Annotated in this window: 27 protein-coding genes and 1 pseudogene (2 of these 28 running past the window's edge); 11 read left to right on the top strand and 17 right to left on the bottom strand. The window is 66.6% G+C overall.

All coding sequences use genetic code 11. The annotated features are described in order from the left end of the window. From A5727_RS17480 to A5727_RS17460, 5 genes are all read left to right on the top strand, one after another. On the top strand, positions 1–279 hold the 3' portion of the coding sequence (locus A5727_RS17480; RefSeq protein WP_068252131.1) for a nuclear transport factor 2 family protein. It extends 126 nt beyond the left edge of the window; 279 of the gene's 405 nt are visible here — the last part of the coding sequence; its start codon lies off the left edge, out of view; the stop codon is at positions 277–279. Positions 280–547: 268 nt separating this feature from the next. Beyond that, positions 548–1129 (top strand): hypothetical protein, encoded by a 582-nt coding sequence (locus tag A5727_RS17475; RefSeq protein ID WP_068252273.1) that lies wholly within the window; start codon positions 548–550, stop codon positions 1127–1129. A 111-nt stretch (positions 1130–1240) separates the two neighbouring features. After that, on the top strand, positions 1241–2395 hold the full coding sequence (locus tag A5727_RS17470; RefSeq protein WP_068252128.1) for a 3-ketosteroid-9-alpha-monooxygenase, oxygenase component: 1155 nt from the start codon (positions 1241–1243) through the stop codon (positions 2393–2395). Further along, positions 2395–2868 (top strand): hypothetical protein, encoded by a 474-nt coding sequence (locus A5727_RS27555; protein ID WP_068252125.1) that lies wholly within the window; start codon positions 2395–2397, stop codon positions 2866–2868. The genes A5727_RS17470 and A5727_RS27555 overlap by 1 nt, the downstream gene beginning before the upstream one ends. Before the next feature lie 40 nt (positions 2869–2908). Beyond that, positions 2909–3565 (top strand): MBL fold metallo-hydrolase, encoded by a 657-nt coding sequence (locus A5727_RS17460; protein WP_068252270.1) that lies wholly within the window; start codon positions 2909–2911, stop codon positions 3563–3565. A 6-nt stretch (positions 3566–3571) separates the two neighbouring features. Here the strand turns inward: A5727_RS17460 and A5727_RS17455 are convergent, their stop codons facing one another. The 3 genes from A5727_RS17455 to A5727_RS17445 are packed head-to-tail and all read right to left on the bottom strand — an operon-like array spanning position 3572 to position 6638. Further along, the gene (locus A5727_RS17455; protein ID WP_068252122.1) at positions 3572–4720 is read right to left on the bottom strand and encodes a sulfotransferase family protein; all 1149 of its coding nucleotides are present in this window, start codon (positions 4718–4720) and stop codon (positions 3572–3574) included. Continuing rightward, complete coding sequence (locus A5727_RS17450) at positions 4717–5508, bottom strand: SDR family oxidoreductase (protein WP_068252120.1); 792 nt, start codon at positions 5506–5508, stop codon at positions 4717–4719. Before A5727_RS17450 ends, A5727_RS17455 begins: the two co-directional genes overlap by 4 nt. A gap of 2 nt (positions 5509–5510) precedes the next feature. Further along, on the bottom strand, positions 5511–6638 hold the full coding sequence (locus tag A5727_RS17445; RefSeq protein WP_068252117.1) for a hypothetical protein: 1128 nt from the start codon (positions 6636–6638) through the stop codon (positions 5511–5513). An 86-nt stretch (positions 6639–6724) separates the two neighbouring features. On the opposite strand from A5727_RS17445, the gene A5727_RS17440 reads away from it, so the two are divergent. Further along, positions 6725–7639 carry an IclR family transcriptional regulator gene (locus tag A5727_RS17440; RefSeq protein ID WP_068252113.1) on the top strand — a complete coding sequence of 305 codons (915 nt, stop codon included), beginning with the start codon at positions 6725–6727 and terminating at the stop codon, positions 7637–7639. Positions 7640–7645: 6 nt separating this feature from the next. On the opposite strand, the gene A5727_RS17435 is transcribed toward A5727_RS17440, so the two are convergent. The 5 genes and pseudogenes from A5727_RS17435 to A5727_RS17415 form a co-directional block, all read right to left on the bottom strand. Then, positions 7646–8461, bottom strand: coding sequence for a GAP family protein (locus A5727_RS17435; protein WP_068252110.1), 816 nt, complete (start codon positions 8459–8461; stop codon positions 7646–7648). A 142-nt stretch (positions 8462–8603) separates the two neighbouring features. Further along, positions 8604–9320 (bottom strand): annotated as a pseudogene (locus tag A5727_RS17430) (class I SAM-dependent methyltransferase); the annotation flags it as partial. A gap of 373 nt (positions 9321–9693) precedes the next feature. Continuing rightward, complete coding sequence (locus tag A5727_RS27550; protein WP_068252102.1) at positions 9694–23190, bottom strand: non-ribosomal peptide synthetase; 13497 nt, start codon at positions 23188–23190, stop codon at positions 9694–9696. Beyond that, positions 23187–39590: a non-ribosomal peptide synthetase gene (locus A5727_RS28400; protein ID WP_157521432.1), complete on the bottom strand. Its 16404-nt coding sequence runs from the start codon at positions 39588–39590 to the stop codon at positions 23187–23189. Before A5727_RS28400 ends, A5727_RS27550 begins: the two co-directional genes overlap by 4 nt. A 164-nt stretch (positions 39591–39754) precedes the next feature. Then, on the bottom strand, positions 39755–39973 hold the full coding sequence (locus A5727_RS17415) for an MbtH family protein (protein WP_068252094.1): 219 nt from the start codon (positions 39971–39973) through the stop codon (positions 39755–39757). Between the two features lie 875 nt (positions 39974–40848). Between A5727_RS17415 and A5727_RS17410 the strand changes: the two genes are divergently transcribed. Further along, positions 40849–43866, top strand: a complete 3018-nt coding sequence (locus tag A5727_RS17410) for a PQQ-dependent sugar dehydrogenase (RefSeq protein ID WP_157521431.1) — start codon at positions 40849–40851, stop codon at positions 43864–43866. Between the two features lie 57 nt (positions 43867–43923). Here the strand turns inward: A5727_RS17410 and A5727_RS17405 are convergent, their stop codons facing one another. The 5 genes from A5727_RS17405 to A5727_RS17385 form a co-directional block, all read right to left on the bottom strand. After that, the gene (locus tag A5727_RS17405; RefSeq protein WP_068252088.1) at positions 43924–44334 is read right to left on the bottom strand and encodes a heme-binding protein; all 411 of its coding nucleotides are present in this window, start codon (positions 44332–44334) and stop codon (positions 43924–43926) included. 190 nt (positions 44335–44524) lie between these two features. Beyond that, complete coding sequence (locus A5727_RS17400; protein ID WP_068252083.1) at positions 44525–46600, bottom strand: RecQ family ATP-dependent DNA helicase; 2076 nt, start codon at positions 46598–46600, stop codon at positions 44525–44527. Positions 46601–46780: 180 nt separating this feature from the next. Then, complete coding sequence (gene dmpG / locus A5727_RS17395) at positions 46781–47836, bottom strand: 4-hydroxy-2-oxovalerate aldolase (protein WP_068252080.1); 1056 nt, start codon at positions 47834–47836, stop codon at positions 46781–46783. Continuing rightward, positions 47833–48759 carry an acetaldehyde dehydrogenase (acetylating) gene (locus A5727_RS17390; protein WP_068252077.1) on the bottom strand — a complete coding sequence of 309 codons (927 nt, stop codon included), beginning with the start codon at positions 48757–48759 and terminating at the stop codon, positions 47833–47835. Before A5727_RS17390 ends, dmpG begins: the two co-directional genes overlap by 4 nt. A 10-nt stretch (positions 48760–48769) precedes the next feature. Continuing rightward, positions 48770–49555, bottom strand: a complete 786-nt coding sequence (locus A5727_RS17385; protein ID WP_068252072.1) for a 2-keto-4-pentenoate hydratase — start codon at positions 49553–49555, stop codon at positions 48770–48772. A gap of 74 nt (positions 49556–49629) precedes the next feature. On the opposite strand from A5727_RS17385, the gene kstD reads away from it, so the two are divergent. From kstD to A5727_RS17365, 4 genes are all read left to right on the top strand, one after another. After that, the gene (kstD, locus tag A5727_RS17380; protein ID WP_068252267.1) at positions 49630–51312 is read left to right on the top strand and encodes a 3-oxosteroid 1-dehydrogenase; all 1683 of its coding nucleotides are present in this window, start codon (positions 49630–49632) and stop codon (positions 51310–51312) included. A gap of 1 nt (position 51313) precedes the next feature. Further along, the gene (chsH3, locus tag A5727_RS17375) at positions 51314–52174 is read left to right on the top strand and encodes an enoyl-CoA hydratase ChsH3 (protein WP_068252070.1); all 861 of its coding nucleotides are present in this window, start codon (positions 51314–51316) and stop codon (positions 52172–52174) included. A gap of 119 nt (positions 52175–52293) precedes the next feature. Beyond that, the gene (locus tag A5727_RS17370) at positions 52294–53052 is read left to right on the top strand and encodes a hypothetical protein (protein ID WP_157521430.1); all 759 of its coding nucleotides are present in this window, start codon (positions 52294–52296) and stop codon (positions 53050–53052) included. 74 nt (positions 53053–53126) lie between these two features. Further along, a complete protein-coding gene (locus tag A5727_RS17365; RefSeq protein ID WP_231992125.1) occupies positions 53127–54200 on the top strand; it encodes a GNAT family N-acetyltransferase in 1074 nt (357 codons plus the stop codon). Between the two features lie 15 nt (positions 54201–54215). On the opposite strand, the gene A5727_RS17360 is transcribed toward A5727_RS17365, so the two are convergent. The 4 genes in view from A5727_RS17360 to A5727_RS17345 are tightly spaced (at most 29 nt apart) and all read right to left on the bottom strand, a layout consistent with a single transcriptional unit that may run on beyond the window. After that, on the bottom strand, positions 54216–55553 hold the full coding sequence (locus tag A5727_RS17360) for a lipopolysaccharide biosynthesis protein (RefSeq protein ID WP_068252058.1): 1338 nt from the start codon (positions 55551–55553) through the stop codon (positions 54216–54218). A 29-nt stretch (positions 55554–55582) separates the two neighbouring features. Then, on the bottom strand, positions 55583–56353 hold the full coding sequence (locus A5727_RS17355; RefSeq protein WP_068252055.1) for a polysaccharide deacetylase family protein: 771 nt from the start codon (positions 56351–56353) through the stop codon (positions 55583–55585). Between the two features lie 13 nt (positions 56354–56366). Further along, complete coding sequence (locus A5727_RS17350; protein WP_068252052.1) at positions 56367–57260, bottom strand: glycosyltransferase family 2 protein; 894 nt, start codon at positions 57258–57260, stop codon at positions 56367–56369. After that, on the bottom strand, positions 57257–57671 hold the 3' portion of the coding sequence (locus A5727_RS17345; RefSeq protein ID WP_068252049.1) for a glycosyltransferase family 2 protein. Its footprint extends 509 nt past the window's final position; the window shows 415 of its 924 coding nt (coding positions 510–924); its start codon lies beyond the right edge, outside the window — the gene reads right to left on this strand; it ends in the stop codon at positions 57257–57259. The genes A5727_RS17350 and A5727_RS17345 overlap by 4 nt, the downstream gene beginning before the upstream one ends.

The raw sequence follows: 57671 nt of genomic DNA, 5'->3' as shown, positions 1-57671 counted from the left end.
CACTTCGACCCCGAAGGCAGGGGCCACCGCGGTGTGGACGCGATCTCACGCTTCTACGACATGGCCATCGCACCGAGCGCTCTGACGTTCCATTTCGACAGGACCTACCAGTGCGGCGACGAGGAGGCCAACGTCGGGCACATCGTGATCGAGACCGCCGGCTACCGCGTCGTCGCCGAGGGAGTGTTCACCTACCGGGTCAACGAAGCGGGGAAGATCACCGCACTGCGCGCGTACTGGGAAGTCGACCGCGCGACCGCGTCCGCGCAGAAGATCTGACATTCTGAAGGCCGCCGCTTCAGGAGAGTTTCATCACCCGGATCCGGCCGTCGCGCGGCGCATGAGCTGGGGTTTCTGCCGGACGCTGACGGCCGGTGGCCATCGCATTGGCTGAACGCGGCGACCACACCCGGGTACGGTGGGGTGGATCCCCGCTCTTCACGCCCGTTCAGTGCGCCCTGCCACCGCAAAGACCTCCCCTGTGCCGAAACTTTCCATGCCCTTGATCAATCACCGCCGTCGACTCGTCGCCTGCGCGGCTGTCACCGTGACTCTGTCCCTTGTCGGATGCAGCACGACCTCAGACCTCAATGAGTCGTCGAGGTGGACCAGCGTCGCTCCGTCGCCCACGTCCCCGGTGACGACGACACCCACCAAGAAGGACGCCGCGCCGGTCGACTACAGCTCGCTTCTGTTGACCGCAGAGGATCTGTCCGATGAGGACGACAACTTCGCGCTGCGGTCGTCGACACCGAACCCCAACGGCCTGCCGGGGGCCAGCGCACTGTTCGTCAACGACGACGACACCCGGGCCATCTCCGCGACGTTCGCCATCTACCCCGACCCCGCGACCGCGACCGCGACACTGCGACAGGCGCTGACCAAGGTCGACTCGGTGGTGGTCGGTACGCCCCAGCCGTCCCGGGTGGGAACCGACGGCACCCTGATCCGGGGCAATGCCCCCGACGGCGCCAAGGCCGTCACGCTGCTGTTCTTCACACAGGGCCCGGCGCTGGTACGCCTCGAGTTCCAGAGCGCCGTCGGCGACGCCACGACAGACCGCTATGTGACCGCGGTCGGCAAGATGCAGCGGATCGCGCTTCGGGTGGGACTGCCCGCTGGAAGCTAGGCAGATGGGACTTTGGTCACCGTTTTTCCAGCTAGACCCGGGTTGCATTGCGCATAAACCGGGTAAAACTGTAACGTGTTCTAGTTAGAAGGCATTGACTGGAGGCGCGACGTGACCACTGAAACAGCCCGCGGCGGCATTCGCGAGATCGACACCGGCGCACTGCCGGACCGGTACGCCCGGGGCTGGCACTGCCTCGGCCCGGTGAAGGACTACCTGGACGGCCAGCCACACTCGATCACCGCGTTCGGCACCAAGCTCGTGGTGTTCGCCGACTCGTCGGGTGAGCTGAAGATTCTCGACGCGTACTGCCGCCACATGGGTGGAGACCTCTCCCAGGGCACCATCAAGGGCGACGAGGTCGCCTGCCCGTTCCACGATTGGCGCTGGGGCGGCGACGGCAAGTGCAAGCTGGTTCCGTACGCCAAGCGCACCCCTCGCCTGGCCCGCACCCGGGCGTGGCACACCGACGTGCGCGGCGGCCTGCTGTTCGTCTGGCATGACCACGAGGGCAATCCGCCGCAGCCCGAGGTCCGCATCCCGGACATTCCGGAATGGGCCAGCGGCGAGTGGACCGACTGGAAGTGGAACACCCTGTTGATCGAGGGCAGCAACTGCCGCGAGATCATCGACAACGTCACCGACATGGCGCACTTCTTCTACATCCACTTCGGCCTGCCGACGTACTTCAAGAACGTCTTCGAGGGCCACATCGCCAGCCAGTATCTGCACAACGTCGGCCGGCCCGACATCAACGACATGGGCACGGCATACGGCGAGGCCAAGCTGGACTCCGAGGCCTCGTATTTCGGCCCGTCGTTCATGATCAACTGGCTGCACAACACCTACGGCGACTTCAAGGCCGAGTCGATCCTGATCAACTGCCACTATCCGGTGAGCCAGGACAGCTTCGTCCTGCAGTGGGGCGTCATCGTCGAGAAGCCGCAGGGTCTCGACGACGCCACCACCGAGAAACTCGCCGACGCGTTCACCGACGGGGTGAGCAAGGGCTTCCTGCAGGACGTGGAGATCTGGAAGCACAAGACCCGCATCGACAACCCTCTGCTGGTCGAGGAGGACGGTGCCGTCTACCAGATGCGCCGGTGGTACCAGCAGTTCTACGTCGACGTCGCCGACATCACGCCGGATATGACGGACCGCTTCGAGATGGAGGTCGACACCACCGCGGCCGTCGAGAAGTGGAACGTCGAGGTCCAGGAGAACCTGAAGGCCCGCGAATCCGAGAAGGCGGAGCAGACCAACTGATGTCAGCACGCAACGAGCGGGGCCAGATGCCAGATGTCGACACTCTGGCCCGCTCGATGCTGCTGCTGCACGGTGGTCACGACGATGACGAGCACGACCACCCCACACCGTCGCCCAGCACCGGAAGCTGGCGTAAGGCACCGGATTACGCAAACGACCCGGATCGGGCCGCCGCCATCCGGGCCGCCTCGCAGGCAGACCGTGAGCGATACCTGACCGCCGGTCTGGCCCCGGTGGACTGCCGCTTCTGTCATGCCACCGTGGCGGTCAAGAAGCTGGGCCCCGAGCACACCGCAGTGCAGTGGAGCACCGAGGCAACGGAGCGGTGCGCGGTGTTCGCCGAGGCACGGGCCAACGGCCAGAACAGTTCTCGGCTGCGGGCCTGCCCGCGACTGTCCGACAGCATCAGGCACGCCATCGCCGAGGGGTGCCTTGAGGCTGTGTCGAGTGCGCCGTCACCCGGAGACGGCTGACCCCTTTCGGGCCGTGACAGAGCACCAACGCGTCGGGCCACTGGAGATCCTGCACTTCCGCACAGGTTGGGTCGCCACCAACTGCTATGTCCTGTTCCGCAGCGGCCACCGTGAGGCGCTCGTCGTCGACCCCGGCGACGGAGCCCTGCCCCGACTGCGTCAACTGTTCCGCGAGCACCGCCTGGCGCCGCGCGCCGTCCTCATCACGCATGGGCACTTCGACCATGTGTGGGCCGCGCAGCGCGTCAGCGATCAGTACGGCATCCCCTGCCACATCCACACCGCCGATCGCGCGATGCTGCGGAATCCCCTGCGCGGCGTCGGTCCTGCACTGACGCAGCGCCTGGTCAGTGTGATGTGTCGTGAACCCGAGCAGGTTGTCGAGATCGCGGACGGGGATCGGCTCTCGGTGGGCGGCATCCCCATCGAGGTGGACCACACGCCCGGGCACACCCCGGGGTCGGTGACGTTCCGGATCACCGACGAAAGGCACCCCGATGTGGTGTTCACCGGGGACACCCTCTTCAAGGGGACCGTGGGCCGCACCGATCTCGGTGGAGGCAGCGGCAACCAGCTGCTGGGGTCGCTGATCTCCAAACTGCTGGTGCTCGACGACCGCAGTCTGATCCTTCCCGGGCACGGCGACCCCACGACCATCGGCGTGGAACGCCGCACCAACCCGTTTCTGCAGCCCTGAGGGACGTCACAGCCCCGCGAAGCGCTCCTTGACCTGCTCGGCGGTCAGACCGTAATCGTCGAGTGTGTAGGTGTGCTTGGGGGCGCGCGGGCCCTGCTGGCTTTCGGTGTGCATATCCCGCATGGCCTTCCGGGCGGCGTCGGTCAGGTCAAGGCCGAAGTGGCGGTAGATTCCCTCGACGCAGGCCACGGGGTCGCCGACGAAGTCGAAATAGTCGACATCGCAGAACTGGGCCGGGTTGTGCTTGGTGCGCTCGGCGTTGAACTTCTCCAGCCCGCGTGACCAGGTCTCCATCGAGTCCGCCCCGATCTGAGCGCCGACGAACTTGGTGGACCACCCCGCGGTTGTGTGCGCCGCCAGTGAGCACATCGAGGCCATGATGGTTTCGGCAGGCCGATGGCATTGGACGACCAATGCGTCGGGATAGGTGGCCATCAGTGCGTCGAGGGCGAACAGGTGGCTGGGATTCTTGAGCACCCAGCGCTTTTCGGGCTCATTGAGGCCGATCAGCTGAAGATTGCGACGGTGCCGCTGATACGGAAGGCTCCAGTCCTGCTGCGACAGCCACCGCGAGTAGGTCGGCACGTGCGCCAACGTCTCATACGACACCGAATGCAGCGACTGCCGCAGAAGCTGCCAGCACTCCTCGACCTCGTCGGCGGTCATGTAGTGCAGGCCCGTGTAGTCCGGGTTCTCCTGATGGGCCTTCTTGAAACGGGCGTCGAGTTCGGCGAACACGGGGTTCTGCGGCCAGCTTTCGCGCGGCGGGCGAGGCTGCGGGAACTCTGCCAGCCACAGTTCGAGGCCCTGGTGGGCCGGGTCGGCCGTCAGCAGTCGGTGCAGGGCGGTGGTGCCGGTGCGCGGCAACCCTGTGACGAAGATGGGACGTTCGATGGTGATGTCGGCGTACTGCGGATACTGCTTCCACGAGGCCTCGCTCAACAGCCGCGCCACCAGTGCGTTGCGCGCGAAGAAGCGCTGCATCTTGCTGCCGAACTCCGTCAGCTCTGCATCGCGGGCGTACGACTCGAGGAGCACCCCGAGCGCCTCGCGGTAGTTGTCGTCGTCTGACCCGAAATCGTCGAGCCCACAGGCCTTGACCGCCGAGGCGTGCAGGTCCTCGACCGTGCCGACATCAGTGCGTGGGGTGCTCATGCCTTGAACTCCCCGCAGTTGACGTCCAGCGCCTGCCCGGTGATGCCGCTGGACAGATCGCTGGCCATGAACAGGATCGCCGAAGCCACCTCGTCCTCGGTGGGCAGGCGCTTGAGGTCGGATCCGGCCGCGGCGGCCTTGTAGATCTCCTCGACGGAGGTGCCGTACTTGCCGGCCTGATGCGTGAAGTAGGCCTCCAGGGTGCCACCCCAGATATAACCGGGCAGAACGGAATTGACCCGGATCCCCTGCTCACCCAGCTCAGTGGCCAGCGTCTGCGACATCGCGAGCAGCGCGGACTTCGCCATCTTGTACGCGCCGTACTTGGCCTGTGAATGCCGCACCACCATCGAGTTGACGTTCACCACCGCGCCCTTGGACTCTGCCAATGCCGGGGTGAACCCCTGCACCATCCGAAGTGCGCCGAAGACTGTCAACTCGATGGCTTCGCGCATGTGCTCGTAGGTGGTGCTGGCGAACGGCTTCATCGACGGGACCCGAAATGCGTTGTTGATCAACACATCCACCCTGCCGTATGCATCCAGGGTGGCCTTCACCAGGTTCTCGACCTGAGCGTCGTCGGTGATGTCGGTGCCCACCGAGACCGCCCGGCGGCCCAGATCGGCGACCTGTTTGGCCACGTCGTCGAGACGTTCCACGGTGCGCGCCGCGAGCACCAGGTCAGCGCCGTTCTCGGCGCAGCGCCGCGCCAGCGTCGTCCCCAGCGCGGGACCGACGCCGCTGATCACCACGACCTTCCCGTCGAGCAGACCGTACGAACCCGTCATGTTCAGCCCACCATCCTGTCGGCGATCTGCTTCTGGCGCAGGGCGATCCGCTCGCGCCAGTCCGCATCGGAGATCTTGTTGTGCTCGTGGTGCGGCAGCACCTCCGCGACCCGGTCGATGTCGACCACTTCGACAGTTGGGCCGTCGGCCTCGGTCAGCTCCCGCGACAACCGTTGCCAGCGGAACTGCAGGTACCCCTTACGGTGCCCCAGCGTTTCGCACCAGTTGGTCACGCCGGGGTTGGCGTCCGCGACCACGATGCGGATCATGCCGTCCGGATCCGGTTGCGCCTGTGTGCCGTTCAACGACGTCTGGTGGTTGATGTAGTCGAGCGAGATGTACCAGAGACTTCCCAGCTGGAATCCCATATAGGGCGCGTCGGACACCGGAACGGTGATGATCATCGCCTCGTCGGGTTTGAGGTCGAAATGCCCCACCGACGAGTACTGAGTCGCCAGACCGCCCGGCGTGAGTCGCGGCGCGACCATGGTGTTGACCGGAAGCGTGTTGTAGAACCACTGCGGGAACTGCAGCCACGTCTTGACGCGCTGCACCAGCTGCCTGCCGGCGACCGCATACCGCTTCTCGACGAGCTCACGGGACAGCGGTGCCGGCGCCGTGCCGGCGGTGTCCGTCCTGGCGATGCTGATGTGCCCTCGCTGGGCCGCCCAGTCGTTGTAGACCTCCCGCACCAACAGCTGCGAGGGGGCGTTCGGCGTGATCCGCCATTCGAAGGAGCCGTCGTCGGCGATGTCGAGCTCGCGGTCGTCGAATGCGGCCTGACTGGCCGGCACATTGTCGTCGGTGTACTCACCGCCGAGGACCTGAAAGCTCAGATCGGTGGTGGTGCCGCGCCTGCCGGTGACGACGTACTCGTGACCCGGCTGGACCCGCGTACCGAAGTAGAGGGTGTCCGGGTTGTCCAGCCCCATCTTGGTGAACGGGCCGGTGCCCGACTGGAAGAAGGGGTGGTCGCGGTCGTAGTCGAAGGCCAGGTGCACACACCCGGAGATGCAGCCGGCCAGGTATTGCAGGCCTTCGGCGAGGTCGGCGTCCGATTCGATGAACGGCGCGGTCGACACGAGGTGTTCGGCCTCAGCGATCGCATCCGTCAATGCCTTTGAGTACACACCTCGAAGCTAGAACCCGTTCCAGCACCAGTCAATATTTCGACCGAATCGTTTCATATATGAACCAACGGTGTTAATCTGGCGCCGTGTCCGCGCCCGGCGCCTCAAGCCGCACCTCACCGCCCACCGAGCGGGTGGTTCAGATTCTCGACTTCCTGGCCGACCACCCCGATCAACGATTCGGTGTGTCCGAACTCGCCCGTCGCCTCGGCCTGAGCAAGCCCACGTGCCTGGGGATCGTCACCACGTTGGGCGATGCGGGTTACGTGCTGCGCGACCCCGTCGACAAGACCTACCGCCTCGGTCCAGCCCTGATCAGACTGGGACATCGAACCCAGGAGTCGCTGCGGGTGAGCCCCGGTGCGCGCGAGGAGCTCAGCAGGCTGTCCGCGCGCTTTGGAGCAACCGCCGCGCTGTCCGGGGTGATCGACGATCGCATCACGCTGATCGAACTCGTGGCGCCACCGGGGGCCCGGTCGGGCGTCGAGGTCGGCCAGAGTTATCCGTTCGCCCCTCCGATCGGCCTCATGTTCGTGCTGTGGGACGAGCAGGCCCTACGGGACTGGCTGTCCAAGGAGCCGACGCTGCCGCTGCGCACGAAGACCGCTCGGCTGCATCGTGTGGTCGAAACCTGCCGCAGGGACGGGTATCTGGTCGAGCGCCTGACGCCGGGCGGCCGGCGCCTGTACGCGCTCATGGCCGGTGTGTCGACGGAGCTGCCAGACGAGTTGCGGGCCCTGCTGGGTGAGCTGGTGTCCGACATCGGCGAACGGGTGTACCTGCGCGACGAGGCCACACCCGAGGACACCTCTCATGACATCAGCGTCATGTCGGCGCCGGTGTTCGACCATCACCGGCGCCAGGTGATGGTCGTCTCGCTGCACATCGGTAAAGCCCTGGCCGACGACGAGATCACGGAACGCGCTGCAGCGCTCATGGCGACCGCGGGAGCGATCACCGAGCAGCTCGGGGGTGTCGCGTCCACGGCGACCGTGGCGTGACCCGGCTCAAAGATTACCCAGTCCCCGCAGCACCAGTGAGCACCCGACCAGGATCAGGATGGCCGCGAGGAACTTCTGATGGTGAACCCGCGCCCAATCGTGCAGACGGCGCAGCGCCGCTTGGGTCTTCGCTGGCGCAAGCACATTGCTGATGAGGATGATCTCCTCAATGAGCAGGACGCCGAAGATGTAGACGATGACGGTGACGATCTGAACGCCGAGGGCTTCACCCGAGGCCACGATGATGGCGAGCGCGAAGAGCAGGCCGTCGAGTGGCGGCAGGATGCCGATGCCGATGCCGAACGAGATCCACGGGGACCCGTCTTTCCACGCCTTGCGAATTCGGCGAAGAGTTCGCCGTCCCGTGGACTCGTCTGCCGTCTCCTCATCATCTGAGGGATGAAGGAGTCGCGTAATCACAGACGGGGCGGTGGATTCCAGCACCATCGTCGATCCACCGCCCACCTTCGCGTCCTTGCGTTTCGCCGCATGCTTGGCGACGCTCGGTGTACGCCGCAAGGACCGCACGGCGATCAGGGCGCCGACGACGAGCAGGAACACCCCGACGCCGATCGCGGTGCGCTGAGCGGTCGGATTCGCGGTCGGATGGGAGAAGTCGTCCAGAAACGATGCCGACGATGGGTTGGCGTACAGCACGAGCAACGGGACGATCAGGCTGAGCAGCCCCACGATCACGGCGCCGGTCCAGTACGCAAGCAGATTCTGCATCGGGCGCGGCCGGGTGATCACGAGCAGAATGATCCCGATTCGGACCGGGTTGATCGTCGTCAAAAGAGCCAGTACGGCTAAGGACCCCCACATCGCCGCAATGTTACTGCGCTAGTCGTTTACTGTTGGCGTTCTTCGGTTTTTCGCCTCCGTACAATTCGCTGAGACCGGCCATGTCGGTGTTGGCAGCACCTCGATTCGAGCCCTCGCCACCGGCTGCCCTCTGTCGGCCGCGACGCGCTGCCACCATGACGGTCAGCCCCCGCCGTCGAGGTCGGAAGTCGACGGCTATTGCGGGATCCGCATGTTCGGCGAGCGCCTCGAGCGCCGCTGGGCTGTAGGCGCGCAGACCGCTGATGATCGCGTCGTGGACCACTGGAATTCGCGCCAGTGGCAGAACCGCCGCAATCATCGCGACGTGAAACAGCGGCGGCGGCCTGTGAATGTCGATGATCAACAGCCTTTTGGCCGCTCGCGTCCCTTCGACGAGCACCCGGGCCGCCAGTTCGGGCGGCAGGTGATGCAGCGACAGCGAGAACAGTGCGAGGTCGAAATACCCTTCTGGAGCATCGATTGCGGTGGCGTCCATGGTTCTGACCGTGGCGCGCGGATGGCTGCCCAGATCACCGGCCGCGATCGCGGAGACGAACGCGGGATCGATGTCGGTGACGGTGAGCTCGGCAGTGGGATGGAGTTCGAGAAGCCGCCTCGACAACCCTCCGAGGCCGCACCCGAGTTCGAGGATCTTCGGTGCGTCCAGTTCGGAGACCTCGTCCATCACAATCCGCGCATGCTTCTCGTAGGTGCCGAATCGCGGTCGGCGGCCGCCGCGGTCGAGTGAGGCCACGACCTTGGCCTTCAGTTCGTCGACGTCGTCGCGATCCAGGTACTCCAGTCGGTCGGTCTGCAGCCGCCGAGACAGCCACGATGCCCGTGGCCCACCTCGCGGCATATCAACGATGTCCGTCGGCACGTATCCCCCCTTGCCATGGGCTGAACTGCGGTCAGGTCTCGGCTCGCCTGTGCGCCGCGGCTGCGCGGTGCGTGCACGCGTTCCCTCGAAGGCCCTCCTTCACGGTAACGCGCTGGCGGGCAGCCGATGTCGCCCTTTCGAGGAATTCCTCGAAACTGACGGCGAGTTGGCGCGGCACCGAATTCGATTCCGCATCACCGAGCGTCGGACACCACCGCTTCGGCTGCCCGCGGCGCTCGAAGCGTTGCACCCTCCCCGTACTACGCCTTAGAAGAAACCCCTTCCGTCCTGACGAACTGGGAAACCAATCCCCTGCGCCGCAGAGTCATCCGGGCGAAGAAGCGACACACGATCAACCGGTCCGCGATCCACCGGACAGCTCGCTGCCCAGCAGTCTCTGAAGCTGCTCACCGTACGTATCGAGGGATGGGCCGGTGAGCATCTCGTAATGCGTGCAGTCGACCGCGTTCTCGGAGCATTCACCGGCGACGAAGGGGCGCCAGCTGCGTTGTTGATAGCGGACCGCCATTCGGGCGAGCCGTCCGCGCTTTCGTGATCGGAAACTGGGGAAGTGGGCGCCCCGCGAAGCGCTGAAGACCACCGCATCGCCGTCGAAGACCTCGAGCTCATGCTCGAGAAGCAGAGGCCAGTTGGTGGCGAGGCTTCGAGCCATGAACTCCAGCAACTCACCGGACGGAAGCCCGAATTCACCGCCATGCTGACGGTTGATCAACTCCTGCGCCCTCTGATAGGTCAGCGGCCCCCACCGCCATGGGACCTTGATCCGGTTGGACCGCAGGATGTGCTTGAGCACATGACTTTCTCCCAGCGCGTGATTCCTCGCCAGGACCGTGTTGGCGTTGACCGCCGGGTCCAGCAGAACCAACCGCTGCACGTCGCAGCCGCGACGGCGGAGTTCAACGGCGACCGCATGGGCGACGACCCCGCCGAACGACCACCCCAGCAACCTGTAGGGTCCGACGGGGTCGTGGGACTGAATGCGGTCCGCGTAGTCGGCCGCCATTGCCCGAATGGAGACGGGTGGCCCGCCGTCGACCTGCTGGACCTCGTTGATTCCGATGATCGTGGTGTCGAGGTGTTTCCCCAACGCGCGGTAGGGCCAGCTCAGTCCGAAGCCATCGTGTATGCACCACAACGGAACACCTGTACCCCGTCGCAGGACCTCCACGGCAACCACCTCGTCGGAGCTGTCGGCCCTGCCCAGCTCCTGGCTCAACCCGCGCACCGTGGGTGCGTTGAAGATCGTGCGCACCGCAATGTCGGTCTCGAGCCGGCTGTTGATCTTGGCGATCGCCTGCATCGCGCTGAGGGAGTCTCCACCCAGGTCGAAGAACGAATCGTCGACACCGACGCGATCCAGACCCAGAGTTTCTGCGTAGATGTCTGCCAGAGCCTTCTCGGTGGCGGTGCCCGGCGCCTCGTAGGTGCCTGCGGTGTATCGCGGCGCGGGCAGCGCCCGAGTGTCGAGCTTGCCGTTGACCGTCAGCGGCAGCCCCTCGAGCACCATGATCGCAGCCGGCACCATGTAGGCCGGCAGCCGCTCGGCCAATGCCTCTCGTGCAGCGGCGGAATCGACTGCACCAGCGCTGCTTTCGGTGACATAGCCCACGACGCGCTTGTCGCCGGCATGATCGCCGCAGGCGATCACCACCGCCTGGGTGACGCCGTCGAGGTCGGCCAGTGCCGCCTGGATCTCGCCCAGCTCGATGCGGTACCCGCGAATCTTGACCTGCTCATCGGCCCGCCCCAGATACTGCAACTGACCATCGGCATCCCACCGCACCAGATCCCCGGTCCGATACATCCGCAACCCCGGCGCATCCACCCCACCGAACGGACACGCCACAAACCGCGACGCCGTCAACCCGGACCGGCCCAGGTACCCGACGCCGACACCACGCCCGGCCACGTACAACTCCCCAACCACACCTTCGGGTACCGGCCGCATCCGCCGATCAAGCACGAACAACGCCGCGGTCGAGACCGGCGCGCCGATCGGCACCGGGTCCGTCCCCGCCGCCAGGGGGGCGCTCATCGCCGCGTACACCGTGGCCTCAGTCGGTCCGTAGGCGTTGATCACCACCCGGTCCCGCGCCCAACGGTCCACGACATCAGGCGGACACGGTTCGCCGCCGAGCAGCAGTGCCACTGACTCCAATCCCTGCTGGGCCAGTACGCCCACCGCCGAGGGGGTCTGAGTGAGGACGTTCACGCGCTCGGCGACCAACAACGCATGCATATCCTGCGGTGAACTCGTCACCTCTTCGGAGACCACCACGAGCCGCCCACCGGTGAGCAGGGCGGCCCAGATCTCCCACACCGAGAAGTCGAACGCGTAGGAATGGCACTGTGTCCACACCTGTTCCGCAGCCAGACCGGGGGGCATGGAGTCGGCCAGGTGCGTCAGGTTGTCGTGCGCGATCGCCACTCCCTTCGGGGTTCCGGTGGTCCCCGAGGTGTAGATCAGATAGGCGATGTCGCCGGGTGCCGGGGCCGGCAGCGGACGGTTCGGGGCCTCCGGCTCCTCGACGTGGTCGATGTCGACGATCTCGAGCTCGAACCCGGCTAAGCGCGCTGCCAGTCCTCTGGTGGTGACGGCGGCGACAGGAGCCGCATCGTCGAGCATGAAGGCGATCCGGGTGTCGGGAAGAGTCGGATCGATGGCCAGGTAGGCGGCACCGGATTTGAGCACCGCGAGCATCGCCACGATCGCGGCAGCCGAGCGGTCGAACAGCAGCGCCACACATCGACCGGGCCCAGCACCGCACCCAACCAGACGGTGCGCCAGACGATCCGATGCCTCATCGAGTTCGCGGTAGGTCATCGTTCGGTCGCCGAAGGTGACAGCCGCCGACTGCGGTCGCGCAGTGACCTGTCTGGCGAATGCCGCCGGAACTGTTGTCGCTGGCGCCGGCTGGGCCAGCACGGCGCGGTTGCCGATCTCCTCCAGCCGTGCACGCTCGGCGTCGTCGAGCACCTCGACCGCGGACAACGGGCGATCCACATCGACGGTGAGTGCCGCCACCACTCGTTGAAGTTCCCCGATCAGGACATCGACGGTGGAGGCGTCGAACACATCGGTGCGGAACTCGACCATTCCCGAGATTCCAGCGGGCGCACCGGAATCATCGAATCGCTCCTCCAGTGAGAACACCAGATCCATCCGGGCGCTGAGGGTGTCGGCCGTCAGGGGGCTGATGTGCACGTCTGCCATGGCGGCCTCGGACGCATCATCACCGACGTTGCGCCCGGTGAAGTTCTGCCAACCCAACATCACCTGGATCAGCGGATGGTGTGTCAGGCTCCGGGCCGGATTGAGGCGGTCCACCAGCACCTCGAACGGCACGTCCTGATGCTCGTAAGCAGCCAGGCTGCGCCGTCGCACCTGGTCCAACAGTCCAGCGACGGTGAGGTCCTCGTCCACGTCCACCCGCAGCACCAACGTGTTGACGAAGAACCCGACCAAGTCGTCCAGTGCGGGGTCGCGGCGTCCAGCGATCGGGAATCCCACCGCCACATCGGAACTCGCACTCAGCCGGCCCAACAAGACCGCCAGTGCCGCCTGTACCACCATGAAGCTGGTGACATCGTGCTCGCGGGCCACCCGGGCCACTCGCTGTTGCAGCTGGGCAGGCCAGTTCACCGCCGCGCTGGCACCGCGATAGTCGGCGACCGGCGGATAGGGCCGATCGGTCGGCAGCTCCAATCGCTCCGGCAGCCCCGCCAGCGCCCGCTCCCAGTACGCAACCTGTGCGGAGATGCGGCTGTCGGGGTCGGTCAGTTCACCCAGCTGTTCACGCTGCCACAACGTGTAATCCACGTACTGCACCGGCAACGGAGCCCAACCCGGGGCCGTCCCCGCGCAGCGACTGGCATACGCCACCCCCAGATCGCGCATCAACGGCGCTATCGACCAGCCGTCCCCAGCGATGTGGTGCACCACCGCCACCAGCACGTGCTCAAGAGGGGAGACCCGAAAGAGCGTGACTCGCAATGGGATCTCGTGAGCCAGGTCGAATGCGTAACGAACAGCGGCGCCGACGCTCTGCTGGAGCCTGTCCGCCGACCATCCGCTGGCGTCCACCACCTGCCATCCGACATCGGCCTGGTCCGCAGGCACCACGACCTGGTGCGGCACCCCGTCGGTCACTGTGAAGACCGTGCGCAGGCTCTCGTGGCGGGTCACGACATCAGTCACCGCGGCACCGAGCGCCTCGGCGTCCAACGGGCCGCTGATCCGGAACGCACTCGGCATGTTGTAGACCGGCGACGGACCCTGCAGCTGGTCCAAGAACCACAACCGCTGTTGGGCGTAGGACAGCGGAATCACCTCGGGTCGCTGCTGGACCGTCAGCATCGCCCCGAGCGGCTGCTCGGCATGGGTGCTGATCCACCTCGCCAGGTCGGCCACGGTGGGCGCGTCGAACAACGCCCTGATGGGTACGTCAACGTTGAGCTCGGCACGGATCCGCGCGACGAGACGGGTCGCCGACAGCGAGTGCCCGCCCAGGTCGAAGAACGAATCGTCAATCCCGATTCGGCTCACTCCGAGGACGTCGCCGAACAGTGCCGCCAGCACCTGCTCGCGTTGATCACGCGGTGGCCGGTAGGCCGCACCGCTGGTGAACTCGGGCGCGGGCAGTGCCCGACGATCAAGCTTGCCGTTGACCGTCAGCGGCAGCGACTCCACCATCATGATCGCGGCGGGCACCATGTACTCCGGCAGCCTGCTGGCCGCGTGGTCACGAAGCTCCGACACGCGTTCGATGGCAGAGGGGTCGTTCACGTACTCCTCGAGAGACCCGACATCGGCGGCAGGTGCATAGACCCCCGAAAGCATCGAAGGGTCGTCTTCGCGGATGAAGACGAGCTCGACGTGGCCAGGGGTGGGCGACCACGTCACGGCCACGGTGTACCCCAGTCGCTGACCCAGAAGCCGGCATTCGTGCGGATGCACCGCGTCCGGCGTCGCTACGGCTTCCCGCAGTTCGCGCACGCTCGTCCGGTCGTCCGCATCGATGAGAGCCTGCGCGAACGCCACGTCCGGCCAAATCCCGGCGTGCGGCACCCCGGTGACGCGCAGCTGGGCGAGGTGTTGCGCGGTGAGCAGTTCCTCCAGCCTGGCCAGGCTACCCAACTCCGGCCAGGGGCACGACGGCACGGCTGTGGTGGAGCGCACCGGGGCCGGCCCCTTGCGCAGCACCACGTCGTAGCGGTAGCCACTGAGCTCGTTGTCCGCCGACATGTTCTTGAGCCGCACGTCCACGCCGACGATGTCGGTGAGTCGCTGGGGCAGGGCGACGAAGAACTCGGGAGCCACCAGCAGTTCCTGCTCCGCAAGGAGTTCTCGGCGGACCCGCTCGGCCACGACGGCAGCCGATTCATCGGCGTTGACGTCGGCACACACCACCCCGGCGGTGAACGCACGCAGCAGCGACAGATTGCGCACGTCGCCGATGAACACCGCTCCTCCCGGTGCCAACGCCCGCATCGCGACCGCGAGTACATCCAGGAGGTATCCGGCACTCGGAAAGTACTGGATGACGGAATTGATCACCACCACGTCGAAATGACTGTCCGGCAGTCCATCTGCTGCGTCGGCGGGCTGCGCCCTGAGCCGCACGCGGTCGCCCCACGGCTGCGCGGCAACCGCGGCCTGCAGGGTCCTGATCGTCGGTGTGGAGAAGTCGGTGCCCCAGTACTCCTCGCATTCGGGAGCGAGGTGAGCGAGAAGCAGGCCCGAGCCCACCCCGATCTCCAGCACGCGTCGCGGCTTCAGCCCCGTGATCCGATTCACCGCCGCAGAACGCCACTGCTGCATCTGATCTAACGGAATGGGGGCCCCGGTGTAGCTGCTGTTCCAGCCGCCGAAGTCTTCTCCAAGCTCGGTGGGCGCACCGGCGGTGAACATCACCCCTGAGTACAGGTCCTCGTACACGCCCTGCCATTGGTCAACGAGTTGGGCCTCGCGCGCGGGCTCCCGAACGAGCCGCAGCTGCCGGTTCGGCACGACATAACTCACCAGTTGTCTGTCGCCGGGGCGGTCCTCTCGGGCGATCACCACCGCCTGGGCCACCCAGGGATGCTCGGCCAGCACGTTCTGGATCTCGCCGAGTTCGATGCGGTACCCGCGAATCTTGACCTGCTCATCGGCCCGCCCCAGATACTGCAACTGACCATCGGCACCCCACCGCACCAGATCCCCGGTCCGATACATCCGCAACCCCGGCGCATCCACCCCACCGAACGGACACGCCACAAACCGCGACGCGGTCAACCCGGACCGGCGCACGTACCCCACCCCGACACCACGGCCGGCCACGTACAACTCACCCACCACACCCGGCGGCACCACCCGCAACGACCGATCCAGCACGAACAACGCCGCACCCGGCACCGGGAACCCGATCGGCACCACCGACGCATCCGCCTGCAACGGCGCACTGATCGTCGCGTACACCGTCGTCTCGGTCGGTCCGTATCCATTGATCATCACGCGGCCGGGGGCCCACCGGGCCACCACCTCGGCCGGGCACGCCTCGGCAGCCACCATCAACGCCGCCGACTCCAATCCCGCGACCGGCAGAACACCCACCGCCGAAGGCGTCTGACTCAGCACCGTGACACCCTCGGCCACCAACAGCGCGTGCAACTCATCGGGGGCTCGAGTCACCGACTCCGGCACCACCACCAACCGGCCGCCATGCAGCAGCGCGCCCCACATCTCCCACACTGAGTAATCGAAGGCCAGCGACGAACACTGAGCCCATGCCTGCCCTGAATCCAGCGCCACCCCCACGTCCATACTCGCGAACAGTCGCGTCACATTGGCATGCGTGACCGCCACTCCCTTGGGGGTGCCGGTGGTGCCCGAGGTGTAGATGAGATGAGCCACATCATCAGCCGCCGGCCCCGGCAACGCCGTACAGGACTGGTGGCCGATGCGGGGATCGCCCACATCGACCACCAGTACCCCGCACCGGGCCAGCCGATCAGCCAGCCCGGACGTACTGAGCGCCAGCACCGGCGCCGCATCACCGATCATGAACTCCACGCGCGCCTGCGGATGCGCCGGGTCGATGGGCAGGTACGCCGCACCCGACTTCAGCACCGCCAGGATCGCCACCACCGCGTCAGCTGACCTCGGCACCAACAACGCGACGCACTCACCAGGACCAGCACCGAGATCGATCAACAAGTGCGCCAGCCGATTCGACGCCTCGTCCAGCTCGCGATAGCTCCACGAGCGGCCCTCGAAACGCAACGCCACGGCGTTCGGGGACCGCACCGCCTGCGCGGCGTACAGCTCGGGGATCGACACCGCGCACACCGATTCGGACAACACGGCCCGATGGCCGAGCCGATCCAACCGGGCCCGCTCAACCTCGTCGACCAGCTCCAACGACGCCACGGACCGCAACGGTTCGGCGGTCAACGCCTCCAACACCCGCCGGAACCGACGCACCAACGACTCGATGCTCGCCGTGTCATATACGTCGGTGCGGAACTCGACCGTCCCCCAGATCCCGGCGGGCAGCCCCTCCTCTGTCCAATGCTCGCGCAGGAACAACACCAGATCCATTCGGGCAGTCTCGGTGTCGGCGGCCAGCGGCGTGGCCTGCAGGTCACCCAATGTCAGTGCAGCAGCGGGGCTGTCGTCCTGCCAGGGCAGGTTCTGCCAGGCGAAGATCACCTGGATCAGCGGGTGGTGAGCCAGGCTTCGAGTCGGGTTGAGCCGCTCCACCAGCACCTCGAACGGCACGTCCTGATGCTCAAAGGCGGCCAGACTGCGCTGCCGCACCTGATCCAGCAGATCGGAGAAACTCGGATCGTCGGACAGATCGACGCGCAGCACCAGAGTGTTGACGAAGAATCCCACCAACTCATCCAGTGCTGGGTCGCGCCGCCCGGCGATCGGGAATCCGACCGCCACATCGGAACTCGCACTCAAATCTCCCAGGAGCACAGCCAACGCCGCCTGCATGACCATGAAGGGAGTCGCGTTGTACTCCCTGGCCACCCGGGCCACCTGCTGCTGCAACTCGGCGGGCCAGTCCACCGAAACGCTGGATCCCCGATAGTCGGATACCGCCGGATACGGCCGATCGGTCGGCAGTTCCAACCGCTCCGGCAACCCCTCCAGCGCCTGCTCCCAATAGGCGACCTGCGCGGAGATGCGACTGTCGACATCCTCGAGTTCGCCGAGGTGCTCGCGCTGCCACAGCGTGTAATCCACGTACTGCACCGGCAGCGGCGCCCACCCCGGCGCCTGTCCAGCGCTCCGACTGGCGTAGGCCAGGCTCAGATCACGCATCAACGGCGCGATGGACCAGCCGTCACCGGCGATGTGGTGCAGCACGGCCACCAACACATGTTCATCGTCTGCGACACGGAATAGGCTGGCCCGCAACGGAATCTCGGTGGCCAAGTCGAAGCTGTGGCTCACGACGGCGCCGACGGCCTCCTGCATCCGCTCCGGCGACCAGTCGCGGGCATCGACGCACCGCCATCCGAAGTCGGCCTGTTCGGCAGGCAACACCACCTGCCGGGGGACCCCCTCGACCGCTGGAAGCATCGTGCGCAGACTCTCGTGACGTCCCACCACGTCGCCGAGCGCCTGCTCCAACGCAGCCACGTTCAACGCCCCGCTGATCCGGTAGGCGGTCGGCATGTTGTACGTGGCCGCCTCTCCCTCGAACTGGTTGAGGAACCACAACCGGTTCTGGGCATACGACAACGGCACCGTCTCCGGTCGGTCCGTCGGCACCAACGGCGCAAACGACGCCAACGCCCGCGCACCCTCCCCGACCCGCAGTGCCAGAGCCGCCACCGAGGGCGCTTCGAAGAGGTCCCGAACAGCCAGACCGCCATCCATGGCGATGTTGGCCGCGGCGATCACTCGCATGGCCGACAGCGAATCCCCGCCCAGCTGGAAGAATGAGTCGTCGACACCAACCCGCTCCACGCCCAGCACTCCGGCATAGATCCCGGCCAGCAGTTCCTCGGCGAGTGACGACGGAGCGCGATACTCGGCGGTGGTGTAGCCCGGCACGGGCAGGGCCCGGGTGTCGAGCTTGCCGTTGACCGTCAGTGGCAGCGCATCGAGCACCATGATCGCGGCGGGCACCATGTAGTCGGGGAAACGGGACGCCAGCGAGGCCCGCAAGTGGGAGGGATCGACTGTCCCAGAGCAGGTCTCCGTGATGTACCCGGCGAGTCGCTTGTCCCCGGGACGGTCTTCCCTGGCGATCACCACCGCCTGCGCGACGCCGTCGAGGTCGGTCAGTGCCGTCTGGATCTCGCCGAGTTCGATGCGGTACCCGCGAATCTTGACCTGCTCATCGGCCCGCCCCAGATACTGCAACTGACCATCGGCACCCCACCGCACCAGATCCCCGGTCCGATACATCCGCAACCCCGGCGCATCCACCCCACCGAACGGACACGCCACAAACCGCGACGCCGTCAACCCGGACCGGCGCACATACCCCACCCCGACACCACGGCCGGCCACGTACAACTCACCCACCACACCCGGCGGCACCACCCGCAACGACCGATCCAGCACGAACAACGCCGCACCCGGCACCGGAAACCCGATCGGCACCGGCGAGTCGGGCGACATCGGCGCGCTGTACGCGACGCCCATCGTGGTCTCCGTTGGGCCGTAGGCGTTGAACATGATCCGTCCCGGCGCCCACCGATCCACCACCTCGGCAGGACACGCCTCCCCTGCCACCATCAACGACATCGAGTCGAGGCCCTCCGGCGAGAGCATCCCCGCGGCGGAGGGCGTCTGCGTCAACAGGGTGACCTGTTCGGACACCAGCAGGTTGTGGAAGTCGTCTGGATTCGCCACGACGTCCTCGTCCGCCACGACCAGCGTCGCCCCCCTCAGGAGCGCACCGAGCAGCTCCCACACCGACACATCGAAGGCCAGCGAATGACACAGCGCCCAGACACCGGGGCCCGGGAGGCCGAGGTCGAGGGAGGTCAACAGCTGCGTCACATTGCGGTGGGTGATGGCGACCCCCTTAGGCACACCCGTGGTGCCCGAGGTGTAGATGACGTAGGCGACATCGGCGGCGACCGGACCCGGCAGATCCGTGGTGGGCTGGGTGGCGATGCACGGATCATCGACGTCGAGGACCGCAACACCAGCCCCACCGAGCCGTCCTGCCTGGTCGGCGGTCGTGATCACCGCGACCGGTGCCGCGTCGGCGAGCATGAACCCGATGCGGGTGTCGGGGTGCGCAGGGTCGATCGGCACGTATGCCGCCCCGGTTTTGAGCACCGACATGATCGTCACGACCGCCTCGGCCGAACGATTCAGGAGCAACGCCACGCACTGTCCAGGGCCTGCCCCCAGCCCAACCAGCCAGTGCGCCATCCGATTCGACGTCTCCTCCAACTCCCGGTAGGACATCGAGCGGCCAGCGCAACGGACCGCCACTGCGTCGGGCGCGCGGTCCACCTGCGCGGCGAACACCGCCGGAATGGACGGTTCGGCCGTCGGCAGAGCCAGTACGGCTCGGTTCCCGAGTTCGTCGAGCCGCGCATGCTCATGCGGATCGAGCAGATCCACCGACGACAACGACCGCGCCGGATCTGTTGTCAGACTCACCAGCACCCGCTGCAGTCGCTCGATCAGTGCCTCGACGGTGGCCGGGTCGTACACGTCGGTGCGGAACTCCACCGTTCCTCCGATTCCGGCGGGCTCCGCGGTCTCGTTCCAGCGCTCGCCCAGCGAGAACACCAGATCCATCCGGGCGGTGAGGGTGTCCAACGGCATGGAGGTGACCTGAACCCCGCCCAACGCCGAGGAGTTGGTCCGGTCGTCGTCCTGGCCGTCGAAGTTCTGCCAGGCGAGCATCACCTGCACCAAGGGGTGGTGACTCAGGCTGCGAGTGGGGTTGAGCCGATCCACCAGCACCTCGAACGGCACGTCCTGATGGTCGTAGGCGGCCAGGCTGCGTTGGCGCACCTGGTCCAACAGATCGGTGAAGCTCGGGTCGTCGGACAGGTCCACGCGCAGCACCAGGGTGTTGACGAAGAAGCCGACCAACTCATCGAGGGCCGGGTCGTTGCGTCCCGCGATCGGAAAGCCGATGGCCACATCGGAACTCATGCTCAACTCTGACAACAGGACGGCCAGGGCCGCCTGGATCACCATGAAGCTTGTCGTGTTGTGTTCCCGGCCCACCTCACGCACCCGCTGCTGCAGCGCAGCCGGCCAGTCCACCCGTACGCTCGAGCCGCGGAAATCACTGACTGGCGGGTACGGCCGATCGGTCGGCAGGTCCAACCGCTCCGGCAACCCCGCCAAGGCCTGCTCCCAATAGCCCAGTTGGCCGGCAATGACGCTGTCGGGATCGGATTCCCTGCCCAACCATTCCTGTTGCCACAGGGTGTAATCGATGTACTGCACGGGCAACGGAGTCCACTCCGGCGCCCGTCCTGTCGACCGGGCGGCGTAGGCCGTCTCGACGTCAGCCAACAGCGGTGCGACCGACGCACCATCGGCGGCGACATGGTGCACCGCCGCGACCAGCACGTGCTGCGCCTCGGCGATTCTGAAGAGCTTGACGCGCAACGGAATCTCGACTGCCAAGTCGAAAGGATGGTTGGCCACGGTGCCGATCGCGTCCTCCAGCCGATCCGCCGGCCAGTCGCCCGCGTCGAAGACCTCCCACCCGAAATCGGCCTTCTCCACCGGCAACACCACCTGGCGGGGCACCCCATCGGATGCGACGAACACCGTGCGCAGCGTCTCGTGGCGTCCCACCACGTCGGCGAGCGCCAGCCCGAGCGCATCGGCATCGAGGAACCCGCTGAGCCGCAGAGCGGTCGGCATGTTGTAGATCGAGGACGGTCCTTGGAGCTGTTCCAGGAACCACAGTCGTTGCTGCGCGTAGGACAACGGCACGACGTCGGGACGCACGCCCACCACCAAAGGTGGTCGCGCACCATCGGATTCGCCGATCCGCGGCGCCAGCTCGGCCACCGAGGGCGCGTCGAACACCGTCCGCACGGCGATTCCAGCACCCATCCCGGCATTGATCGCCGCCACCAGTCGAATCGCCGAGAGCGAATCTCCCCCCAGATCGAAGAAGGAGTCGTCGACCCCGACCCGATCCAGTCCGAGCACCTGGCCATAGATCTCGGCCAGCGCCTCCTCGACGGCGCTGCCCGGGGCACGATAGCGATCCTCGCTCGTGTACTCCGGAGCAGGCAGCGCCCGCTTGTCCAGCTTGCCGTTGACCGTCAACGGCATCTCCTCGAGCACCACCACCGCGGTCGGCACCATGTACGACGGAAGTCTTTGGGCAAGCGCGGTGCGCGCGGCGGCCGGATCCGCGGTCCCCGTGATGTAGCCGACGAGGCGCTTGTCGCCTGGGCGGTCCTCTCGGGCGATCACTTCGGCCTGCTCGACCCCCTCCAGATCGGCCAGAACCGTTTGAATCTCCCCGAGTTCGATGCGGTAACCGCGGATCTTCACCTGCTCGTCGGCCCGGCCCAGATACTGCAGCTGTCCATCGCTGCCCCAGCGCACCTGATCGCCGGTGCGGTACATCCTCGACCCGGGAGGACCGAACGGACACGCCACGAATCGCGAACCGGTCAGCCCCGGCCGGCCGACGTAACCGACACCGACGCCGTCACCGGCGACGTACAACTCACCGACCACCCCAACGGGCGCCGGTTGCAGCGTGTGATCCAACACGAAGAGACCAAGGTGCGCCAACGGCACCCCGATAGGGCTGATGCTCGTCGCGGCGTCAGCCTCGACGATCTCACGGAACGTGGCGTACACCGTCGTCTCGGTGGGCCCGTACATGTTGATCAGGCGCGGCAGTCCTCGATGATTGGCCAGCCACGGCCGAAGTCGCTGGGGTTCCAGCGCTTCGCCGGCCAGCACGACCGCCGCCAGCTTGAGCTGCCGTCCCGAATCGGGCTGCAGCGCATCGGCGGCCTGCAGGGCGTAGAACGCCGACGGCGTCTGACTCAGAATGGTGACCTGCTCGCGCAACAGGAGAGCATGGAAGTCCTCGGGAGCGCGTGCCACCGTCTCGGGGACCACGACGAGGCGACCGCCATGCAGCAGAGCACCCCATATCTCCCACACCGAGACGTCGAAGGCCAACGAGTGCCACTGTGTCCAGACCTGTCCCACCAGTTCCATGGCGTTGTCGAGCGTCTCCAGCAGCGCGATCGCGCTGCGATGGGTGATCGCCACTCCTTTCGGGACACCCGTCGTTCCCGAGGTGTAGATCAGGTAGGCGATGTCGTCGATGTCCGGGGCGGGCAGCGGCGCGCTTGGTTCATCGACGTCGCACCAATCCGCCACATCGATCACCGGAAGCTCGAACCCGTCGAACCGTCCGGCGAAGTCGGCGGTGGTGATCACCGCGACCGGTGCCGCATCGGTCACCATGAACTGGACTCGGGCGTCGGGATGGGCGGGGTCGATGGGCAGGTATGCGGCACCAGACTTGAGCACGGCCACGATCGCGACGATCGCCTCGGCCGAACGTGCGCACAACAGCGCCACGCAGCGCCCCGGCCCCGCACCGTGGGCGACCAGCAGATGCGCCAGCCGATTGGCAGCCTGGTCCACCTCGCGATAGGTCATCGAGCGACCCTCGAAGGTCAGCGCAACCGCATCCGGGGCGAGTTCCACCTGCGCGGCGAACGCCACCGGGATCGAGCCCGCTGAACTCGGGCCCCGCATGAGCGCGGCGCGGTTGCCCCACTCGTCCAACTGCGCGTACTCGTCCTCGTCGAAGAGATCCATCGACGACAGGCGTCGACTCAGGTTGGCCGTCATGACTCTCCCCCAACGTCATCCGTCAGTGCGACCAACACCCGCCGCAACCGCTCGATCACGCGCTCGACTCCCTTGGCGTCGAACACATCAGTTCGAAACTCCACGGTCCCCCCAATCCCGGCAGGATCACCGGTCTCGCTCCACCGTTCGCCCAGTGCGAATGTCAAGTCCGTTCGCGCGGTGTGGGTGTAGGTGGGCAACGGTGTGATCCGGACGTCACCCAGCGTCAACCCGCCCACGGGATCGCTGGTCTGCTGCCACGGCAGGTTCTGCCAGGACAGGATCACCTGCGCGAACGGATGATGCGTCAGACTTCGAGTGGGCCGCAGCCGGTCGACCAACACCTCGAACGGCACGTCCTGGTGCTCGTAGGCCGCGAGACCACGTTCGCGGACCTGGTCCAGCAGTTCGGCGACGGTGGGATCGCCGCTCAGATCGACGCGCAACACCAACGTGTTGACGAAGAAGCCGACCAGGTCATCCAGCGCGGCGTCGGTGCGTCCGGCGATCGTGATTCCAACTGCCACATCGGAACTGGCGCTGTATTTGGACAACAGTACCGCCAGAGCGGCCTGGATGACCATGAAGCTCGTCGCGTTGTGCTCGCGAGCCAACCGCGCCACTCGCACCTGCAGATCCGCGGGCCAGTCCACCTCCACGCTGGCCCCGCGATAGTCCGCGACCGGCGGATAGGGCCGATCAGTGGGCAGCTGCAGGTACTCCGGCAGGCCGGCCAAGGCCTCTCGCCAATAGGCCACCTGTCCGGCGATGCGACTGCCGGGATCGGTCAGTTCCCCCAGGTGCTCGCGCTGCCAGAGCGTGTAGTCCACATACTGCACCGGCAGCGGCGCCCACTCAGGTGCCTTGTCGGCCGTGCGGCTGGCGTACGCGACCCCGATGTCGGCCACGAGCGGGGTGATCGACCAGCCGTCGGCAGCGATGTGGTGCACCACTGCCACCAGCACGTGCTCCTGATCGGCAACGCGGAACAGCGTGGCACGCAACGGGATTTCGGTCGCCAGGTCGAACGGATGGCGTGCGACCGCGCCGATGGCCTCCTCCATCCGGTCCGCTGGCCAGCCATCGGCATCGATGACCTGCCAGCACAGTCGCACCTGTTCTGCCGCAACCACCAACTGCTCGGGCGTCCCCTCGGACGCGACGAACATGGTGCGCAGGCTCTCGTGCCGAGCGACCACGTCGCCGAGGGCCTGGCCGAGCGCATCAGCGTCGAGTCGCCCGCTGAGCCGCAGGGCCACCGCCATGTTGTAGACCGGTGACGGGCCCTGGAGTTGGTCGAAGAACCACAACCGTTGCTGCGCGTAGGACAGCGGAATCCGCTCCGGTCGCGGCATCCGCTGCAGCGGAGCGCGCGCGCCGCCACTGTGCTGACCGCCCAGGTAGGCGGCGAGGTCGGCGGGTGTCGGCGTGTCGAACAGGCACCGCACGGGGACTTCCCGGTCCAAGGCCGCCTGGAGTCGCGCACTGACTCGGGTGGCGGTCAGCGAGTCTCCGCCCAGGGCGAAGAAGTCGTCGTCCAGGCCGACCTGGTCCAGCCCGAGCACCGCGGCGAAGACATCGGTGACGGTCTTCTCGACCGGAGTCTGCGGTGCGCGGAACGGACTGGCGGCGAACACCGGTGCCGGCAGGGCTTTACGGTCGATCTTGCCCGAGGTGGTCAGCGGAAACTCACCGAGCACGATGATCTGTGAGGGCACCATGTATTCGGGCAGTCGTTCGCTCACCCACTGGCGTACCGCGTTGACCTTGGTGTTGGTGTCGGGATCGTTGGCGTATGCGCTGCGATGCTGAGCGGGCCGCGGCGGCAGATAGGTGTCGCTCAGCGGTGTACCCGGCGACGACGTGTTCGCGATGAAGAGGGCGTCGACGGTGCCTGGGACGGACCCCCACGAGACCGCCACCCGGTAGCCGGCGCTCTCGCCGAGGAGGTGAAGCTGCTCGGGTGTCGCGGTGTCGGCACTGCTGACGACGGCTGACTGCGCAAGCGCGTCGTCGAGGGACAACCCGTCGGACAATGCCTGCTCGACACCGGCATCCGCGATCACCCCCGTGCGTGGGATCGCGATGACGCGGACCACCTCGGGATGCTGCTCGGTCAGCTCGGCGTACAGCCCGCTCAGACCCGCACAGTCCGTCCACGCCCACCGGGGTGTGTCGGCCAATGACCGCACTGCGGTGGGGTTGGTGTGGATGACGACGTCGTAGCGGTACCGGGTGAGTTCGTTGTCGGCGTGGCCGCGTTTGACCTGGACGTCGACGCCGGCCACCGAGGGATGCTCGGCCGCCCAGGTGGTGAAGAACTCGGGGGCCAAGAGCAGTTCCGGCTCCCCGAGCACGGCCCGTTGGGCTCGCTGTCGGATGTCGTCGCCGTCGGTGCTCGTCGTCCGGGCCAGGGCGACACCTGTTTGGAACGCGTGCTGCAGACTCTGGTTTCGCACATCCCCGATGAAGAGGGTGCCACCGGGGGCCAGCAACTGCGATGCACGGTCGATCACGTCGGCGAGATAGTCGGCGTTCGGGAAATACTGGACGACCGAGTTGAGGACGATCGTGTCGAAGTATCGCGGCGGCAGACCGTCGGTGATGTGCGCCGGCTGTGCCTGCAACTGAACCCGGTCACGCCAGGGGATCTGGAGTCGCTCCAGCGACCGGGCCAGGGTGCCGATCGCCACGGGCGACATGTCGGTGCCGACATAGCGTTCGCAGTGCGGGGCGACCTGGGACATCATCAGGCCCGATCCGACACCGATCTCCAGCATGCGTCGCGGCCGGAGCGCGAGGATCCGCGCCACCGTGGCTGCACGCCATTCCTGCATCTCGGCCAGCGGAATCGACTCGCCGGTGTAGCTGCTGTTCCAGCCACGGAAGTCATTGCCGAACTCGGCCGCCTCGACGTCTGCGTCGTAGAGCTCGTCGTACATGCTCTGCCACTGATCGACGACCTCGGCATCGTGGTCGGCAGTGCTGGTGCGAGCCAAGTCGACGTAGGCGATCAGGTGATCGGCGGTGTCGGCGTGGTGGACGGCGGCCGCAGCCCGTGACACCTGCGGGCAGGCCAGCAGGGTGTTCTCGATCTCCCCCAACTCGATGCGCTGTCCGCGCAGCTTGATCTGGGCGTCAGCACGACCCCGATACTCCAGGGTGCCGCCGGATGTCCACCGCGCCAGGTCTCCAGTGCGATACATCCGGGTTCCGGGATCGCCGAAGGGGTTGGCCACGAACCGATCCGCGGTCAACTCGGGGCGTCCCACATAGCCACGGGCCAGTGCCGGCCCGGTGAGGTAGAGCTCGCCCACGACTCCGACCGGAGCCGGATTGAGGCGCCCGTCGAGCACGAGCGCCCCCACCCCCGCGATCGGGGCGCCGATTCCCACAGACTGTCCTGCCGAGTGGGGTGCTGTGCAGGTGGCCCAGATGGTGGATTCAGTGGGGCCGTAGGCGTTGTACATCCGCCGCCCCGGAGACCATGCGGCCACCAACTCGGCCGGGCAGGCCTCGCCGGCGGTGATCAGCGTCGAAAGCCGGCCCTGCAGGAGCGTCCGATCCAGCGTCGCCAACACGGTCGGGGTCAGCACGGCGGCATCCACGCGCTGATCCCGCACCAGGCCGGTCAGCGCCTCACCGGCATACGCGTCCGGCGCGGCCACGACCAAGGCTGCCGCGGAACCGACCGCCATGACGATCTCGAAGACCGATGCGTCGAACGTGGGCGCTGCCACCAGCAGCGTGCGCGACTGCGGGCCCACATCGAAGACAGCACGCTGCGCGGCAGCGACGCCGAGCAGGCCGGCGTGGCTGACCGCCACCCCCTTGGGCACCCCCGTCGAACCCGACGTGAAGATCACGTAGGCCGCATCGGCCACACTCAGCGGCGCCGACCGCTCACCATCGGTGATCGGCTCCGTGCCGGGCCCGGACAGGTCCAACTCATCGACCCGCAGCACCAGTCTCTGACCGGCGCCCGCGACGTCCTCGGCACCACGAGCCAACACACACACGGCCTCGACGGCGTCCAGCACGGTGGCGATCCGCGCCGGGGGATGAGCACGATCCACCGGCACGTACACGCCGCCGGCCTTGAGCACCGCCCACCATGCCAACACCAGCTCCGCAGAACGATCCATCGCCACGCCCACGGCGCGCTCCGGACCCACTCCCGCATCAATCAGTGCTCGCGCCAACCGATTTGAGACCTCATCCAGTTCTCGATACGACCACTGCCGCACCCCGTCGACGACAGCAACCGCGTCCGGATCGGCAGCCACCGCCGCCGCCAACAGCTCCGTTCCCAGTCCCACTGGCGCCGCGACGTCAACGCCGGACCACTGTGTCAGCAGCCCTCGCTCGCTCTGGTCCAGCAGTTCCACGTCCCCGATGACCACCGACGAATCGGTCACCACAGCCTCAACGACCTGGTCGAACCAACCCACCAGCCGTTCAACGGTCGACCGATCGAACAGATCCGTGGCATAGGTCAACACACCGGCACACATCGGCGCACCCGACTCCCCGCTCGGGACCTCCCGCAGGTCGAAGTCCAGGTCGAACTTGGCGGTGCGGGTGACCAGCGAGACCGGTTCGATACTGGCCTCATCGAGGGTCACTTCGGGAAGTACGTTGTTCTGGAACACCATCGCGACCTGGAACAGCGGATGATGTGACGTCGATCGGGTCGGGTTGAGCCGTTCCACCAACAGCTCGAACGGCACATCCTGGTTGGCGTAGGCGTCCAAGGCCTTGTGCCGCACCTGTTCGAGGACGTCGCTGAAGCGCTGTTGCGAGTTCACCTCCACCCGCAGCACCCAGGTGTTGACGAAGAACCCGACCAGGTCGTCGAGCGCGGCGTCCATCCGTCCGGCGATCGGGGTGCCCAGTGCGATGTCCTGGCCGACGCCGACCCGGTGCATCCACACCGCGGCCACGGCCTGCAGCACCATCGAGAAGGTCGCGTTGTGCTCCGCGGCCAGCGCCTTGACCCCCGCCCAGGTCTGCGGGTCGATCCGAACGTCCACGCCGTCGCCCTGGTAACTGGGCACCGGCGGTCGAACCCGATCGGTGGGCAGAGAGGCCACCTCCGGCAGTCCGGCCAGATTCTTCTCCCAGTAGGCCACCTGTTCGGCGATCCGGCTTCTGCTGTCCTCCAGATCGCCGAGGTGTTCGCGTTGCCACAGCGTGTAATCCACATACTGCACCGGCAACGGCGCCCACTCCGGAGCCCGGCCCTGACTGCGGGCCCCGTAGGCCACCGCCACATCTCTGACCATCGGCGCCATCGACCACCCGTCGAAAGCGATGTGGTGGAACAGGATGCCGAGCACGTACTGCTCCGGGCCGACCTCGAAAAGCTGCGCCCGGACCGGAACCTCCGTCGCCAGATCGAACCGGTGTCCCGCCAACGCCACCAGCTCGGCCTCGACGCGGTCCTCGTCGATCGGCACCACCGTCGCCTGGCCACGTCGCCACATCCCCGGCTGGGCCGGCAGCACCTTCTGCATCGCCACACCGTCGACGTCGGGGAACACCGTGCGCAGTGACTCATGTCGGGTGATCACGTCATCGAGGGCCGCATCCAATGCCGAGACGTCCAGCGCCCCGCTGATCCGGAACGCGATCGGCATGTTGTACGTGGCCACGCCGCCCTCGAACCGGTTCAGGAACCAGAGACGCTGCTGGGCGTAGGACAGTGGGATGGCCTCTGGTCGGTCCATGGGGACCAGCGGCACCCGCTCACCCGCACCCGTACTGATGTGCGGAGCCAGATGTGCGATGGCAGGGGCGTCGAAGAGGGTGCGCACTGAAAGGTCTGCACCGAGTGTGGTGTTGATGGCGGTGATCAGTCGCATGGCGGAGAGGGAGTCGCCGCCGAGGTCGAAGAAGGAGTCGTCGACTCCGACCTGGTTGAGGCCGAGCACCTCGGCGTAGATCCCGGCCAGGATCTCTTCGATGGTGTTCGACGGGGCTCGGTAGCTGTCGGTGTCGGTGTAGTCCGGTGCCGGCAGTGCCCGCGTGTCGAGTTTGCCGTTGACGGTCAACGGCAGCGCGTCGAGCACCATCACCGCCGCGGGCACCATGTAGGACGGGAGACGACGGCCAAGCTGGAGCCGGGCCTCAGTGGGATCGACTGCACCCGAGACTGTCTCGGTGAGGTATCCGACCAGACGCTTGTCTGCGGGTCGGTCTTCGCGGGCGATCACGACGGCCTGCCGAACACCGTCGAGTTCAGCCAGCGCCGCTTGGACTTCACCCAGTTCGATGCGGTACCCGCGAATCTTGACCTGCTCATCAGCGCGACCGCTGTAGCGCAGCTGACCGTCTGAGCCCCACGACACCAGATCCCCAGTGCGATACATCCGCGCTCCAGGGGCGCCGAACGGACACGCCACAAACCGCGACGCGGTCAACCCGGCCCGACGCACATACCCCACCCCGACACCGCGACCGGCCACATACAACTCACCCACCACGCCCCGGGGCACCGGCCGCAACCACCGGTCCAACACGAACAGTGCCGCACCCGGCACCGGCAGGCCGATCGGCACCTCGAGGCACCCCGCCTGCAACGGCGCACTGACGGTGGCATACACCGTCGTCTCCGTGGGGCCGTAACCGTTGACCATCACCCGTCCCGGCGCCCACCGATCCACCACCTGCGCAGGGCACGGCTCGGCGGCGACCATCAGCGACGTCGACGCCAACTCCGATGCCGACAACATCCCCACCGCCGACGGGGTCTGACTCAACACCGTGACCTGTTCACCGACGACGAGGGCCTGCAGGTCCTGCGGCGAACGCGTCACCTCCTCGGGCACCACCACCAGACGGCCGCCATGCAGCAGCGCACCCCAGATCTCCCACACCGAATAGTCGAAAGCCAACGACGAACACTGCGCCCACACCTGCTCAGCACCCATCGCCACGCCGAGATCCACACCATCGAAGAGCCGCGTCACGTTCTGATGGGTGACCGCGACCCCCTTGGGCACCCCCGTGGTCCCCGACGTGTAAATGATGTGCGCGACATCCTCAGCAGCCGGACCCACCAACCCCGTCACCGGCTGCGCCTCGACACGAGGATCAGCCACATCCAGCACCGGCACAACAGATCCCCGCAACCGCTGACCCACTCGAGCAGAGGTGAGCACCACCACCGGAGCCGCGTCGGCGAGCATGAACTCAATGCGCTCATCAGGCACAGCCGGGTCAATCGGCAGATACGCCGCACCAGACTTGAGCACAGCCAGGATCGACACGATCGCCTCAGCAGATCGATTCAACAACAACGCCACACACTCGCCCGGCCCCGCACCCACACCGACAAGCAGATGAGCCAGCCGATTCGAGGCCTCATCCACATCCCGATACGTCCACGACCGACCCTCGAACCGAACCGCCACCGCCTCCGGCGACCGATCCACCTGCACCGCGAACAACTCCGGAATCGAGGCCGCGCCCACCTGCTCGGCCAGCACCGACCACTGCCCCAAACCCGCCAGCTGCGCCCGCTCAGCACCACCGAGCATCTCCACCGACGACACCCGGGCAGCCGTATCGGCCACCATCTCCACCAGCACCCGCTGCAACCGCTCGACCAGCAGCTCAACACTGGCCGCATCAAAGACATCCGTGCGGAACTCCACCAGACCCGCAATACCCGCCGGTTCACCCGCCTCAGTGCTGCGCTCAGCCAACGAGAACACCAGATCCATCCGCGCCGAACACGTTTCGAGTTCCATCGGACTGACCCGCACATCACCCAACGTCAACCCGGCCACCGGCCCACTGCTGTTCCACGGCAGGTTCTGCCACGTCACCATGACCTGCACAAGCGGATGATGAGTCAACGACCGCGTCGGATTGAGCCGCTCCACCAAAACCTCAAACGGCACATCCTGATGCTCAAACGCCCCCAAACTGCGAGCCCGCACCTGCTCCAACAACTCGGCCACAGTCGGATCACCAGCCACATCCACCCGCAGCACCAACGTGTTGACGAAGAAACCCACCAACTCATCCAGCGCCGAATCACCACGCCCAGCGGTCGCCACACCCACCGCCACATCACTGCTGGCACCCAACTCCGCCAACAACACCGCCAAACCAGCCTGCACCACCATGAAACTGGTCACGTTGTGCTCACGAGCCACCCGAGCAACCTGCCGCTGCAACTCCACCGGCCAATCCATCACCACACTGGCCCCGCGATAATCAGCCACAGCCGGATACGGCCGATCCGTCGGCAACTCCAACCGCTCAGGCAGCCCCGCCAACTCCTGCTCCCAATACGCAAGCTGCGCAGAAATCACACTGCCCGGATCAGTGACCGAACCCAACCAATCCTGCTGCCACAACGTGTAATCGGCATACTGCACCGGCAACGGCGCCCACTCCGGCGCCCGCCCACCACAACGACTGGCATAAGCCACACCCAGATCCGCCACCAACGGCGCCACCGACCAACCATCAGCAGCGATATGGTGCACCACCGCCACCAACACATGCTCATCCCGGCCAACCCGGAACAACTCCGCCCGCAACGGAATCTCCGACGTCAGATCAAAAGCATGACCCGCAACCGCACCAACAGCCTCCGCCAACCGATCCCCCGACCAGCCGGTCCCATCAACCACCCGCCAACCGAAATCAACCTCCTCGACAGGCACCACCACCTGGGCACCCACCCCATCAACAGCCACGAACAACGTCCGCAGACTCTCCTGCCGAGACACCACATCCACCAACGCCCGACCCAGCGCCTCAACATCCAACCCACCAACAAGACGCAACGCCACCGCCATGTTGTAAATCGGCGACGGACCCTGCAACTGCTCCAAAAACCACAACCGCTGCTGAGCAAAAGACAACGGCACCACCGCCGGCCGCGACCGCACCGTCAACGCCGGACGAACCGCCCCACCCCCAACACCATCCAAATACCCCGCCAAACCACCCACACTCGGCGCATCAAACACCGCCCGAACCGGAACCTGGAGCCCCAACGCCGATTCGAGGCGAGCGCACACCCGGATGGCGATCAACGAATCGCCGCCCAGAACGAAGAAGTCATCGTCGAGGCCGACCCGACCGAGGCCGAGCACCTCGGTGAACACCTCAGCAACCGTCTTCTCGGTGGGCGTCTGCGGGGCGCGCAGCGCACCCGCGGCGAACATCGGGGCGGGCAGGCCCCTGCGGTCGACCTTGCCCGAGGACGTCAGGGGGAACTCCTCGAGCACCACGATCTGGCTCGGCACCATGTACTCGGGCAACCGCTCCGCGAGCCACTGCCTGACCGCGCTGACCTTGGTGTTCGTCTGGGGGTCGTTCGCATAACCACCGCGCTGACGGGTCCCCCTCGGCGGCAGGAAGATGTCGGTCAACGCGGGGGTGCGCCCGCCGCCGACCACGGCGTCGAACACCGCGTCCAGGGTCCCGGGTTCCGCACCCCAGGTGACTGCCGCCCGGTAGCCGATCGACTCGCCGAGTTCGTACAGGCGCTCCGGCGTTACGACCTCCCCGGACGCTGCGATGTCGTCCGCCTGGGCGACGGCGGTGTTGAGCGGCAGGCCCGCGGCCAGCGCCCTCTCGATGATCACATCGGACATCACCCCGTCACGAGGTATCCCGCTGACCCGAACCATCGCTGGACGTTGTGAAAGCAGCTCGCTGCGCAGACCGTTCAGATCGGCACAGTCGGCCCACCACCACGTGGGTGCGTTGGCCACCGAAGACACGTTCACCGGCGTCTTGTGGAGGACGACGTCGTAGCGGTAACGCGTCAGCTCGTTGTCGGCCGTGCCGCGCTTGACCTGGATGTCGACCGCTGCCACGGACGGCTGCTCGGCGGCCAAGGTGGTGAAGAACTCTGGGGAAAGCAGCAGTTCCTGTTCGCCGAGGATCGCGCGCTGGACACGTTGGCACATCTCGGAGGTGTCGGCGCCGGTGCCGCTTCGGGCAAGGGCGACACCGGTTTGAAACGCCCCCTGCAGGTCATGGTTGCGCACGTCGCCGAGAAAGAGCCGGCCTCCCGGTTCCAGCAGTTCCAGCGCATGCTCGATGACCTCGGCCAGGTACTCCGCGCTCGGGAAGTACTGGATCACCGAGTTGACGATGATGGTGTCGAAGTGAGCGAGTGGCAGCCCTTCGACGACGTGCGCCGGCTTGGCCAGCAGTCGAACCCGCTCTCCCCAGGGTTCGCTGGTGACCACCGAAGACAGCTTGGCAATGGTCGATGCGGAAAGGTCAGTGCCCCAGTAGATGTCACATTCCGGTGCCACCTGGGAGAGCACCAGACCGGATCCCACGCCGATCTCCAGTACGCGCTTCGGCCGAAGCTCCAGGATGCGGCCCACTGTGGCCGCACGCCACTCCCGCATCTGTTCGAGCGGGATCGGATCACCGGTGTAGCTGCTGTTCCAGCCGCGGAAATCGCTTCCGAAATCCGGAGTTTCGAGCTCCACGTCGTAGAGCTGGTCGTAGATGTGCTGCCATTGACCGACGACCTCGACCTCGCCCTGGGCATCTGCGGTCTGCCCGAGGGTGACATAGCCGACCAGGTGGTCTATGCCCATCTCGCCGCGGTGTACCGCGGCCGCCGCCTGGCTGACGTGTGGACAGGCCAGCAGAGCATTCTCGATCTCTCCGAGCTCCAGACGTTGTCCACGCAGTTTGACCTGCGCATCGGCCCGGCCGAGGTACTCCAGACTCCCCTGCGGAGTCCACCGCACGAGGTCGCCGGTGCGATACATCCGTTCGCCCGGAACATCCCCGAAGGGGTTCGCGACGAAGCGGTCTGCGGTCAGATCTGCCCGACCCACATAGCCGCGCGCCAACACCTGTCCTGCGAGGTACAGCTCACCCACCACCCCGACGGGCGCCGGGTGCAGGCGGGCATCGAGCACGAATGCGCGGGTCCCCGCGATCGGAACACCGATCCGCACCGGCTGTCCCGTCGCCAGCCCACTCCACGTCGCCCAGATGGAGGCCTCGGTGGGGCCGTACGCGTTGAACATCGACCGGCCGGGCGCCCACGCGGCCACCAACTCCGGCGGGCAGGCCTCCCCACCGGTGACCAGGGTCCTCACCCCGTCGAACCGGGTTCGGTCGACGGTGGCGAGCACGGTCGGCGTGATCAGCGCCGCGCTGCACTCTCCGCGCTGCACCACCTCGGTCAACGCATCACCGGCGTAGCAGTCACGCGGCGCGACGACGAGGGCGGCTCGCGACGCCACTGCCCACAACCATTCGAACACCGAGGCGTCGAACGTCGGCGCGGCCACCATCAGCACACGATCGTCGGCACCGAGGCCGAACACGTCACGAAGCGCACCGGCAACGCCGAGAAGGCCGGCGTGGGTGACCGCCACACCCTTCGGGACGCCGGTGGACCCGGACGTGAAGATCACATAGGCGGCCCCGTCAACCCCCAAGGGCATCAGCCGGTCCTGATCGGTGACGGGGGCTTGGGAGTACGTGGACAGATCGACGCCGTCGAGTGTGATCACCGGGCGGTCCCCTGCCCCAGCCAGCGCGGTGATATCGCAGGTGACGACACAGACGGCCGACAACGTGTCGAGGATCGTGGCGATGCGCTCCGCCGGATTCGCCCGATCCACCGGCACGTACGTCCCGCCCGCCTTCAGGACGGCCCACCACGTCGTCACCAGTTCGGCGGACCGGTCCACCGCCACACCCACGGCACGCTCGGGTCCGACGCCCGCCGCTATCAGCAGCCTGGCCAGCTGATTGGACGCCTCGTCAAGCTCGCGGTACGACAGCCTCCGTGCCCCATCGATGACCGCCACCGCATCCGGGTCGGCCGCCACCGCATCTGCGAGCAGCTGATCGGCCAGTCCCGTCGACGTCCCGGCTGTCCTCCCAGACCAACTGTGCAGCAGCAGTGTCCGTTCGTCCTCGTCGAGGAGGTCGACCTCGCCCACCACCGTCGACACGTCGGCGACCACCGCTTCGATCACCCGTCCGAACCGGCCCGCCAACCGCTCGATGCTGGATCGGTCGAACAGGTCCGTGGCATAGGTCAGCACTCCGCGGGCCAACGGCGCGCTGGGGTCTTCGCCAGGCACCTCCCGGACTTCGACATCCAGGTCGAACTTCGCGGTGCGCGTGAACACGGACTCCTGCTCGACCTCCATCCCGTCGAGTGCGACCGTGGGCAGGGCATTGTTCTGAAACACCAGGGCGACTTGGAACAGGGGATGGTGTGACGCCGAACGAACAGGATTGAGCTGCTCCACCAGCAACTCGAATGGCACGTCCTGATGTGCGTAGGCCTCCAACGCTTTCTGCCGTACCTGATCGAGCACCTCACTGAACGTCAGTCCAGAGTTCAACCCGACCCGCAACACCCAGGTGTTCACGAAGAAGCCGACCAGGTCGTCGAGCGCCTTGTCGGTCCGCCCGGCGATCGGTGCGCCAAGCGCCACGTCGGTGCCGGCACCCTCCCGGTACAGCGCCACGGCAAGGCTGGCCTGCAACACCATGGACACCGTCGTGTGGCTTCCCGCTGCCACCGCCTTGATCCCGGCCCACAGCTCAGGTTCGATCCGGAGTTCGACAGCGTCTCCGCGGTAGCTCGGCACCGGCGGACGCGGGCGGTCCGTCGGCAGTGACACCACCTCAGGCAGATCCGCCAACTCGTGCCGCCAGTACGCCAACTGCTGGGCGATCACACTGGTCGGATCAGTGACATCGCCCAGCCGATCCTGCTGCCACAACGTGTAATCGGCGTATTGGACCGGAAGCGGTGACCAGTCGGGGGCCCGTCCTGCACTACGGCAGGCGTATGCGATGCCCACGTCACGCACCATGGTCGCCAGCGACCAGCCGTCGAAGGCGATGTGATGCACCACAATTCCCAGCACATGCCGGTTCTGGCCCACCTCGTAGATCTGAGCCCGGACCGGAACGTCGGTCGAGAGATCGAACCTGTGGTTCGCCAGGGACATCAGTTCGTCGGTCAACTCCGTTTCCCCGGCGGGAATCGACAGGGGCTCCTGCACCGAGTCCTGGCGGCGCCACAGTCCCGGCCCCGCCGGGCGAACCTGTTGCGATGGAACCCCATCGACCTCGACGAACACCGTGCGCAACGACTCGTGACGAGCGATCACATCGTCGAGTGCGGCGCCCAGCGCGTCGACGTCCAACGCTCCGTTGATTCGGAACGCGGCCGGCATGTTGTAGGTCGCGACACCGCCTTCAAAGCGGTCCAGGAACCACAGGCGCTGCTGGGCGAAGGACAACGGGATACGTTCCGGGCGCTCCTGCCGCGTCAACGGCACGCGTCCGGCCGAACCGACGCCGATGAGCGGTGCCAACTCGGCCACAGTGGGCGCATCGAACAGGGACCGCACGGCAAGGTCGGCACCGAGACTCGTGTTCACTTCGGCCACCACCCGGGTGGCCGACAGCGAGTCACCTCCGAGGTCGAAGAAGGATTCGTCCACCCCAATCCGCTCCAGGCCAAGGGTTTCGGCGTAGATGCCGGCCAGGATCTCTTCGGTGGGCGTGGAGGGTGCCCGGTGATGGTCGACGTCGGTGTACTCCGGCGCCGGCAGCGCCCGCTTGTCGAGCTTTCCGTTGACCGTCAGCGGCAGTGCGTCGAGCACCACGACTGCCGCCGGCACCATGTATCTGGGCAGCCGCTGCATCAGCGCGGCCCGAACGGCGGCGGGCTCTGCGGCACCGGGACTGCTTTCGGTGACATAGCCGACCAGGCGCTTGTCGCCCGGCCGATCCTCCCGCGCGACCACGACCGCCTGCGCCACCCCATCGAGGTCGGTCAGCGCGGTTTGGATGTCGCCCAATTCGATTCGGTATCCGCGGATCTTCACCTGCTCATCAGCCCGGCCGAAGTACCGCAACTGCCCGTCGGCGTCCCAGGACACCAGATCGCCGGTTCGATACATGCGCTGACCCTCAGAACCGAACGGACAGGCCACAAACCGGGATCCGGTCAAAGCGCTTCGGCGCCAGTACCCGACGCCGACGTTCGGCCCGCCCACATACAGCTCGCCCAACACGCCGTCGGGCACCGGCCGCAGCCACGGATCCAGGACGAACAATGCCGCACCGGGCAACGGCGAACCCACCGGCGGCACACCCGACCCCGCGGCCAGCGGGGAGCTCACGGTGACCCACATCGTCGCCTCGGTCGGGCCGTACTGGTTGATCATCACGCGGCCCGGCGCCCATCGATCGACCACCTCTGCCGAGCACGGTTCACCACCGACCAGCAGCGCAACCGAATCCAGCCCCGAGGGGGACAACGCGGCGGCGGCCGTCGGCGTCAACCCCAGGACGTTCACCTGCTCGCCGATCAGAAGGTCCTGGAGATCGTTCGGGGAATGTGCGACCTCTTCTGGAACTATGACCAACCGCCCGCCGCGCAGCAGGCAGTTGAAGATCTCCCAACCCGAGATGTCGAAACTGTACGAATGCCACTGCGACCACACCTGTGCTGTGGGAGGCAGACCGACGTCCAGACAGCCGATCAACTGGGTGACGTTGCGATGGGTGATCGCGACGCCCTTGGGGACACCCGTCGTCCCCGAGGTGTAGATGATGTACGCGACACCATCGGCATCCACTTCCGGCAGGCCGGCGCGTGGGAAGTCGCCGACCCGGGAGTCCGCGATGTCAACGACCGCCACCCCGTAGCCGGCCACCCGTTCGCTCAGGCCGGCGGCACTCACGACCGCGACCGGCTCGGAGTCACCGACCATGAAGCCGATTCGCCCCTGGGGAAGCACTGGGTCGATCGGCAGGTACGAAGCGCCGGTCTTGAGCACCGCCAGGATCGACACGATCGCCTCTGCGCTTCGTTCGAGCAACAGTGCCACGCAGCGCCCAGGTCCGGCCCCCTGATCAATCAGACAGTGCGCCAACTGGTTCGACGCGTCATCCAGTTCGCGGTACGTCAGGCCCCGGGTGTCGCAGCGCACCGCAACCGCGTCGGGACGCCGCGTCACCTGCGACCTGAACAACGCCGGGATCGACTCCGTGGCCTCAGGCCGGGACAGGGCACAATGGTTGCCGATCTCGGACAGCCGCAGTGCATCGCTTCGGTCCAGCATGGCCACCGAGGACAGCGAACGCGAGGCTTCAGAAGTCAGCACATCCAGCACCCGCTGCAACCGCTCCGCCAGGGCCGGGACCTCAAGCCGCGAAAGCGGATGTCCCGAGCCGGCGGCATTGAGGACCAACTGCCGTCCGGCACCCGAGAAGAACAGTCCCGTGCCGCCGACGACGCCTGCGTGGACCAGTGTGGCGGTCGCCGTCGAACCGCCGAAATCGAGCGTGTACTTCGCCGGAAGGAAGTTGACGCTCAATCGATTCGCCACCTGGCCCGCCGGACGGGAATTCACCCTGCGCTCAAGTGCCTGCACCGGGAACCTCTGATGCTCCAGGGCTTCCCGTATCCGCTGATCGACGTGGTGGCAGAATTCCGAAACCGACCAGGAGGGGGACACCTTCAGCGTCAGAGGCACGACTCCCGCAACCATGCCGGGCAGCGTCTTCAGAGCGGCGTCGACGCGCCGTGTGACCGGGAAGTCGATCACCACCTCTGAACCACCGCCCTGCCACGCATGAGCCAGGAGCCCGCACGCGGCGGTGACAAGCGATGATCGTGGCATATCCCACGATTCGGCCAGCTCATCGACTCGGCGGACCACCGAATGATCCAGTTCCACTGCGGCCGAGGGTGACTGGAAGCCAGAGTGGTCGATCGTCCGAGGCAGCGGCGTGTGCAGATCCTCACCCGAGGGGAGATTCTCACTCCAGTAATCCCGGTCTGCGATGAAGGCGGCGGAACACTCATACGCCGCCTCACAGTCGACGAGATCGGAGAGGGAACCGAACAGCGTGGGCGGAACGGGTGCGCCGAGCACGACCGCAGAATAGAGCGAGGCAATTCTGTTGCCCACCAATGCAACACCGGTCCCGTCACAGACCAGGTGGTGGCAACAGCCCACGAAGCAGAACTGATCGTGACGGGTCTGGAAGAGGACGAACTTGAAAAGTGGACCATCCAGCGCCATAGGTGTCCGTTGCGCAGACTCCGCCATGGCCCGGGCCACCACCGCTGCATCTGGAGTCTCGGTGAGGTCGTGGAACTCCAGTTCGATGTCAGAGCAGTCCATCGGCCGCTGGAACACCTGGCCGTCGACCTCGAAGACCGTGGCCCGTGCCGGCTCGGCTTCTCGTACGGCCCGACCGATCGCCCACTCGAGCGCATAGCGGTCCACCATGCCGTCGATGGTGACGAACAGGCCGATCTGCCAGGCCGCTGACTGGCCCGCCGTCGCAGCCAGCCAGATGTCCAGCTGGGCACGAGTGGCCGGCAACGTCAAATCTTCAAGCTGCATCGAGACCCCCACCGAGAAGTTCAGATGTCCATGCCGCCATGGACCTGTCGGAAACAGCTCCCCCACCGGGCACTGTCCTGATGGCTACGCGCAGGTACCAACCCGAGTGCCGGCCTGATTGGGATCAGTCCCCATCGACGCCGTCCCACTGGTCGCGCGCTGCGTCAACAGATGTCGCTGAGCCGCTCTCGGAGGCTTTTGGGCCGAATGTCCGGCCAATGCTGCTCGATGTAATCCAGGCACGCAGCCCGGTCCGCCTCGCCGAACACCGTCCGCCAACCGGCGGGCACGTCAGCAAAGGTCGGCCAGAGGCTGTGCTGTTCCTCGTCATTGATCAAGACGACGAACGTGCCACTGTCATCGTCGAACGGATTCACGCTCACGGACCCTCCCCAACGGAGTAGACCCGCGACGTCGTCTCTGACTCCAGCAAGCAGAGACCGTTCCCCCAGCCTCGCTGCTGCGCCGTCTGCCTGTTGGCCCCACCCACTGTGACGCGCCTACTCCTGTGCGGAGCTTAACCACATCCCGCGCACACGGGCACCGGAATTGACAATTCAGCAATACTTCGCGGATTTCATCCAGACCTTCGAGTTTCCTGTCAGTCCTGCGCTCGGCCGCCGCAAAGCCACTGCGCAGCCGCCCCGGGAACGGGCTGAATTAGCTGCTCAACGGCGGTACGAGCGCCCAGACGAGGCGGTTGCCGGCGGACGTAGACCGCCCGACACCCGCGGGCCCATCCAACGCGGTGCGGCAGCTTTAGCTACCAACCTCCGCTGCGTCGCCCAGTTCCGCAGGGGTTGCCGCCGAGGCGGACCGATGCCGCCGCCTCTCGGCGGCGCGGGTGAGCGGCGGAGATGGACGTCGCTGCGTACGGCACGCCGACACCGGCGGGCAGAGGAGCGCTGACGGCGCGACCCTGCCCGATCCCGACCCTTGGGCTGCGTTCGGCAGGCCGACACTCGAGGGGTCGGGACGCGGACGGATTTGATCGCACCAACCGAAGGGTTGTCCATAACCACAATCACCTCGGCCAGAGTTCAGTGCGGCCGCTCACCGGCGTCTCCTGCTGCGATCCCGAAGGGTCATTACTCAAGCTAACGACATGCCGTTTGCCAAGTCTGCAGCTACTCGATGAATTTGTTTGCAGAGGCAACTACCTTAGCATCGCGACCTCGCAGTTAGCGGGCATGAGCTGCCCAGATGCCCTACTTTGCGCATGCGGCAATTTCCTCTAGAGCAAACGGCAGGACCAGACATGACGTCGGCATCACCTCGGCAGCAGCACCCCGAACACCCCGAGCGCGAGATCCCACCCCGCCCGCCGATGCCGCCCCAGGACGACTCCGCCTATGCCAGGTTCATCGGCAGGGTCGGCGGACTGGCGGTCGCCCTCGGCGTCGGTGTGGCGGTCGGGGTCAACCCCGGCGCCGCATGGGCCGACGACAGCGCCCCAGGATCGGCGTCCGGTTCCAGCACCGGCTCGACCGGCGTCGGATCCAGTGATTCATCGGCGGGCGAGGCATCACGCCCCCGGACACCACGGCTTCGGCCTGATTCGATCTCGTCGCCGCCGCCCTGGATCAAGACGCCACTTCAGCGCGCGATCGAGAACACCGAAGTCGAGGCCGCATCCCCCGGGTCCGCCGACACCGAGGCCAGCGCCCCGGCGCAGACAGGTGTCGGAACCAGGACCGCACCCAAGAGAGCGGAACTGAAGGCCGCGCTGCGAGAGCGCCTCGACGCCGTCCGCGCCAGGGTTCTGGCTCCCGCGCAGCCGGTCGGCGGCGCTCCCACCGGATCGGTTCCGGTCGTCGGTGACGACACCGCTGCCGAGGAGACCCCGGTGATCGTTCCGGAAACGACCGTGCCCGCCGGATCGACGTCGGACCCGGCTCCCGAGGCCCGCCGCACCTTTGCCGAACGCTTCCAGGCCGCAGCCGCCGCTGCCCGCGAGCGCTTCACCAGCCAGTTGGCCCCAGAGGCGCATCAGGCCGTCGAGAACGAACTGGATGCCGGCGCCATCGCCCCCGCCCTGGCGACACTGACCACGTCACCGTCGCTGCCGCCGTCCCTCAACGACGCCATCGCACACATCAACGCCCAGGCCAAGGCGTTCCAGGAGGCCGCGGCCAAGGCCTTCGAGGATCTCAAGGTCTGTGTCTGCAAGCTGGTTCTGAAGGCCGTCGACCTGATCTCCGGGGCCACGGGCAACACCGGTGAAGGTGCGGGCAACGGCGAACTGCCACCCGTCGACCAGAACCCCGTGCTGGCGGCCGTGGCCGCATGGGTGCGCCGCGAGTTCGACCGAATTCTGGCCATCCCGCAGGTCGCTCGGTTCGTGCAGGAGGTGACCGACCGCGTCACGATCGCGCTGCAGGACGTCATCCTGTGCGCCAACCCATCCGAGAACTCCCCGCTTCCGGAGGATCTGGAGCGCATCGTGATCGCCGCCGGCCTCGACCAGCCGACGGACTTCCGGTTCCTGCCCGACGGCCGGATCATCATCACCGAGAAGGCCGGTGCGGTGAAGATCGTCGACCCGAACAATCCCGGCTCGGTGGTCCTCGTCGGCACCGTGCCCACATCGCCCAGCCGCGAACTCAACGCGATCGAACTGGACCCGGACTACGCCAACAACGGCTACGTCTACGTCGCGTACACCACCCCGGCTTTGGAGGACAAGCTCACTCGGTACACGATCGTTGACGACGCATTCGTCACCTCCGGTGAGAACGCCCCCTTCGATCTGGTCGTCATTCCGGGTTCCGGTGCCATGCACCACGGCAACGCAGTGCTGTTCGGTCCGGACGGCAAGCTGTACTGGGCCATCGGCGACAACAGTGAGAACACCAACGCGCAGGACATGTCCAAGCTGTACGGCAAGATCCTGCGGATCAATCCCGACGGCACCATCCCCGACGACAACCCATTCGTCGACCTCGCCGGCGCCCGCCCGGAGATCTACGCCCTGGGCTTCCGCAACCCGTTCCGCATGGTGTTCACTCCGACCGGACAGCTGCTGGTCGCCGACGTGGGCGACTTCGCCTGGGAGGAACTGAATCTGGTCGAGGCGGGCGGCAACTACGGCTGGCCCGGCGCCGAGGGGGTCAGCGACTGCGACAGCTGCAACTACATCGACCCGATCTGGACCTACCCGCACACCCCGGAACCGGCCCGCGCCGGATCGATCACCGCGGTCATGGTGTACACGGGCTCTGAGCTCGGGGACGAGTACACCAACAAGGTGTTCGTGGCGGACTACACGCTGCACTGGGTCAAGGTGCTGACCTTCGATTCGACCTACCACAACCTGCTCAGTGTGGAGACCTTCGACTCCGAGGCCGGTACGGCGATTCAGCTCCTTCAGGGACCGGGCGACGACGAGAGCCTGTACCAGCTGAACATCTACCCCGGTGAGCTGTACAAGATCACTCCGTCCGGTGGCAACCGGGCTCCGACCGCGGTGCTCACGGCCACACCCAACTACGGTCAGACGCCGCTGGATGTCCAGTTCTCATCGGGCGGGTCGAAGGATCCTGAGGGCAAGCCGCTGACCTACAGCTGGGACTTCGGAGACGGCAACACCTCCACGGAGGCCGACCCGCTGTACACGTACAACGCCGCGGGCAAGTACACCGTCACGCTGACGGTCAGCGATGGCGAAAAGTCCCACACGGCAACGCAGGTCGTCTATGCAGGCAACACCCCGCCGGAGGTCGCCATCACGACGTCCGTCGGCGACGGCAAGTACAACGCGGGCCAGACGGTCACCTTCGGCGCCACGGCGACCGACGCAGAAGACGGCACTCTGCCCGACAGCGCCTACAAGTGGACCGTGATCTTCCATCACGCCGACCACGTCCACCCCTATCAGGACAACATCGTCGGCCCCAACGGCTCGGTGTATCTGTCGACCAGCAATCACAATGTCGACACCACCTATTACGAGATCAAACTGACCGTCACCGACAGCGACGGCCTGTCGACCACCACGAGCACGTTCATCTACCCGAATCTGGTGGAGTTGACGTTCAACAGCAACAACCCCGACGCGGTCTACACCATCGACGGCGTGCCACATAAGGGCACCTACACCGAGACCGCGGTCGTCGGGGTGGTGCGCGAGATCGACATCCCTTCCCCGCAGACGGTGAACGGGCAAGTGGTGTACGGCAACTGGTCCAACGGTGGTGGAACGAAACAGACGATCTCGACCCCGGGCGAGGACACGGGCTACAACGCGGTGTTCACCACGACCCCGTCGGTTCTCTAGGGATCGGCGCACGTGTGCCCCACCCGCGGCTGCGGGTGGGGCACACTGCGTTCAGCCTCAGATCGACTCAAGAGCCTCCATGGCCTGCGACGGCATCACCGTGATGCCGCACTGCGCGTTCAGGTCACGGACCGGCTGCTGAAGGTTTCGCAGCTCGTCGGCCACCGGCCGGTTCGCGGCGAAGTACGCCTCGTAGGCGTCCTCGGCCTGATCGGCCGGCCGCTTGGCGATGTCCGACAACGCCCTGTCCGTCTCGGGATGCTGGGCCAGGTAGTTGCCCACCGACTGCGACACCGAACTCACGGTGGCGGCCACCGCGCTGGCGTTGCAGTTGGGCTCTGAAGTGATGGTGTCCGGGGCCGCACCAGCCGCGGGCAGCGCGATGGTGGCGCTGGCGGCTGCTCCGAGCAGGCCACCGGCGAAGATGCCGGCCAGGCCGCGGTACACAGTCGTCTTGCTTGCTCGCATGGGATGCTCCTTGTCGTTTCGTGGCCCGCGTGGTGCAGGCCACCCCCAACCCGACGAATCGCCTACCCGAACGCCCGGCGACGCCAAACACTTCGCAGGTCAGCGCGGTGCTGGGCTGCGGCCCTCGACTCTGCGCATGTGCCGCGGATCCGGCGCGGGATCGGTCCAGCTGCGCAAACGCGTGACGGTCTCAGCTGGTGGCGGCCAGCACCAGCGGCAGCACCTCCGGCACCCCGGCCTCGCGCAGGTGGCGGGCCGCCAAGGTGAGCGTCCATCCCGTGTCCGTCATGTCGTCGATCAGCAGGACCGGCCCGTGAACATCAAGGTCAGGGCGTTCCCATGAGCCGTTCAGCGCCGCGACGCGATACGCCGAGTTCGCCGCCGTGACCGGACGCCGATCGGGCCGGTAGCGCAGTGTGCCGAGATCGGTCAGCCGGCCCACCTGAGCCAGACGCTGCGCGGTCGAGGCGATGAGCAGCGGGTGGGTCTGCGAATCCAGCGCGATGACCGCGACGGGGCGCGCGGTCCACTTCCACGCCTTGAGGACCTCGATCGCGGCCCCCACGATGTCGTCCGGCACCTCACGGTCGGGTTCGGCCAGCAGCTTGCGCAGCCTCGCACCCCAGCCGAGGTCGGTGAGCCTGCCGATGGCCCGGCCGGCCGCGGCGCCGTCGGAGATCCGCCCCGACCACGGGAGTCCCAGTGCCCCGAGCCCCGTCGGCCACTGCTTGCGTGGCGCCACCTCGACACCGGGACGGCGCAGTCGTTCCACCGTGGCGGCCAGGGTCACCTCATCGACCGCACCCGGGTAGTGCGTTCCCGTGCAGTTGTCGCAGCGTCCGCACCGATCGCCGGGCGCCAGCTCGGGGTCGTCGAGTTGGCCGCGCAGAAACGCCATTCGGCATCCGTCGGTGTTCTGATAGTCGAGCATGGCCTGCTGCTCACGGCGACGGGCCGCATCGAGTGCCCGGTACCGCTGCTCGTCATACGCCCAGGGTTCACCCGTGGCGATCCAGCCGCCCTTCACCCGGCGCACCGCACCGTCGACGTCGAGCACCTTGAGCACCATCTCGAGCCGCGAGCGGTTCAGGTCCACCTGGCTCTCCAACGCCGGCGTGGACTGCGGACGTTCGGCATCCAGGGCATGAAGTACATTGCGCACCAGCGGCTCTGACGGAAACGCCACGGAAGCGAAGTAGCGCCACACGTCCTGGTCCTCGGTGCCGGGAAGCAGGATCACCTCGGCACTGTCAGTGGCACGACCGGCACGGCCCACCTGCTGGTAGTACGCGATCGGCGACGACGGGGCGCCGAGATGCACCACGAAACCGAGGTCCGGCTTGTCGAACCCCATACCGAGTGCCGACGTCGCGACCAGCGCCTTGACCCGGTTGTCGAGAAGGTCGGACTCCAACTGCTCGCGTTCGGTGGTGTCGGTGGATCCGGTGTAGGCCGCGACCTTGTGCCCCTGTTCGACGAGCAGGGCCGCGACATCGTTCGCCTGCGCCACGGTGAGCGTGTAGATGATGCCCGAACCGGGAAGCGAATCCAGTTGGGCGGCAATCCAGGCTGACCGTTGTGCTGGATTTCCCGCCCTGACCACCGACAACCGCAGCGATTCGCGGTCCAGGCCGCCGCGCAGCACCAGGGTGTCGCGCCCGCCGACGCCCAGTTGGGCCGCCACATCGTTGACGACACGATCGTTGGCGGTCGCCGTGGTGGCGAGAACCGGTATGTCCGAGCCCAATTCGGCGATCAACGTCCGGATGCGCCGATAGTCGGGCCGGAAGTCATGCCCCCAGTCCGACACACAGTGCGCCTCGTCCACCACCACGAGACCGGCGTCGGACGCCAGAGCGGGCAGGACATTGTCGCGGAAGTCGGGGTTGTTCAACCTTTCCGGGCTGACCAGCAGGACATCGAGTCCGCCGGCGGCGACCTGCTGATGGATCGCATCCCACTCGGTGACATTGCCCGAGTTGATGGTGGCCGCCCGCACGCCGGCGCGCTCGGCAGCCGACACCTGGTTGCGCATGAGCGCCAGCAGTGGCGACACGATCACCGTGGGTCCCAGACCGGCACCGCGCAGCAGTTTGGCCGCGATGAAGTACACCGCCGATTTACCCCACCCCGTGCGCTGCACCACCAGGGCCTGGCGCCGGTGGACCACGAGCGCCTCGATGGCAGTCCACTGGTCATCGCGCAGGGTGGCCGCAGGCCCCGCGAGCTGTTCGAGTAACGACTGCGCCTGTTCGCGGGTGGCCATGAGTACATCCTGCCGGGTGGCCCCGACGGGCGCGCCGCGGCACCGCCGGCGAGCATCGAGCGAGGGCGACGCCGCTCTCCCCATCGCCCAGCGCGCAACCACGTACGCGTTTCGGGTGCGAAACCGTTACGCCAGTGCGCCCTGGGCGAGCTCAGGGTAGTGACGCCCACACGCGCCGCCTCAGTGCGCGGCGCTCTCCTCCTGCTCGCGCTTGATCTCCAGGGCGATGTCGATCAACTGATCCTCCTGGCCACCGATGAGCTTGCGCTGGCCGACCCGGAGCAACAGTTCGTGGGCAGGTACTCCGTAACGTTCGCCTTGGCGCACCGCGTGCTTGAGGAAGCTGGAGTACACCCCCGCGTAACCCATCACCAGCGCGTTGCGGTCGAGCAGGCACTCGGCGGGCATCGCCGGGGCGACAACCTCTTCGGCCGCATCGGCGATGTCGAAGAAGTCGATGCCGGTCTTGACGCCGATCTTGTCGAACACTCCGACCAGCGCCTCGACCGGTGCGTTGCCCGCACCCGCGCCGAACCGACGGCACGAGCCGTCGATCTGCTTGGCACCCGCGCGGACGGCCTCGACCGAGTTGGCCACGCCGAGACCGAGGTTCTCATGGCCGTGAAAACCGACCTGCGCGTCGTCACCGAGTTCGGCGACCAGAGCCGACACCCGGTCGGCGACACCTTCGAGCACCAGCGCGCCCGCGGAGTCCACGACATAGACACACTGGCATCCGGCGTCGGCCATGATCCGGGCCTGCGCGGCGAGCTTCTCCGGGGAGATGGTGTGGCTCATCATCAGGAACCCCACCGTCTCGAGACCGAGTTCCCGCGCCAGTCCGAAGTGCTGAATCGACACGTCGGCCTCGGTGCAGTGCGTCGCGATGCGGCAGATCGACCCGCCGTTGTTCTGGGCCTCCTTGATGTCCTCCTTGGTGCCCACTCCAGGCAGCATCAGGAAGGCGATCTTGGCCTCCTTGGCGGTCTCGGCCGCCAGCTTGATCAACTCCTGCTCCGGGGTCTTGGAGAACCCGTAGTTGAAGCTCGACCCGCCCAGACCGTCACCGTGGGTGACCTCGATGACCGGCACGCCCGCGGTGTCGAGAGCGGCCACGATGGCACCGACCTCGTCCTTGGTGAACTGGTGCCGCTTGTGGTGCGACCCGTCCCGCAGCGAGGTGTCCGTCATCCGGACGTCCCACATCGAATTGAAGAAGATTCCGTCGGTGCTCATGCCTGCGCCCCTTCCGACACCGAGGCCGCGCCGAGGCGGTCTCTGGCGATTTCCTCGCCCACCTTGGTGGCCGCGGCGGTCATGATGTCCAGATTTCCAGCGTACGGCGGCAGATAGTCACCGGCACCCTCCACTTCGATGAAGGTGGTGACCACATGGTTGCCACCGTTGACCACCGACGGTTCGTCGAACTGCGGTTCGTTGAGCAGTCGGTATCCCGGCACGTAGGTCTGCACCTCGGCCACCACGTCCTTGATGGACTGGGTGATCGCGGCGTGGTCGGCGTCCTCCGGGATGGCACAGAAGATCGTGTCCCGCATGATCATCGGCGGATCCGCGGGGTTGAGGATGATGATCGCCTTGCCCTTGGCCGCACCACCGATGTTCTGCACGCCGGCGCTGGTGGTCTTGGTGAACTCATCGATGTTGGCGCGGGTTCCGGGGCCCGCCGACGCCGACGACACCGACGCGACGATCTCGGCGTACGGGACGTCGACGACACGGCTGACGGCGTAGACGATCGGGATCGTCGCCTGCCCACCGCAGGTCACCATGTTGACGTTCGGGGCATCCAGATGTGCCCGCAGGTTCGCAGGCGGGATCACGCCCGGACCCACCGCCGCCGGGGTCAGGTCGATGGCCCGGATGCCCGCCTCGGCGTAGCGGGGTGCGGCATCCCGGTGGACGTAGGCACTGGTGGCCTCGAACACCAGATCCGGGAGCTCACTCTGTGCCAGGAGCCAGTCCACCCCCTCGTGGCTGGTCTCCAGGCCCAGCTTGCGAGCCCGCGCCAACCCTTCAGACTCCGGGTCGATGCCGATCATCCAGCGCGGTTCGAGCCACTCCGAACGCAGCAGTTTGTACAGCAGATCGGTACTGATGTTGCCGGATCCGACGATCGCGACAGATGCCTTTGCAGCCATAGACGGCCCCTTACTCGAAACTCAGTCGGACAGAACCCAAACCAGTGAAGTCGGCGACGAAGTTGTCGCCCGGACGTGCATCGATCGCACGAGTGCAGGACCCCGGAAGAACCACGTCGCCTGCTTTGAGACGGACCCCGAAGCTGTCCACCTTGCGGGCCAGCCAGGCCACCGCGGTGACCGGATTGCCGAGCACCGCGTCGCTGCGGCCTTCGGCCACCACCTCGCCGTTACAGGTCAGCACGGCGTCGATCGCGGTGATGTCGATGTCCTTGGGCGAGACCCGCTCAGCGCCCAGCACCCACCCCGCAGAGGATGCGTTGTCGGCGATGGTGTCGCACAGTTTGATCTGCCAGTTCTTGATGCGGGTGTCGATCAGTTCGATGGACGGAACGAACGCCGCGGTCGCGGCCAGCACGTCGTCCTCAGTGCAGCCCTCGCCCGGCAGATCGTCGGCCAGGATGAAGCCGACCTCGACCTCGACCCGCGGATACAGGAATCTTCCGGCCTCCACGGGGACGTCCTGGTAGACCTCCATCTCGTCCAGCAGATGCCCGTAGTCGGGTTCGTCGACGTTCATCATCTTCTGCATCGCCTCACTGGACAGGCCCACCTTGTGCCCGACCACCTTGGCGCCCGCGGCGACCTTCTGACGGATGTTGATCAGTTGGATCTCGTAGGCGTCGACGACGTCGATGTCCGGGTTGCCCGCGGTCAGCGGGTCGATCGCGACCTTGGAGCGCTCCGCCTCGGCGAGCGCTGCGGCCAACTCGGCACGCGTCTGAGCATCGAGCATCTTCTGTGAATTCCCCTCACATCTTTGACCGGGCCAGTTGTCCCCGGCCCGGGCAATTCTATAACGTGTTCTACATGACTGTTCAGGAGTATGACGTCGTCGTGGTGGGCAGCGGCGGGGCCGGCATGGTCGCCGCGCTCACCGCCGCCCACCAGGGCCTCTCAACGGTAGTCGTTGAGAAGGCCGCGCACTACGGAGGTTCCACTGCGCGGTCAGGTGGTGGCGTTTGGATCCCGAACAACCCGGTGCTGAAGCGCGATGGGGTGAAGGACACCGCCGAGGATGCACGCAGATATCTGCACGCCATCATCGGCGACGTGGTGCCGGCCGAGAAGATCGACACGTACCTCGAACGCGGTCCCGAGATGCTGGACTTCGTCCTCAAGCACTCTCCGCTGAAGCTGTGCTGGGTACCCGGCTACTCCGACTACTACCCGGAGACCCCGGGCGGTAAGGCCACCGGGCGGTCGGTGGAACCCAAACCGTTCAACGCCAAGAAGCTCGGCCCCGACCTGGCCGGCCTGGAACCGCCGTACGGCAAGGTTCCGATGAACATGGTCGTGCTCCAGCAGGACTACGTCCGGCTCAACCAACTCAAGCGCCACCCGCGTGGTGTGCTGCGCAGCCTGCGGGTGGGTGTGCGCTCGGTGTGGGCCAACGCCACCGGCAAGAACCTCGTCGGGATGGGCCGCGCTTTGATCGCACCCCTGCGGATCGGCCTTCGGGACGCCGGCGTTCCGGTCCGGCTGAACACCGCCCTGACCGACCTCTACGTCGAGGACGGCGTGGTGCGCGGCATCTATGTTCGCGACACCGCGGCGCCTGAATCCGGCGAACCGGAGTTGATCCGGGCCCGGCGCGGGGTGATTCTCGCCAGCGGCGGTTTCGAGCACAACGAGCAGATGCGGGTCAAGTACCAGCGCGCACCCATCACCACCGAGTGGACCGTGGGTGCGGCGGCCAACACCGGCGACGGGATCCTGGCCGCCGAGAAGTTGGGTGCCGCACTGGAGCTCATGGAGGACGCCTGGTGGGGGCCCACCGTCCCGCTGGTCGACGCGCCGTGGTTCGCGCTCTCGGAGCGCAACTCGCCCGGGTCGATCATCGTCAACATGTCTGGCAAGCGCTTCATGAATGAGTCGATGCCCTACGTCGAGGCCTGCCACCACATGTACGGCGGGCAGTACGGCCAGGGGCCCGGGCCCGGTGAGAACATCCCGGCCTGGCTGGTCTTCGACCAGCAGTACCGCGACCGGTACATCTTCGCCGGACTGCAGCCAGGGCAACGGATCCCGAAGAAGTGGCTGGAGTCCGGAGTGATCGTCACGGCCCCGACCCTCGACGAACTCGCCGTCAAGACGGGCCTGCCCGCCGACGAGTTCAAGGCGACCGTCGAACGTTTCAACGGCTTCGCACGCTCCGGTGTCGACGAGGACTTCCACCGCGGTGAGAGCGCCTACGACCGGTACTACGGCGACCCGACCAACAAGCCCAATCCCAACCTCGGCGAGATCAGCCACGGCCCGTTCTACGCGGCCAAGATGGTGCCGGGCGACCTCGGCACCAAGGGCGGGGTTCGCACCGACGTGCACGGCCGCGCCCTGCGCGACGACAACTCGGTCATCGAAGGCCTGTACGCGGCGGGTAACGTCAGCTCGCCGGTCATGGGGCACACCTACCCGGGCCCCGGTGGAACGATCGGACCCGCGATGACCTTTGGTTACCTCGCGGCATTGAACATCGCCGGAAAGGCCTGACATGCCCATCAATCTCGACGAAGCCATCGGCGCGGAACTCGACCCGGTCGAGTTCTCGTGGACCAGCAGCGACATCCAGCTGTACCACCTGGGGCTGGGCGCGGGCGCGGACCCGCTGGACCCGCGGGAACTGCGCTATCTGGTGGACAACACCCCGCAGGTGCTGCCCACCTTCGGCAATGTCGCGCAGAGTTTCCACATGACCGAACCTCCCGCGGTCAAATTCCCGGGCATCGACATCGAGCTGAGCCGGGTGCTGCACGCCAGCGAGGGCATCTCGTCGCCTGGGCCCATCCCACCCTCGGGCACCGCGACTGCGGTCACGAAGTTCACCGAGATCTGGGACAAGGGCAAGGCCGCGGTGATCTGGTCGGAGACCACGGCCACCGCTCCCGATGGAACGCTGTTGTGGACCCAGAAGCGCTCGATCTTCGCCCGTGGCGAGGGCGGATTCGGCGGCGATCGCGGCCCCTCCACGTCAGACGCGCTGCCTGATCGCGCACCCGACCTGGAACTCGACATCGCCACGCTGCCGCAGCAGGCGCTGCTCTACCGTCTGTGCGGCGATCGCAACCCGCTGCACTCGGATCCCGAGTTCGCCTCGGCTGCAGGCTTTCCCAAGCCCATCCTGCACGGTCTGTGCACCTACGGGATGACCTGCAAGGCACTGGTGGATGCGATCCTCGACGGCGATGCGGCCGAGGTGGCGTCGTACGGCGCACGGATGGCCGGTGTCGTGTTCCCCGGCGAGACCCTGCGGGTCAACGCCTGGAAGCAGGACGGCGCCTACGTCGGGACCGTGACCGCACCCAGCCGGGACAACGCCGTCGTGCTCGCGGGCGTGGAGTTCACACCGCGGTAGCGGCATCGCGCGGGCGACAACCCGGAGATTGCCTCCCAAGCGCCACGGAGTTGGCGATAATCCTCATCAGGGGAGGCCGCCCACCGGCGGCCTGAGGGGCCGCTTCCGGGAGGGCGCGCGTGACGTCGAGAGTTCTGCGCCACGTCGCGTGCGCAACGCTGTTGTGCTGCCTGCTGACAGCCTGCTGCCAGCCCCCGGCACCGCTGGCCGAGCCCGCCGACCTTTACGAGGACTACACCTCAAAACCGAACGGTGCTCATCCTCCGACGTTCGACTCCGGCCAGCGCGCGATTCTCACCTACACCCCGGATGAGACCGCCACGCCCACCATTCTCGACGGCAGCTCGGTCATCGGCTACCGCGGCGCACACAGAGCAGCCGGCTATGCGACCGGGTATCTCGGTGCCACCGCGGCGTTCATCGAGGCGGACTGGAACTTCGGGCCGGCGGGATCGACCGACGGCGGTCAACTCGCGTTGTGCATGTTCGCCAGCCCCCCGCCTGACGGATTTCTCGGTGACACCCCGGTGCCCGACAGCCCGGCTCATGTCGTCTTCCTGGCCGACCGATTCGAATACGGTGTGTGGGAGCACGAGAAGCTCACCGTCGTCGCGGATGTCGCCTACGGCCGAACACTTGCAACCGAACCTCAACACGTGGCGGTCTTCGTTCGAAAGGACCTCGGCCAGGCGTGGGTGCTGGCTCCGACCGGAACCATCCACGGTCCCTACACCCACCCGGCCATCAGCAGCACGAGCGCGCCGTATGTGACCGCCGAACAGTTCTACGGCAACGCCGCAACCGACAGTCGGGTCCAGATCCAGCGTTGGCACGCGACCTCCACCCCGCCCCAGGTCCCGACCTCCGCAGCGGGCTGATTTGAGATCCACGGCAACCCAGGAAACAGCGCAACACCCGCACCCCGGTTCGAGTTTCGACGTACATTGGCCCTGTGGCTTGGTCGGTGATCGACTTCGACGCGCTTGGGGGGGATCAGTTGGCCGCGTGGCGGCACGTCCGCCAGTCCAATCCGGCGCAGGACAGCCCGTACTTCCATCCCGCCTTCGCCGGCGCCGTGCACGCGACGTTCGGCGATGTCCGCGTCGCGACGGACAACCACAGCGTGTGGCTGCCGATCCAGGTCAACCGGCGCGTCGCGCGGCCGGCGGGCTGGCCCGGGGCCGACTTCCACGGACCTGTGACGGCACCCGGCGTCTCGATCGACCCGATGGACATGCTGCGCAGCACGGGGCTCAGCGCCCTGCGGTTCGATCATCTGTCGGCCGACCGCACCGAGTTCGCACCGTGGATCGATGGGCAGGAGGAGTCTCCCTTCATCGACGTCACCGGTGGGCTCGACGGTTACCTCGGACGGTTGGACAAGTCGAGCCGGGACAAGCTGTCACGGGTCCGCCGAATGACCAACAAGGCCACCCGCCTGCTCGGCGAGGTGCGGCTGGTGCATGACGTAGTGGATCCGGCACTGCTGGACTGGGTGATCTCCACCAAACGCGCGCAGTACAACGCCACCGGCGCATACGACTTCTTCGCGCACCCCGCTCGTCGGCAACTGGTCCATCGGTTGGCCACGACCAACGTCGACGGTTTCGCAGGCTCACTGTCTGCGGTGTACGCGGGGGACGCCCTGCTGGCGGCCCACTTCGGTCTGCGCGACGGCGCGGTGCTGCACTGGTGGTTCCCCGTCTTCGATCGGGACCAGTCCGAGCTCGCTCCGGGTTGGATCCTGCTGCGCGAATTGATCGCCGCCGCGCCGACGATGGGAATATCGCGCATCGATCTCGGGCCGGGCGAAGAAGAGTACAAACGTCGGGCCATGACGGGGTCCGTCATGGTGTGCCAGGGCGAGGTGACCCGCAACCCGCTACGGCGGGGAGTTCGCACGGCCCGGTTGGCCGCCCGCCGCACTGCCGTTGCGAGACTTCGGAATTCGCCGCTGAAGCCCACGCTCTCGGCGATCCGGGCCGCCGGATACCGCACGCTGTCGGCGCGCGAGTCCAAACGCTGACACCGGCCGCGGCCGTCACACTGTTCGCCGCCTCAACAGCCGCGGAATCCAGACGAAGTCCGGGATGATCTGGGCGACGACCATGGCCACCACCGCGGCGGCGATGACTCCGGTCCCGCCCCAGCGGGCCCCCCACCACGTCCCGAGGATGACAGTGATCAGCCCCATCACCGTGATGCACATCGACTGCCACCGCGCTTCCCGCGGCAACGTCAACATCACACCCCCGGGGAAATGTACACATTCGGCCACCAGCAGCACCGCGAAGGCGGCCGCCAGGGCGCGGGTCGCGACGACGTGACCGTCCGAGAGCAGCGATGTGACCCATGGCGCGAACACCACAATGCAGATTCCGGCCAGCACCGACAGTGACCCGATGACAGCGACCGCCCTCAGCCACAACGAGATGGAGGCTTCGACATTGGACCGGCGCTTGACGAACACCGGCCACAAGGCCATTCCGCCCGCGTCGAACACCATCCACACCACGGCGAAGATCTGAGCCGTGAGCGCATACCGGGACAGTTCCTCGGGAGTGGACACATGCGAGAGAATCAGCCGGTGTGATTGGAGCCCCAGCGGAAGACCGATACTCAACACGAACATCCACAGGGACCCGTGCAGGAGATTGGTTTTCGCGAAGTCCGCGGCCGGGCGAGAGAATGCCAACCATTTCAATCCACTCCGCCGCAGTGCCACCACCGTCGCGACACAGCTGCCCGCGAGCGCGCCGAATGGTCCCGACACCGCAAACCACACACCGTCGACTGCCATGCCCTGAAGGGCCACGGTGATGGTCAGCGCGAACACCGCGTTCGCCATGCTCAGCAGCACCGCGAGCGGGTTCATGTTCAACCCGATCAGGATCCGCACCCCGATGCCGGCTGGAACACCAAGGGCTATCAGGCAGGTCGCCACTGTGATGGCCCAACGATCGCTCGGTCCGGTCGTGGTGCCGATCAGGACATGCCAGGTGTCCGTCAGCATGACCGTCAAGCTGAGCAGAATCAGAACAGTGGCAACCAGAATCAGCCTCCGCAGGCCCCGCTGCACCGTGGCGACGGCTTCGCGGTCGGCGGCCAGCCGGCCGGGCCGCGAACACGCACTGGTCACCACCGCGCCGATCCCGAGGTCGGCGAACGGAATGAGCAGGGTCAGCGTCGTTATCAGGGACACGACGCCGAATACGGCCTCCCCGGTGTGGCGGACGATCAGCGCGGTGTTCACCAGACCGACCACCGCAATGACCGGGGTACCCGCCACTCGCAGCGCAGTTCCGAGCACCAAGGCTCGGCGCTCTGCGGGCAGGAGCGTCTCGGCGTACCCGGGCGTCCGGGCGGGGCTGACTGTCACCGCGTGAGCTCCGAATTTCGCCTCGGCGGTCAGCGCGGCCAGGCCCGCACCGCGAGCGCCTTGGCCGAACCGATCGTCAGCGGGTAGTGGGCCACGCGGTGGACGGTCCCCGAAGACATCAGCCTGGACACTGTGGCGCTCGAGAGTGCCCGTCGCGCAAGGCCGGCGACGATCATGTGCACCGTGTCCGCGCGCTCGAAGTCACTTTCCGGGTCGTCAGCGAGGGTGTCGTGCAGCAGCACAATGCTGCCGGCGCCAGCCCGGGCAATGACGTCGGAGGCCACCTCCTGTTCGTCGGGCACACGCCAGTCGAAGCTGTCCACGTCCCACATCACGGTCTCCAGGCCCGCATCGCACGCCCCCAGGAACGTGCTGAGGGTCTGAGCGCCGAACGGCGGACGAAAGCACGTGACCGGCACGCCTGAGATCTCCGCAAGCTCCGAGGCAGCCCCACCGAGCAGCTGGCGCGTCGAGCGTCGGGACCCACCGGTGAGCCTTCGGTGGTCGATGCCGTGCAGGCACACCTCATGGCCTTCGGCCGCCACCCGCCGCACGAGTTCGGGATGCCGACGCGCGTTGTGAAGCAGCATGAAAAAACTTGCATGACAGTCATTCCCGGCAAGGATGTCAAGTATCCGAGGAGTCCATCTCGGATCGGGACCGTCATCGAACGTCAACGCGACCACCGGTTCGTCGGTGCCCACGCGCCCGACGGGTCCCCAGCGGGGCCCAACGAGTGTGTCGACGGTCCGGTGCGCCACTCGACGGATCCGGCCCTGGTGGGCGGCGTGCTCGTTCATCGCGATACTCCAATCATGTCGACGGGTCTCGGGGGCGGACATCGCGACGGTCTGCGATCACTGACCGCGGCACCTCGGCCGGGCGGCGATCCCATTCGAATGTTCGCTGCACCTTCATCAGCGCCAGCGCCCGTCGGAGCGCCAGCTTGGCTCTCACCACGTACTCCCAGAAGCGCAGGTAAAGCATCGATGTGCGCCGGCTTCTGAACGGATAGCAGTCCGCTCGATCCCATATCCGCCGCATGTCACGGAAGCATTCGCGGGCCGAGCGGACAGACCCCTCCCCGGTGATGTCGAAGTTGGCCACCACGCGCTCGATCGTGACCGGCACCATCAACAGCGCCGCGCGGAGCATGAACAGTTGATCCGCCGCGATCGCGAAGTCGAGATCATACGGGCCGAGTCGACTCACCAGCGCCGCCCCGAAGAACGCGGCCTGGTGGGGAATCGCCCCGCGCAGGGTGAGGAACTTCCGCATGTTGAACGGGATGGGCCCCTGAAACCCGGCACACTCCCCGTTCGGCGCGATCCTGCGCTCGATTCCATATCCCCACAGCTGATTCACCCGGCCGTGCTCAGCCAGGGTCTGCACGGTTTCCGCGATCACCTCGGAGTCCGCGAAGCAGTCCGCGGAATGGAGAAACCACAGCAGATCTCCTTTGGCGTGGGCCATTCCCTGGTTCATGGCGTCATATCGTCCGCGGTCCGGCGCCGACTGGAAGTAGGCGAACCCCGACGAGTGACGGGCCAGATAGTCGACGACGTCGGGCCCGGATCCACCGTCGATCACGATGTGCTCGATGCGTCCCTCATAGCGCTGGGCGCGCACGCTCTGGACGGTCCGTTGCAAACCCGCCAGGTCGTTGAAGGTGATCGTTATCACCGACACGGTCGGAAGCGAGTTCACTGGTCTTCACCCACGCCGCGTGAGAACCGGCGTCGCAACCGCCGAAGCGCGACCCGGGGCAGGGCCGCGCAGGCGTAGATCCACGCCCACACCCCGGGTCGGCCCCACCGGACTCCCGCGGTCACGGATCGGAGCACACCCCTGACCGATCCGGCGTCAAGCGCCGAACTGACGGGGCTGTACAGCAGATAGTCGCCTCGCAGCCGTCGGGACTCGCTTTCGAGTTCCTCCAGGCCCCAGTCGATGTACTCCTGACTCCGATCCCTCTCCGAGTGCGACTCCGATCCAGCCGTCACGTTGACCTCCACCAGACAGTCGGGGATCTGGAGAATGACCAGGTCCGGAATTGACCTCCGCACCTCCATCAGCCACTTCGGATCGTCGTGAATCGACCCTGCGGACAACGACATT

The sequence above is a fragment of the Mycobacterium sp. ACS4331 genome, assembly GCF_001667265.1.
Classification (GTDB): domain Bacteria; phylum Actinomycetota; class Actinomycetes; order Mycobacteriales; family Mycobacteriaceae; genus Mycobacterium.
The sequence above is the reverse complement of the archived record's forward strand: the minus strand, read 5'-3'. Positions and strand labels throughout refer to the sequence as shown.

What these genes read in the sequence shown, in the direction of transcription:
- A5727_RS27555 (WP_068252125.1), top strand. Translation starts at nt 2,395, where the DNA reads ATGTCAGCACGCAACGAGCGGGGCCAGATGCCAGATGTCGACACTCTG.
- A5727_RS17455 (WP_068252122.1), bottom strand. Translation starts at nt 4,720, where the DNA reads ATGAGCACCCCACGCACTGATGTCGGCACGGTCGAGGACCTGCACGCC.
- A5727_RS17450 (WP_068252120.1), bottom strand. Translation starts at nt 5,508, where the DNA reads ATGACGGGTTCGTACGGTCTGCTCGACGGGAAGGTCGTGGTGATCAGC.
- A5727_RS17435 (WP_068252110.1), bottom strand. Translation starts at nt 8,461, where the DNA reads ATGTGGGGGTCCTTAGCCGTACTGGCTCTTTTGACGACGATCAACCCG.
- A5727_RS27550 (WP_068252102.1), bottom strand. Translation starts at nt 23,190, where the DNA reads ATGACGGCCAACCTGAGTCGACGCCTGTCGTCGATGGATCTCTTCGAC.
- A5727_RS28400 (WP_157521432.1), bottom strand. Translation starts at nt 39,590, where the DNA reads ATGCAGCTTGAAGATTTGACGTTGCCGGCCACTCGTGCCCAGCTGGAC.
- A5727_RS17410 (WP_157521431.1), top strand. Translation starts at nt 40,849, where the DNA reads ATGACGTCGGCATCACCTCGGCAGCAGCACCCCGAACACCCCGAGCGC.
- A5727_RS17405 (WP_068252088.1), bottom strand. Translation starts at nt 44,334, where the DNA reads ATGCGAGCAAGCAAGACGACTGTGTACCGCGGCCTGGCCGGCATCTTC.
- A5727_RS17400 (WP_068252083.1), bottom strand. Translation starts at nt 46,600, where the DNA reads ATGGCCACCCGCGAACAGGCGCAGTCGTTACTCGAACAGCTCGCGGGG.
- dmpG (WP_068252080.1), bottom strand. Translation starts at nt 47,836, where the DNA reads ATGAGCACCGACGGAATCTTCTTCAATTCGATGTGGGACGTCCGGATG.
- A5727_RS17390 (WP_068252077.1), bottom strand. Translation starts at nt 48,759, where the DNA reads ATGGCTGCAAAGGCATCTGTCGCGATCGTCGGATCCGGCAACATCAGT.
- A5727_RS17385 (WP_068252072.1), bottom strand. Translation starts at nt 49,555, where the DNA reads ATGCTCGATGCTCAGACGCGTGCCGAGTTGGCCGCAGCGCTCGCCGAG.
- kstD (WP_068252267.1), top strand. Translation starts at nt 49,630, where the DNA reads ATGACTGTTCAGGAGTATGACGTCGTCGTGGTGGGCAGCGGCGGGGCC.
- chsH3 (WP_068252070.1), top strand. Translation starts at nt 51,314, where the DNA reads ATGCCCATCAATCTCGACGAAGCCATCGGCGCGGAACTCGACCCGGTC.
- A5727_RS17355 (WP_068252055.1), bottom strand. Translation starts at nt 56,353, where the DNA reads ATGAACGAGCACGCCGCCCACCAGGGCCGGATCCGTCGAGTGGCGCAC.